The organism is Halorientalis sp., assembly GCF_028275115.1.
Taxonomy (GTDB): domain Archaea; phylum Halobacteriota; class Halobacteria; order Halobacteriales; family Haloarculaceae; genus Halorientalis.
In genome coordinates, this window is the sequence record NZ_JAQCNH010000107.1 from 1 (window position 1) to 55161 (window position 55161).

59 protein-coding genes and 4 pseudogenes (1 of these 63 only partly in view) are annotated in these 55161 nt (G+C 67.3%); 33 read left to right on the forward strand and 30 right to left on the reverse strand.

Annotation, left to right across the window (positions count from 1 at the left end; genetic code table 11):
- The 3 genes from Q0964_RS14190 to Q0964_RS14200 all read left to right on the forward strand — a co-directional run.
- On the forward strand, positions 1-864 hold an 864-nt coding region (locus Q0964_RS14190; RefSeq protein WP_299268809.1), incomplete at its 5' end, for a poly-gamma-glutamate biosynthesis protein PgsC/CapC.
- Positions 865-866: 2 nt separating this feature from the next.
- The gene (locus tag Q0964_RS14195; RefSeq protein WP_299268811.1) at positions 867-2054 is read left to right on the forward strand and encodes a Mur ligase; all 1188 of its coding nucleotides are present in this window, start codon (positions 867-869) and stop codon (positions 2052-2054) included.
- Entirely contained in the window at positions 2051-4165 is a 2115-nt protein-coding gene (locus Q0964_RS14200; RefSeq protein ID WP_299268813.1) for a CapA family protein, read from the forward strand. Before Q0964_RS14195 ends, Q0964_RS14200 begins: the two co-directional genes overlap by 4 nt.
- A gap of 217 nt (positions 4166-4382) precedes the next feature.
- On the opposite strand, the gene Q0964_RS14205 is transcribed toward Q0964_RS14200, so the two are convergent.
- The 3 genes from Q0964_RS14205 to Q0964_RS14215 all read right to left on the reverse strand — a co-directional run bounded on the left by Q0964_RS14205 (position 4383) and on the right by Q0964_RS14215 (position 5699).
- Positions 4383-4532, reverse strand: coding sequence for a hypothetical protein (locus Q0964_RS14205; RefSeq protein ID WP_299268814.1), 150 nt, complete (start codon positions 4530-4532; stop codon positions 4383-4385).
- A gap of 5 nt (positions 4533-4537) precedes the next feature.
- On the reverse strand, positions 4538-4804 hold the full coding sequence (locus Q0964_RS14210) for a PadR family transcriptional regulator (RefSeq protein WP_299268816.1): 267 nt from the start codon (positions 4802-4804) through the stop codon (positions 4538-4540).
- A 100-nt stretch (positions 4805-4904) separates the two neighbouring features.
- Positions 4905-5699: an enoyl-CoA hydratase/isomerase family protein gene (locus Q0964_RS14215; RefSeq protein ID WP_299268817.1), complete on the reverse strand. Its 795-nt coding sequence runs from the start codon at positions 5697-5699 to the stop codon at positions 4905-4907.
- Between the two features lie 88 nt (positions 5700-5787).
- Between Q0964_RS14215 and Q0964_RS14220 the strand changes: the two genes are divergently transcribed.
- Positions 5788-6069 carry a hypothetical protein gene (locus Q0964_RS14220; protein WP_299268819.1) on the forward strand — a complete coding sequence of 94 codons (282 nt, stop codon included), beginning with the start codon at positions 5788-5790 and terminating at the stop codon, positions 6067-6069.
- 39 nt (positions 6070-6108) lie between these two features.
- On the opposite strand, the gene thiE is transcribed toward Q0964_RS14220, so the two are convergent.
- Positions 6109-6741, reverse strand: coding sequence for a thiamine phosphate synthase (gene thiE / locus Q0964_RS14225; protein WP_299268820.1), 633 nt, complete (start codon positions 6739-6741; stop codon positions 6109-6111).
- A gap of 89 nt (positions 6742-6830) precedes the next feature.
- Here thiE and Q0964_RS14230 point away from each other — a divergent pair, with 89 nt between their 5' ends.
- The 4 genes and pseudogenes from Q0964_RS14230 to Q0964_RS14240 all read left to right on the forward strand — a co-directional run bounded on the left by Q0964_RS14230 (position 6831) and on the right by Q0964_RS14240 (position 8271).
- Positions 6831-7037, forward strand: a complete 207-nt coding sequence (locus Q0964_RS14230) for a homing endonuclease associated repeat-containing protein (protein ID WP_299268926.1) — start codon at positions 6831-6833, stop codon at positions 7035-7037.
- Positions 6976-7264, forward strand: a pseudogene (locus tag Q0964_RS18505) (hypothetical protein); the annotation flags it as partial. The gene Q0964_RS14230 and the pseudogene Q0964_RS18505, both read left to right, overlap by 62 nt.
- Positions 7265-7283: 19 nt before the next feature.
- On the forward strand, positions 7284-7643 hold the full coding sequence (locus Q0964_RS18510) for a transposase (protein WP_414652170.1): 360 nt from the start codon (positions 7284-7286) through the stop codon (positions 7641-7643).
- A 373-nt stretch (positions 7644-8016) separates the two neighbouring features.
- Positions 8017-8271, forward strand: coding sequence for a hypothetical protein (locus Q0964_RS14240; protein WP_299268822.1), 255 nt, complete (start codon positions 8017-8019; stop codon positions 8269-8271).
- Between the two features lie 2 nt (positions 8272-8273).
- Here the strand turns inward: Q0964_RS14240 and Q0964_RS14245 are convergent, their stop codons facing one another.
- From Q0964_RS14245 to Q0964_RS14265, 5 genes are all read right to left on the reverse strand, one after another.
- The gene (locus tag Q0964_RS14245) at positions 8274-9074 is read right to left on the reverse strand and encodes a hypothetical protein (protein ID WP_299268824.1); all 801 of its coding nucleotides are present in this window, start codon (positions 9072-9074) and stop codon (positions 8274-8276) included.
- A gap of 111 nt (positions 9075-9185) precedes the next feature.
- Positions 9186-9908 carry a profilin-fold protein gene (locus tag Q0964_RS14250; RefSeq protein ID WP_299268826.1) on the reverse strand — a complete coding sequence of 241 codons (723 nt, stop codon included), beginning with the start codon at positions 9906-9908 and terminating at the stop codon, positions 9186-9188.
- A 60-nt stretch (positions 9909-9968) separates the two neighbouring features.
- Positions 9969-10214, reverse strand: a complete 246-nt coding sequence (locus tag Q0964_RS14255) for a DUF7861 family protein (RefSeq protein ID WP_299268827.1) — start codon at positions 10212-10214, stop codon at positions 9969-9971.
- A 40-nt stretch (positions 10215-10254) separates the two neighbouring features.
- On the reverse strand, positions 10255-11094 hold the full coding sequence (locus tag Q0964_RS14260) for an ABC transporter permease (RefSeq protein ID WP_299268829.1): 840 nt from the start codon (positions 11092-11094) through the stop codon (positions 10255-10257).
- Positions 11091-12101 (reverse strand): ABC transporter ATP-binding protein, encoded by a 1011-nt coding sequence (locus tag Q0964_RS14265; protein ID WP_414652171.1) that lies wholly within the window; start codon positions 12099-12101, stop codon positions 11091-11093. Before Q0964_RS14265 ends, Q0964_RS14260 begins: the two co-directional genes overlap by 4 nt.
- A 163-nt stretch (positions 12102-12264) precedes the next feature.
- Here Q0964_RS14265 and Q0964_RS14270 point away from each other — a divergent pair, with 163 nt between their 5' ends.
- The gene (locus tag Q0964_RS14270; protein WP_299268831.1) at positions 12265-12429 is read left to right on the forward strand and encodes a hypothetical protein; all 165 of its coding nucleotides are present in this window, start codon (positions 12265-12267) and stop codon (positions 12427-12429) included.
- Between the two features lie 19 nt (positions 12430-12448).
- On the opposite strand, the gene Q0964_RS14275 is transcribed toward Q0964_RS14270, so the two are convergent.
- Positions 12449-12835, reverse strand: coding sequence for a hypothetical protein (locus Q0964_RS14275; RefSeq protein ID WP_299268833.1), 387 nt, complete (start codon positions 12833-12835; stop codon positions 12449-12451).
- A complete protein-coding gene (locus Q0964_RS14280) occupies positions 12835-13596 on the reverse strand; it encodes a hypothetical protein (protein WP_299268835.1) in 762 nt (253 codons plus the stop codon). Before Q0964_RS14280 ends, Q0964_RS14275 begins: the two co-directional genes overlap by 1 nt.
- 323 nt (positions 13597-13919) lie before the next feature.
- On the opposite strand from Q0964_RS14280, the gene Q0964_RS14285 reads away from it, so the two are divergent.
- Together Q0964_RS14285 and Q0964_RS14290 are read left to right on the forward strand one after the other, a co-directional pair.
- Positions 13920-14204, forward strand: coding sequence for a hypothetical protein (locus tag Q0964_RS14285; protein WP_299268837.1), 285 nt, complete (start codon positions 13920-13922; stop codon positions 14202-14204).
- 46 nt (positions 14205-14250) lie between these two features.
- Complete coding sequence (locus Q0964_RS14290; protein WP_299268839.1) at positions 14251-15264, forward strand: sensor histidine kinase; 1014 nt, start codon at positions 14251-14253, stop codon at positions 15262-15264.
- A gap of 2 nt (positions 15265-15266) precedes the next feature.
- On the opposite strand, the gene Q0964_RS14295 is transcribed toward Q0964_RS14290, so the two are convergent.
- A complete protein-coding gene (locus tag Q0964_RS14295) occupies positions 15267-18185 on the reverse strand; it encodes a PAS domain-containing protein (protein WP_299268841.1) in 2919 nt (972 codons plus the stop codon).
- A 191-nt stretch (positions 18186-18376) separates the two neighbouring features.
- Between Q0964_RS14295 and Q0964_RS14300 the strand changes: the two genes are divergently transcribed.
- The 4 genes from Q0964_RS14300 to Q0964_RS14315 all read left to right on the forward strand — a co-directional run bounded on the left by Q0964_RS14300 (position 18377) and on the right by Q0964_RS14315 (position 20719).
- The gene (locus Q0964_RS14300; protein WP_299268842.1) at positions 18377-18838 is read left to right on the forward strand and encodes a 6-pyruvoyl trahydropterin synthase family protein; all 462 of its coding nucleotides are present in this window, start codon (positions 18377-18379) and stop codon (positions 18836-18838) included.
- A complete protein-coding gene (locus Q0964_RS14305; RefSeq protein ID WP_299268844.1) occupies positions 18838-19641 on the forward strand; it encodes a 7-carboxy-7-deazaguanine synthase QueE in 804 nt (267 codons plus the stop codon). The genes Q0964_RS14300 and Q0964_RS14305 overlap by 1 nt, the downstream gene beginning before the upstream one ends.
- Before the next feature lie 28 nt (positions 19642-19669).
- Positions 19670-20392 carry a 7-cyano-7-deazaguanine synthase QueC gene (queC, locus tag Q0964_RS14310; RefSeq protein WP_299268846.1) on the forward strand — a complete coding sequence of 241 codons (723 nt, stop codon included), beginning with the start codon at positions 19670-19672 and terminating at the stop codon, positions 20390-20392.
- 132 nt (positions 20393-20524) lie between these two features.
- A complete protein-coding gene (locus Q0964_RS14315; protein ID WP_299268848.1) occupies positions 20525-20719 on the forward strand; it encodes a hypothetical protein in 195 nt (64 codons plus the stop codon).
- Position 20720: 1 nt separating this feature from the next.
- Here the strand turns inward: Q0964_RS14315 and Q0964_RS14320 are convergent, their stop codons facing one another.
- The 3 genes from Q0964_RS14320 to Q0964_RS14330 all read right to left on the reverse strand — a co-directional run bounded on the left by Q0964_RS14320 (position 20721) and on the right by Q0964_RS14330 (position 24012).
- Positions 20721-22328 carry a spermidine synthase gene (locus Q0964_RS14320; protein WP_299268850.1) on the reverse strand — a complete coding sequence of 536 codons (1608 nt, stop codon included), beginning with the start codon at positions 22326-22328 and terminating at the stop codon, positions 20721-20723.
- Between the two features lie 78 nt (positions 22329-22406).
- On the reverse strand, positions 22407-22775 hold the full coding sequence (locus tag Q0964_RS14325; protein ID WP_299268852.1) for a hypothetical protein: 369 nt from the start codon (positions 22773-22775) through the stop codon (positions 22407-22409).
- Between the two features lie 31 nt (positions 22776-22806).
- A complete protein-coding gene (locus Q0964_RS14330; protein ID WP_349254472.1) occupies positions 22807-24012 on the reverse strand; it encodes an MFS transporter in 1206 nt (401 codons plus the stop codon).
- A 351-nt stretch (positions 24013-24363) separates the two neighbouring features.
- Between Q0964_RS14330 and Q0964_RS14335 the strand changes: the two genes are divergently transcribed.
- Positions 24364-24549 (forward strand): hypothetical protein, encoded by a 186-nt coding sequence (locus tag Q0964_RS14335; protein WP_299268856.1) that lies wholly within the window; start codon positions 24364-24366, stop codon positions 24547-24549.
- Between the two features lie 29 nt (positions 24550-24578).
- Positions 24579-25310: an NAD(P)H-binding protein gene (locus Q0964_RS14340; RefSeq protein WP_299268858.1), complete on the forward strand. Its 732-nt coding sequence runs from the start codon at positions 24579-24581 to the stop codon at positions 25308-25310.
- 60 nt (positions 25311-25370) lie between these two features.
- On the opposite strand, the gene Q0964_RS14345 is transcribed toward Q0964_RS14340, so the two are convergent.
- Together Q0964_RS14345 and Q0964_RS14350 are read right to left on the reverse strand one after the other, a co-directional pair.
- Positions 25371-26507 carry an acyl-CoA dehydrogenase family protein gene (locus Q0964_RS14345; protein WP_299268860.1) on the reverse strand — a complete coding sequence of 379 codons (1137 nt, stop codon included), beginning with the start codon at positions 26505-26507 and terminating at the stop codon, positions 25371-25373.
- Positions 26508-26606: 99 nt separating this feature from the next.
- Positions 26607-27212: a class I SAM-dependent methyltransferase gene (locus Q0964_RS14350; RefSeq protein WP_299268862.1), complete on the reverse strand. Its 606-nt coding sequence runs from the start codon at positions 27210-27212 to the stop codon at positions 26607-26609.
- A gap of 104 nt (positions 27213-27316) precedes the next feature.
- On the opposite strand from Q0964_RS14350, the pseudogene Q0964_RS14355 reads away from it, so the two are divergent.
- Positions 27317-27616 (forward strand): annotated as a pseudogene (locus tag Q0964_RS14355) (oxidoreductase); the annotation flags it as partial.
- A gap of 108 nt (positions 27617-27724) precedes the next feature.
- Here the strand turns inward: Q0964_RS14355 and Q0964_RS14360 are convergent.
- On the reverse strand, positions 27725-28336 hold the full coding sequence (locus tag Q0964_RS14360) for a VOC family protein (protein WP_299268864.1): 612 nt from the start codon (positions 28334-28336) through the stop codon (positions 27725-27727).
- Positions 28337-28397: 61 nt separating this feature from the next.
- The gene (locus tag Q0964_RS14365; protein ID WP_299268866.1) at positions 28398-30029 is read right to left on the reverse strand and encodes a methyl-accepting chemotaxis protein; all 1632 of its coding nucleotides are present in this window, start codon (positions 30027-30029) and stop codon (positions 28398-28400) included.
- A 163-nt stretch (positions 30030-30192) separates the two neighbouring features.
- On the opposite strand from Q0964_RS14365, the gene Q0964_RS14370 reads away from it, so the two are divergent.
- Positions 30193-31200, forward strand: a complete 1008-nt coding sequence (locus tag Q0964_RS14370) for an NADP-dependent oxidoreductase (RefSeq protein ID WP_299268868.1) — start codon at positions 30193-30195, stop codon at positions 31198-31200.
- Between the two features lie 7 nt (positions 31201-31207).
- Here Q0964_RS14370 and Q0964_RS14375 read toward each other — a convergent pair whose 3' ends face one another.
- Positions 31208-32008: a hypothetical protein gene (locus Q0964_RS14375; RefSeq protein ID WP_299268870.1), complete on the reverse strand. Its 801-nt coding sequence runs from the start codon at positions 32006-32008 to the stop codon at positions 31208-31210.
- 127 nt (positions 32009-32135) lie between these two features.
- On the opposite strand from Q0964_RS14375, the gene Q0964_RS14380 reads away from it, so the two are divergent.
- Positions 32136-33272 (forward strand): site-2 protease family protein, encoded by a 1137-nt coding sequence (locus Q0964_RS14380; RefSeq protein ID WP_299268872.1) that lies wholly within the window; start codon positions 32136-32138, stop codon positions 33270-33272.
- A gap of 6 nt (positions 33273-33278) precedes the next feature.
- On the opposite strand, the gene Q0964_RS14385 is transcribed toward Q0964_RS14380, so the two are convergent.
- On the reverse strand, positions 33279-33755 hold the full coding sequence (locus Q0964_RS14385; RefSeq protein WP_299268874.1) for a hypothetical protein: 477 nt from the start codon (positions 33753-33755) through the stop codon (positions 33279-33281).
- 83 nt (positions 33756-33838) lie between these two features.
- Between Q0964_RS14385 and Q0964_RS14390 the strand changes: the two genes are divergently transcribed.
- Positions 33839-35215, forward strand: a complete 1377-nt coding sequence (locus tag Q0964_RS14390) for a cryptochrome/photolyase family protein (protein ID WP_349254473.1) — start codon at positions 33839-33841, stop codon at positions 35213-35215.
- 91 nt (positions 35216-35306) lie between these two features.
- Here the strand turns inward: Q0964_RS14390 and Q0964_RS14395 are convergent, their stop codons facing one another.
- Entirely contained in the window at positions 35307-36863 is a 1557-nt protein-coding gene (locus Q0964_RS14395; RefSeq protein WP_299268878.1) for a GMC family oxidoreductase, read from the reverse strand.
- Positions 36864-37016: 153 nt separating this feature from the next.
- Between Q0964_RS14395 and Q0964_RS14400 the strand changes: the two are divergent.
- Positions 37017-37744: pseudogene (locus Q0964_RS14400) on the forward strand (SDR family NAD(P)-dependent oxidoreductase).
- Here Q0964_RS14400 and Q0964_RS14405 read toward each other — a convergent pair.
- On the reverse strand, positions 37741-38175 hold the full coding sequence (locus Q0964_RS14405) for a PaaI family thioesterase (RefSeq protein ID WP_299268882.1): 435 nt from the start codon (positions 38173-38175) through the stop codon (positions 37741-37743). The pseudogene Q0964_RS14400 and the gene Q0964_RS14405 sit on opposite strands and share 4 nt — an antisense overlap.
- A gap of 70 nt (positions 38176-38245) precedes the next feature.
- Positions 38246-39049, reverse strand: a complete 804-nt coding sequence (locus Q0964_RS14410) for an N-acyl homoserine lactonase family protein (RefSeq protein ID WP_299268884.1) — start codon at positions 39047-39049, stop codon at positions 38246-38248.
- Between the two features lie 459 nt (positions 39050-39508).
- Between Q0964_RS14410 and Q0964_RS14415 the strand changes: the two genes are divergently transcribed.
- The 7 genes and pseudogenes from Q0964_RS14415 to Q0964_RS14450 all read left to right on the forward strand — a co-directional run bounded on the left by Q0964_RS14415 (position 39509) and on the right by Q0964_RS14450 (position 48110).
- Positions 39509-40684 (forward strand): CBS domain-containing protein, encoded by a 1176-nt coding sequence (locus tag Q0964_RS14415; protein ID WP_299268886.1) that lies wholly within the window; start codon positions 39509-39511, stop codon positions 40682-40684.
- 90 nt (positions 40685-40774) lie between these two features.
- Positions 40775-43516 (forward strand): leucine--tRNA ligase, encoded by a 2742-nt coding sequence (gene leuS / locus Q0964_RS14420; protein ID WP_299268930.1) that lies wholly within the window; start codon positions 40775-40777, stop codon positions 43514-43516.
- Positions 43517-43605: 89 nt separating this feature from the next.
- A complete protein-coding gene (locus Q0964_RS14425; protein ID WP_299268888.1) occupies positions 43606-43731 on the forward strand; it encodes a hypothetical protein in 126 nt (41 codons plus the stop codon).
- Positions 43732-43749: 18 nt separating this feature from the next.
- Positions 43750-44363: pseudogene (locus Q0964_RS18375) on the forward strand (hypothetical protein).
- A gap of 32 nt (positions 44364-44395) precedes the next feature.
- Positions 44396-46870, forward strand: a complete 2475-nt coding sequence (locus tag Q0964_RS14440; RefSeq protein WP_299268894.1) for a penicillin acylase family protein — start codon at positions 44396-44398, stop codon at positions 46868-46870.
- The gene (locus tag Q0964_RS14445) at positions 46867-47226 is read left to right on the forward strand and encodes a hypothetical protein (RefSeq protein WP_299268896.1); all 360 of its coding nucleotides are present in this window, start codon (positions 46867-46869) and stop codon (positions 47224-47226) included. The genes Q0964_RS14440 and Q0964_RS14445 overlap by 4 nt, the downstream gene beginning before the upstream one ends.
- Before the next feature lie 194 nt (positions 47227-47420).
- On the forward strand, positions 47421-48110 hold the full coding sequence (locus tag Q0964_RS14450; RefSeq protein ID WP_299268898.1) for a GNAT family N-acetyltransferase: 690 nt from the start codon (positions 47421-47423) through the stop codon (positions 48108-48110).
- A 117-nt stretch (positions 48111-48227) separates the two neighbouring features.
- Here the strand turns inward: Q0964_RS14450 and Q0964_RS14455 are convergent, their stop codons facing one another.
- Positions 48228-48977, reverse strand: a complete 750-nt coding sequence (locus Q0964_RS14455) for a ribonuclease H-like domain-containing protein (protein ID WP_299268900.1) — start codon at positions 48975-48977, stop codon at positions 48228-48230.
- Between the two features lie 87 nt (positions 48978-49064).
- Between Q0964_RS14455 and Q0964_RS14460 the strand changes: the two genes are divergently transcribed.
- Genes Q0964_RS14460 through Q0964_RS14470 form a run of 3 tightly spaced genes read left to right on the forward strand, consistent with a single transcriptional unit; the run spans position 49065 to position 51348 of the window.
- The gene (locus Q0964_RS14460) at positions 49065-49445 is read left to right on the forward strand and encodes a universal stress protein (RefSeq protein ID WP_299268902.1); all 381 of its coding nucleotides are present in this window, start codon (positions 49065-49067) and stop codon (positions 49443-49445) included.
- Between the two features lie 46 nt (positions 49446-49491).
- Positions 49492-51060: a glutamate-cysteine ligase family protein gene (locus tag Q0964_RS14465; protein WP_299268905.1), complete on the forward strand. Its 1569-nt coding sequence runs from the start codon at positions 49492-49494 to the stop codon at positions 51058-51060.
- Positions 51061-51111: 51 nt separating this feature from the next.
- Positions 51112-51348: a hypothetical protein gene (locus Q0964_RS14470; protein WP_299268907.1), complete on the forward strand. Its 237-nt coding sequence runs from the start codon at positions 51112-51114 to the stop codon at positions 51346-51348.
- Here Q0964_RS14470 and Q0964_RS14475 read toward each other — a convergent pair.
- Positions 51318-51767, reverse strand: a complete 450-nt coding sequence (locus Q0964_RS14475; protein WP_299268909.1) for an SLOG cluster 4 domain-containing protein — start codon at positions 51765-51767, stop codon at positions 51318-51320. The two genes, Q0964_RS14470 and Q0964_RS14475, sit on opposite strands and share 31 nt — an antisense overlap.
- Before the next feature lie 79 nt (positions 51768-51846).
- On the opposite strand from Q0964_RS14475, the gene Q0964_RS14480 reads away from it, so the two are divergent.
- Complete coding sequence (locus Q0964_RS14480; protein WP_299268910.1) at positions 51847-52050, forward strand: hypothetical protein; 204 nt, start codon at positions 51847-51849, stop codon at positions 52048-52050.
- A gap of 108 nt (positions 52051-52158) precedes the next feature.
- On the opposite strand, the gene Q0964_RS14485 is transcribed toward Q0964_RS14480, so the two are convergent.
- The 4 genes from Q0964_RS14485 to Q0964_RS14500 form a co-directional block, all read right to left on the reverse strand.
- Positions 52159-52899: a beta-ketoacyl-ACP reductase gene (locus tag Q0964_RS14485; protein ID WP_299268912.1), complete on the reverse strand. Its 741-nt coding sequence runs from the start codon at positions 52897-52899 to the stop codon at positions 52159-52161.
- 69 nt (positions 52900-52968) lie between these two features.
- On the reverse strand, positions 52969-54378 hold the full coding sequence (phaC, locus tag Q0964_RS14490) for a class III poly(R)-hydroxyalkanoic acid synthase subunit PhaC (RefSeq protein WP_299268914.1): 1410 nt from the start codon (positions 54376-54378) through the stop codon (positions 52969-52971).
- Positions 54375-54917: a poly(R)-hydroxyalkanoic acid synthase subunit PhaE gene (locus Q0964_RS14495; RefSeq protein WP_299268916.1), complete on the reverse strand. Its 543-nt coding sequence runs from the start codon at positions 54915-54917 to the stop codon at positions 54375-54377. Before Q0964_RS14495 ends, phaC begins: the two co-directional genes overlap by 4 nt.
- A 53-nt stretch (positions 54918-54970) precedes the next feature.
- On the reverse strand, positions 54971-55161 hold the 3' portion of the coding sequence (locus Q0964_RS14500; protein WP_299268918.1) for a hypothetical protein. The gene runs 361 nt beyond the window's last position; the window shows 191 of its 552 coding nt (coding positions 362-552); its start codon lies beyond the right edge, outside the window; the stop codon is at positions 54971-54973.

Genomic DNA, 55161 nt, shown 5'->3' on the forward strand with positions numbered 1-55161 from the left:
TTCATCGGGAGCGTCCTGCCGGGCATCGCGGCGTACAACTACCACCGGATCGACGCGGAGAGGCGAATCCTCGACATGGTCTGGAGCCTCGCTGTCGTCCTCTTTTTGACGGTCGTCGGGATCGGCCTGGTGATCCTCGTCGGGCTCTCGCCGCTGGCCGGGGCGCTCCCGCCCATGTTGCTCGGGCCGAACTCCGACATCGCCATCGCGTTCGGTCTGGCCGTCGACCGCGCGTCGATCCCGATCCTGGTGTCCGACGCGCTCGCCGTCGGCCTGCTCGCGTTCGGACTGCTCCTCTCGGAAGGGCTTCGCTCGCGGTACGGCCTCCGCCTCGGTGGCGTGATCGTCGTCCCGCTGGTCGTCCTCACCGCGTTCCGGAACGGCTGGATGCTGCCCCTCTGGATCGCGACGGCCACCATCGCGTACGTCGCCGTCCGGGCCGTCCACTGGTGGACGCTCCTGTACGGCCGCGTCCTGCTCGCACTGGGCGTCATCGTCGGGTTGCTCGGGAGCATCTCCGCCGTCACGGTCGTCCCGGTCACCCACGGCCTCCTGCCCTTCTTCGTCGGTATCCTGGGCGGCGTCACCGCGTACAATCTCCACGTCGTCCCGCCGGCCGAGCGACGGGCGACCGCCGTCGCGACCGGCGCCGTCCTCGTCGTCGTCGCGGCCGTCGCCCGCCTGTTCGTCGTCCCGCCCGACACCGGATTTCTCCAGTACGTCTCCGGCGTCGACGTCGCCATCGGGGCCCTGTGCTGTCTCCCGGCGATTTACGAGCTGTACCGGCTCGAACGGATCCGGCCGACGGAGGCTCCCCCGGCGGTCCCGTCGGCGGGCGACCCGGAGTCACGAGGGGGTGAGTGACCGTGCGCTGGGTACCCGACGTCGACGTCGAGACCGTCGCCGCCCTCGTCGAGTGGGCGACGACGAGCGTCGCGAACGCGCTCGGCGCCGGTCCGGCCCACCGGCGGCGGTTGGCGTCGATCGACACCCGGATCGCCGTCTCGGGCGTCCGCGGCAAGTCCTCGGCCACCCGGTGGCTCCACGACGTGTTCCACAGACGGGGTGCCGACACGTTCGCGAAGATAACCGGAGACGAGCCGGTAACGCTCCACAACGGCACCGAACGGGCAGTCGAGCGCGACGGGCAGGTCCGCCTCTACGAGAACGAGCGCGAACTCCGGCGTGCCGCCGGCGCCGACGTCGCCATCGTCGAAAATCAGGGCATCCGGCAGTACACGACGCGACTCGTCAACGAGTCGTTCGTGAAACCCGACGTGCTGTTCCTGATCAACGTCCGGGAAGACCACATGGACACGATGGGGCGGGACCGGACGGCCATCGCGCGATCACTGGCCCGGAGCGTTCCTGCCGGGACGACGGTCGTCAACGGTGAACTCGATCCGACGCTCCGCTCGTACCTGACCGCCGAACTCGAGCGCCGGGACGCGACGGTCAGACACGTCGACCCGCCGGCGTGGGCAGCGGCCTTCCCGGGCGCGGAGGTGGTCTACGGCCTGAACGAGGTGCTGGACGCGGTAGGGGAACCGCCACTTCCCCCGGCCGACGTCGACCGGAAACTCGCTGCCATGTTACCCGAGTGGCGGGTCCTGTCCGGCGGTCGCGTCTACGACGCCGCGTCGGCCAACGACGTCCAGAGTACGGAAGTCGTTCGCCAGGCACTGGTCGGCGAGACCGGGACGGTCGTCGAACCGCTGGTCAACCTCCGTGCCGACCGCCGCGGTCGAACGGCCTCCTTCCGGCGGTACCTCGGGACGCTGCTCGACGACGGCCGCGCCGAACGGATCCATGCGGTCGGCGACGGCCGGCAGGTCTTCGCCAACACGGCCGAGTTCCCGGTCGCGACATACGGCCCGGACACCACACCGGCGACGGTCCTCGACGAGACGCTCGCCGCCGGCAATCCGGTCCTGGTCATGGGCAACACCGTCACCGAGTTCATGCGCGACCTGCAGGCCGAAATCGAGACTCGAACGGTCGACCGGGAACCGCCGGCGATCACCCGGCGGGAACAGGTGGTGCACCGGCAGTGACCGACGGGACCCCCTCACGCCGGGCGTTTCTCGGGGCCGTCGGTACCGGCGCTGCCGCCGGCCTCGCTGGGTGTGGCGCCATCGCGGACCTGTTCCCGGCTTCGGACCCGCCCGAGACCGGCCCGCAGTCGGCCGCGACTGCGGTCGAGGGTCACGTCGTCGACACGACGGGGACGCCGGTCGTGGACGCCCGCGTCACGGCCCTCGGGACCGGCGGCACCGACCTCGCCACGGCCCGGACCGACGACACGGGTCGGTTCGAGCTTCCGGTCCGACGCCCCGTCTGGGTGCAGGTCCGCGCCGACGACTACCGCCAGCGAGTCCGGGCCTGTGCGCCGGGGCCCGCCAACCGACTCGTCGTGATCGAGGCCGCCGGGTCGGCGACGATCGCGTTCGGCGGCGACACCATGTTCGCCCGTCGGTTCTACACCGACTCGACGGATCGACTGAACCCGCGACTGGGCATCGACCCGGCCGATCGGCGTGCCGGCCACGACGCCGTCCTCGCCCCGCTCGAACCGGCGCTGGCCGCCCCGGATCTCACCTCGGTGAACCTGGAGACACCACTGACGACTCGGTCCCTCCGACACCCCGAGAAACTGTACGCCTTTGCCTCGCATCCGGTCGCCGCCGAGGCGCTCGCGGCCGCCGGCGTGGACTACACGGCGCTCGGCAACAACCACGCCTTCGACGCGCTCGGGCCGGGCCTCCGGGACACGACTGCGGCGCTCGACGACGCGGGCCTCGGCCACTCCGGTGCCGGCACGTCCGCCGACGCCGCCTGGACACCACACGTCCAGCGAGCCGGTGCCCTCGACGTGGCGCTGCTGTCGTGTACGACGATCACCGGCGACCGGTACGCAATCGATTGGGCCGCGAACGGGCCGACCGACAGACCGGTGACCGCGACCGTCGACGGGCAGTCCCGGACCGTGCCCGCCGGTATCGGTGCGGCCCGCGGCACGCCCGCCCGGCTCCGCCGGGCAGTGCGCCGCGCCCGTGAGAACGCCGACGTCGTCGTCGTCCAGATCCACGGCGGCGAGGCCTATCAGCCGACACCGACCGACGAGGTCCGACGGCTCACCGAGACCGCCGCCCGGAGCGGCGCCGACCTCGTGGTCGACCACCATCCCCACGTCACCGGCGGGATCGATCGGGTCCACGGCGCGGTCGTCGCGTGGTCGCTGGGCAACCTCGTGTTCGACCAGCGGATCTGGCAGACGTTCCCGACGTACCTGCTGACCGTCGCCGTCACGGCAGACGGCGTCGAGCGAGTGACCGCAGAGCCGGTCCTGCTCGACGGATTCGTCCCACACGGTGTCGTCGGCGAGCCCAACCGGACGGTCACCTGGCGCACGCTCGGCGCCTCGACGGACGCGGCGACCGCCACACGCTCCGGCGTCGCGCTCGGCGCGGGGGCCCGACCGACGCGGACCGCAACCGAACGGTTCCGTGAGCAGGGAGCGATCTACGGCCGCGAGACCGGCTGGGTCACCGGCGTCCCGGACGGCCGGGTCACCCTCGGACGCGATCTGCTCCCGACGGGCGAGTTCGAGAGCCACGACGTGGACGAACAGGGCTACGACGGGACGCTGTGGCGGTACGGGCGCTCCTACCCGACGGTAGCCGGCGAGTACGGGATCGACGGGTCCGGCGGCGTTCACCTCCGGCGCGTCGACGGCAACCGAACCCGGGGGGTCCTCTCGAACACGCGGCGGATTCCCGTCGACGGACCGCTGACCCTCACCACGGGGTACCGCACCGGGCGCGCGGGGCTGACGCTCGAACTCACCTGGTTCGGCGACACCAGCGGCTCCGCCATCGGCCGCCGACGCTGGCCGCTCCCGGCGACCGACGGGACCTGGCAGCGACTCGTTCGCGACGCCGTCCCGCCCGACAGCGCGACCCACGCGAACGTGCTGTTCGCCCTCGAATCGCCGACGACGGGGCGACGAACGGCCGAGATCGACGATGTCCGGCTCGTCCAGTGGGCCGACCGGACCGCGACCGCCGGACGCGGGTTCGATCATCTTCGCGTGCGGGACCCGGCCACCGTCGCGTTCGGCGTTCCGGGGTTCGCCGACGGCGTCGGGTGGCCCCGCCTCGACTGACGGTCGTCGTCGAACTCGCCGAGCCCCTGTCCCGACGACTGCGCGCGGGCGACAGTTCCTTTCACCGAACAGTGACACGGCGAGACCGAGGGCACCGAGCAGTCCCGGGTCGCCGGGGACCCCACGGACCGTCGGATGGTGGCCACGCCGCTACCGGTGGTGCTGTGGGCATCGGTCCGACAGCCGTGTGCGACGGGTGACTGCTCCGAAACGCCGACTACGAGAACTCGAAGGAGTCGATGCAGTGCTGACATCGGTCTGCGTCGATGGGGAGCTGTTCGCACTCGTTTTCCCCGTCGCCGCCGTCCGGTGAGTACTGACAGTCGGCTCTGTGCCACTTTCCGCTCGACGACTGGACGTATTCCATGTGAACTACCTGTTGACTCCGATACGTTGACGCTCCCGCTCGTCCCGAGCTTCGAGTTGCCGCTGTCCGCGCCGTGTCAGCATGTGCTCGTCGGCTCGCTCGTCGCGCCGCCCCCTCTCGACTAGCGTGTCGAGATTCGGACAGCGGCGACCGTGGTCGGTCTCCCCCTCCTGGTCGCTGTCGAGTTTGCGTTCGACTTCCACCTCTGTTGAGTCGTCGACACCGGCAACGGCGACGAGACAGTCCCGCTGGAAGCCAGTGAGATTGTGCATGGTTGTATCCTGACACTCGTCGTCATAATTAGATTGGCGGTCGGTTCGGCTCACCGGACTGCGCCGCTTTTTGCCCCCGTCCCCGCTTCAGCGACGCCGATCACGGCTTGTCGGTCCCGTGGACCCAGTCAAGAGCGGCCTGCAGGCCCTCCTCGTCGCGCAACTCGCGAAAGCGGGTCGCCGTCTCGCTCTCCATGGTGAGCGTCCCGAGTGACTCGTCGAGGCGGCCGTACCGCCGATAGCCCTGGGTCTCCTGCACGTCGTTGACCATGTCCTTGACCAGCGCCACCGCGGCGCCGGGCGTCTTGCGGATGTGGTCGACCTCCTCGTCGACGGCCGCACCCAACTCGCCGTCGGGGACGACGCGGTTGACCAGTCCCATCCGGTGGGCCTCGTCTGCGTCGACGGTCTTGCCGGTGTAGAGCAACTCGCGGGCGTGTTTCAGCGAGTCGGTCACGAACGGGAGGACGAACTTCGGCGGCGGTTCGCCGAAGTGCATGTCCGGATAGCCGAACTCGGAGCGTTCGGTCGCGAACGTCAGATCGCAGGCCAGCGCGAGGTTGCACCCGCCGGCCAGCGCGGGGCCGTCGACGGCGGCGACCACGGGCAGTCGCGCGGAGAAGATCGCCTCCAGGTGGGTCCGCTGGTCGCGGATGCGGTCGTCGACCGACCGCTCCGGTTCGTCCGCGCCGATGTCGTAGCCCGCCGAGAAGGCCTCGCCGTAGCCAGCGACGACGACCACCCGTACGTCCTCGTCGGCGGCGGCCCGGTCGAGCGCGTCCTCGAACTCTCCGAGTAGCGTCTCGTTCAGCGCGTTCATCGCGTCGGGCCGATCGAGCCGAACGTGAGCCGCCGCGCCGTCGCGTTCGTACTCGATTGTAGTGTACTCTGTCACGGTGGGGCTCTTGTCCGGCACCGAAATAACTCTACCTGCGACTGCCCCGGACCCACAGGTACAATTGGCCCAAGCCCCTAGCCCTCTCGTGACCGATCCGCAGGCCTACCATTGTGTGAACTGCTTCGACCGCGAGGTGACTCGTCCCTTCAACGTGTCCCACCTCTCGCGGACCTGCGATACCTGTGACGAGTTCGCACGCTTCGTCAACGGGACAGTCCTGGCCCAGTTCGAGCAGTTCGAGGCCGATCCACCGGCGGAACTGGACTGGAACCGACTCGACCGCACGAAGAAACTGTTCGTCGCCGAGCGACTCGTCCGCCACGGCCACACGCTGGACGACTTCGAGATGGAACCCGCCGAGGACTGATCGCGCTCTCTCCGCCGCCCGCGACGGGACCGCGCAGAGTCATTCGGGGTCGCGCTCGACCGCCGCGCCGAGGTCACGGGTCGCCGCCGCGGGGTCGTCGGCGGCCGTGATCGCCGAGATGACCGCCACGCCGTCGGCCCCGGCCTCGATCACCGCCGCCGCGTTGTCGGGTTTCACGCCGCCGATGCCGACGAAGGGAATCTCGACAGCCTCGGCTACCGCCCGAATTCTGTCGAGACCGATCTCGGTCCCCTCGGGGTCGGTGTCCTTCGAGTCCGTCGGGTAGACCGCACCGACCCCGAGATAGTCCGCGCCCGTCCGTTCGGCCTCGCGAGCGGCCGCGGGCGTCGAGACCGACCGGCCGACGACGGCGTCCTCACCCAACTGGTCACGGGCCACCGAGATCGGCAGGTCCGCGTCGCCGAGGTGGACGCCATCGGCGTCGACGGCCGCCGCGAGGTCGATCCGGTCGTTGACGAGCAGCGGCACGCCCGCCTCTCGGGTCAGTTCGCGCAGTTCCTGCCCGAGGCCGTAGCGCTTTCGGGCACTCATTTGCTTCTCGCGCAACTGTACCACGTCGATTCCCCCGTCGATGGCCGCTTCGACGATTTCGACCGTCGAGCGCCCCGCCGAGATCGCCTCGGCTGTGACGAGGTACGTATCGAGGTGCATGACTGTGTCCTCGGTGAGCCGGGGACATGTGGATTGGGTTCGGTGGCGACCACGCGCTGAAATACGAGGCCGGGACCAGCGGCGCACGGATGGGCACCGAAGACGACTGCGTCCACGCACTCAGGGAGGCCGCCCAGTTGCTCGGCGACTCGCCGACGGGAGTCCAGTACGGGAATCTCGGCCTGACGCCGGCGGCGTCGACGGCTCTCCGGCAGTGTGGCGGCTGGAACGACGCCAAACGCCTGGCCGGACTACGAGAAACAGGGCCGGTTGGACCTGTGGTACGACGAGACTGATTGCACCGTCCAAGCTTCGCAACCCGTGAGTATTACTGATGCACGGGAGACTCCACTGGCCTCAGAGACGGCCGTCACCAGAAATCGGGGATTTCTGGTTGCCCATCAGACGTAGTCTGATGACCGCTCTGGACATCGGTGCGAACAATCTCGTCGCCTGTACCACCACGACCGGCGAGCAATACCTGTGCGAGGGGCGCGAGTTGTTCCAACGATTCTCGTCAACGGCACACAGAACAAGCAGTCATGACCTACAAGGCCAAACAACAAGGGATTTCTGTTGAAACTGTCCATCCAGCTTACGCCAGTCAACGGTGTTCCGAAACAGGGTGTGGTTTCACGCACGAAGACAACCGTGACGGCGACGTGTTCGTGTGCCAGAAATGCGGCAAAGAGCTACACAGCGACTACAACGCGGCGCGAAATGTTGCACACAAGTTCATCCAGAACCGGCGCAGGTCTGGTTCCGGAGGGGCAACCTATCACCCATTTCGAGGCGGAGGCCCCGTCCTCAAGGAGCGCCGGGCTTCCGACACCCGGTCGGAAGCACAAGCGAGTAGGGCGGGGAGGAAGCCGACACCCCGCCAACCAAACCACAATTCATAATCCGACCCGACACCCCGACCGCAGCCTTTAGGCCGAGGTAGGTGATTGGCGTGCGACCGGTCGCCCGACTCCGCAACACATATAAATCGTAGCGGCCAACAGTGAGTTACCTAGTGAGAGACCCGGTATGGGTGTCTAACGGGAACGTACCAGTCCCCTGGGGTAGTGGCCAATCCTGAAGCCTTCTGGGGGCTTCGACACAGGTTCGAATCCTGTGGGGACTACTTCTCCGCGACCAAACGCCGAGCAGCGTAGAACGTCCGGTTGTTTTGGAACGACACGGACCCGCTGTGCCGGCGCTGTGCCCCGCCATCCCCTCGCGATGTCGGCGCCAACCGACGAGTTTTGACGCTGGAATCGATACTACAGGGGTATGAAGGCGCTCCTCTGTGTCGTCGCGGCCACCGTCGGTGTCGTCCTGTACTACCTTCACCGAGGGTGGAACCACGGGGACTCGCTGTTCTCGGAAGCCAGTGCCTACGGAACTGCTCGCGCGGAGTCCCGGGAGGGGTCACACCTCGACCGCACGTTCGAGGGGACGGACGGCGCGGTGCGCTGTTCGAGGTGTGGGGCGGCCAACGGCCAGCCGTACGCCTTCTGTCGGCGGTGTGAGACGCCGTTGTGTTGAGATCAGTCGTCCGCTGGTCGTTCCTCGGTGGGTCGCTCTCGCGGCGTCGTCCCGTCGTCGTGGGCCCGTCGCCAGGTCGTCGGGTCGTACAGGCGCTGGATTTCTCCGCCCTGCTGTCGGACGGCGACGGCGGTGGTGAACAGGAAAGCACCGGCCAACGCGGTGCCGACGAGGGCAAAGCCGTCGGCGAGGGATTCGCCGGGGAGCGAGAGCGCGACGATGTGGTCGGCGACGGCGACGGCGGCGAACGCGAGCAACGCCGGCGTGAACTGGCGGGTGAACGCGGCGATGCTCGTCCCTTCCTCTGTGCGGACGGTGCCGACGGCGTGGTAGAGGGTGTATGCGGTGGCGAGCAGGAGGCCGACGACTTCGAGGGCGGCGACGGCGGTGGCGCTGGCGAACAGGTAGACCAGCCACCAGGCGGCGACGAAGCCGGCGACGACCGTGGGGCCGACCCACTGGAGCGTGTCGTCACCGACCAGCGACGGGCCGCCGACAGAGCGGTGGATGGCCCGCACGCCGATGGCGGCAAAGAGGAACACGAACAGGGTCGCCCCGCGGCGGAAGGAACCGGCGGGGGCCACGCCGGCGGTTTCGGCGATGCCCGCGAGGCCGTAGACGACGGCCGCGCCGACACCGACGGCGAGGTAGCGCCACCGCTCGCGGTAGGGGCTGGCCAGAATCCGGCGTGCGTACTGTCTGAGATACCAGAGCAAACAACCGGCGGCGGCCACGACGGTCAGGTAGCCGAGATGGCGTGCGACCGTCAGCGTCGCTGCCGGGTCGGTCTGTGCGGGGAACACGCTTCAGTACACGGGCTGGACGGCAATGAACGGCACGTTCGTTCCCAGTTTCCCGGAACTGGCCCCGAAACGAAGGTTCCAGTGGTAACCGCGAACTACCCGTCGTGACGGTCACAGCGATATCGTCCCGAGGTCGGATTCGAGGTCGTCGACGTGTTCGTTGTATGCGTCGACGAAGCCGGAGAACTGTGGCGCGTACTCTCGGAGGTCGGGGGCGGCTGGCGGGCCGTACTGCGAGAGCAGATAGACACCGCCCTCGCCGCCGACGCGGAGGTACGACGTCCCGTCTTCGTCCCACTTCAGTTCCCAGCGGGTGCCGTCGACGCGGACGCTGAACGTGCCGTAGTCGCCGCCCTCGTACCGCTGCAGGGCGCGAGCGATAGCGTTACACGTGTCACGGATGGTGCCGACGACGCGGTCACGTTCGCCGACGACGCCGTCCACGGGGTCGGGGTCGGGGAACTCGGTGGGTGCGTCGTCGAGGACGCCGGCCAGGCTCGCGACGTAGTCGTCGAACGCGGCGACGAAGGCGTCGTAGTCGGTGAGCGCGGTCGCCAGCGGTCCAGGCTCGGCCGGTTGTTTCGTCGAGACGACGTAAATCTCCGCCCCCGACCTGGGGTCGTACCGGAGATACTCCAGATCGCCGGCCTCGTACTTGACCGTCCACGCGCCGCCGTCGGTGTCGAAGGTCCGCTGGCCGTAGTCGCCACCCTGGATGCGCGCGAGGGCGTAAGCGATGCGTCCGGCGTGGTCGCGGACCGCGGCCAGTACGTCGTCGCGGCGGTCGGCCACTGCCTCGGCGTCCGTTATGTCGATATCGGGCCAGCCAGTCATCGTCTTAGGAACGGGACCGGCGGGCATAACGGCTGTGTTCCGGGCGGTCGCGGACGTGGGTCACAGGTCGCTTTTCTTCCGGTACCAGACCCGTTCGCCGACGGGGGACCCGCCGTCGGACAGGTCGAGACGGGAGACGAACAGGTCCCGGACGGCGAACGTGACGCGCAGGTCGACGGCTGTCCCGTCGTCGTCGACGGTGACCACGCAGTGGCCGTTCCGCTCGTCGAGGGTGGTGACGGTGCCGGTCGCCCACCTGTCGTGGTCGTGGGTGGGCTCACGGGCGTGGATTCGGTCGTGGGTCACACGGTTCATTCGGGCTGCTGGCCCAAAGACCCTCTCAGTCTCAGTAGTCACCCAGGACGCCGAGTCGGCGTGCCCGGCGGGTCGCACGCTGGAAGACGAGATAGCCGAAGCCGAGATAGACGACGGCGGTGCCCACCAGAACGACGAGGTCGAAAAGCGGGAACTGCCAGAGATGCGTCCCCTCTCGCATCGCACGCTGGAGGAGCGCGCTCCCCTGGGCCAGCGGCAGGAAGCGGGTCCAGCCGAGGTCGAAGGCGGGGGCCGAGATCAGGACGATAAAACCGAACTGGAGCAGGTTGAGCCAGTTGCCGATGCGTTTGTACAGAACGGAGATGCCGCCGGCGGCAAAGCCCAGACCCAGCACGGAGGTGATGCTCAGGACGGCGACGACGACGGTCGTCAGCACGTCGATCTGTAGCGTCGTGCCGGTGATGACCAGCATAATCCCGAGGATCACCGTCGAGATCAGGAACGTGCGGACGACCTTGGCGACGCCCTTGAGCAGGGCCACGGGGGCGAACCCGAAGGGTGTCATAATGTGCCGTTCCAGGGTGCCCCACTGGACCTCGCTGCCGATGTCGTTGGAGATTGAGGAGTACGCGCCGACCGAAAGGGTCCACAGGAAATAGCCGACGATGATTCCCTCGATGGAGTCACTGAGTGCCTGCCCGGCGAGCATCCGCCCGCCGTAGAACAGGAGGGCGAAAAAGATAATCGAGAAGACGAGGCCACCGACGGCGTTGGCGGGATAGCGGACGAAGATCAGGTACTCCCGGTAGAGGACCGCTTTCGTGAGGTCGCGATAGCTGGCGGGGCGGCTCTCGGCGGGGGTCGGACCGTCGCCACCCCCCTCACTTCGGGTGGCCGGGCGCTCGCTCATCTCTCGGTGCCCCCGTCGCCGGTCAACTCGACGAACACGTCCTCAAGATCGGGTTCAACCGTCTCGACGCTGGTGAGGGACACGTCGCGGGCTCCGAGGAGGGCGGTCAGTTCGTAGAAGCCGTCGCTGTCGGTCGCGACCTCGACCGTCGTGGTTCCGTCCGGGGTCGTCGCGACGGTCACCTCGAACCGGTCGCGGACGGTCGTGAGCGTCTCGGCGTCGAGGTCGGGACTGGTGAGCCGGAAGGCGCTGGTCTCGAAGCCTCGGCGGAGGTTCGCGACGGTGTCGTCGGCCGCGATGTGGCCCTCGTTCATAATGATCACGCGGTCGCAGACGGCCTCGATTACGTCCATATCGTGGCTGCTGATGACGGCTGTCAGGCCGCGTTCCTCGACGATTCGCCGAAGTTCGCGCCGGAGCGTCAGCGAACTCTCGACGTCGAGGCCCAGCGTGGGTTCGTCGAGAAAGACGACGTCGGCGTCGCTGGCGAGGACGCTAGCCAGCGACACCTTCTGCTTCATTCCTCGCGAGAGGTTTCGGACGGCCTCGTCGGCTTTCTCCGCGAGGCCGAACTGCTCGAGCAGGCGGTCATGGCGGTCGGCCACGGAGTCGGGGGCGACTCCACCGATCGTCGCGAAGTAGCGGAGGTTCTCCCGGACGGTGAGCCGCCAGTAGTCGTTACGCGCGCCCTCGAGCATCGCGTCGACGTGGGCGTAGGCCGCTCTGGGTCGTTCGGCCACGTCGATTCCCTGAACCCGAACGGTTCCCGTGTCGGGCACTACCATCCCCAGAATCGACTTTATCGTCGTCGTCTTCCCGGCTCCGTTGGGTCCGAGCAGGCCGACGACCGAACCCGGCTCGATCCGTAGCGACACGTCGTCGACCGCCGTCACGGCGTCGTCGCCGCTCCCAAACCGTTTCGTGAGTCCTTCGACAGCGATGGCCGCGGGCACCTCGCCGTTCCGGCGCTCGTCTCCGCTGCTGGGCACGTCCGACCGGGACCCCAACTCGGCCGCTCCCTGTGGGCTTGTCACTGTACCCCGGTAAGTGCGGCATCAAGAAAAGGGCCGCGTCGTATGCTAGTGACTCACTATCATAATGAAAGACCATGACGTTTAATACCCTGTGTCTTACAGAGTGATATACGGACGTGAGTCCGTGCGTACCACAATGACAGATCGACAGCGGACAGACGCCGACGGTCGACCAGCCCCGATGGTTCCGGAGACGCCCACACAGCGCGTCCAGCCCGACGGCGGGCGCGAGACGACGATTTCGAGCGGAAAAGTGGTACTCGCGGAACTCGACGCACCGATTGTGCCGGACCTCTCCTGAGGCTTTTCGCGGCGGGTTTTCAGTCTCGACGGCTCAGTCCTGGCAGTGCCGTCAGCGGGTTCCCGGCCCCGAGGACGACACAGACCAGCAGAATGGCGTAGGTCCCCAGTCCCCACGTTAGCGCGCCGAGTACCCACGGCGTGACCGACAGCGCGATCAGACCGAGACCGGCCACCGCACCGGCCCCGGCGAGTGCAACCGCGGGCCGCGCCCAGAGCGCGAGCAGTCGCTCGGGGTAGCGGAGGAAGACCGCCTCGACGGCGAGAGCGCCGCCGACCCCGAGGAGGGCCGCTCGCCAGTCGAGAAACGGGTCGCTATCGGTTAGCGTTCCGACGGCGAGACAGACCGCCAGTGTCCCGGCGGCCAGCAGTCCGTCGCGCCGGAGCGTCGTGGACGTGTCGGTCACTACTTCGACATCGGCGTCGAACACCGCATACAGAGGGTGTGACCGGTAACCCAGTTTACGTCCGTCGCGTCACAGGCCGGACAGCGGTGGTTCGCGTTGTTGTACTCGGTCGTTCCCCGCGGTGCGGCCAGGTGGCCGTCGGCGAGGACCCGGTCGACGAGTTCCGGGAACCGCCGGCGTTTGTACTGGGCCCGGTGAGCGAGGAACGAACCCGGATTCGACGGGTCCGAGCCGTGGAGGTCCTCCCAGGCAATCGCGATTTCCCCGTTGGCCACGCTTCGGGCCGCCTGCTGGAGTGGCCCCGCGGCAGCCTCGAACAGCGGTGTCGTCCCCCACCGCTGTGGGCTCTCGACCGTGTCCGCCGCCGCCTCGTAGGCCTCGGCAGCCTCGCCGTAGGCCGTGGCGGGGTCGTCCAGTCCGCCCGCGACCCGACAGTCCGCGACGAACTCGTCGAGACAGGCCTGCTGAACGGGGTGGTCGAGCGCCCGACCGAGGTCGCGGGTGACCGCGACACCCTCCACGCCGCGGTGGGTAGCACGCGATGGCAGGTCCGCGACGCGGTAGGCGACGGCCGCGATGACGAGCGACGCGATTCCCTTCCCGACCCAGCCGTTCTCGTCGGCTTCGAACGGACTCCGCCCGTCCCGCGGTTCCGAGAGGCGCGCCCACGCGGAGCGTGTGTACGCGTCGCCAGCCAGTTCGTAGTCCCGATTCGCGAGTGCGGCGATAGCCCGTGAGTGATGGTCGTCGGCGGTCGACATACTAGGTTCAGGGGCCGACCGGACACAAACGTTGCGTGCGACGACGGCGGTCCCAGTGTTCAACTCCGGACTCGCCGAAGGCCGGTCATGGCAACTGCGGCACTGACAGAACCGACCGTCCTTGCGGGCGTCAAAGCGCGCCTGTTCTCCGGGGACGGGGCCGACGGCTACGCCGTCGTCGACACACAGTTCGCACAGGACCGCTGGGTCGACGACCGCCCTATCGACCCCGACGTTCAGGACCTGCTCGCCCCGTTCAACCACGTCCAGGTGGGGCCGGGCTATCCGGACCTGGTCGGCGTCCCGGCGAGCCCGACCCGTCGTTGGTCGACCTCGTCGAGTACTGCCACGGGACCCACCCGACGGTCACCGTCGAGCTGTTGCTCCGGGGGACCGACGACGTGCGCCGGCGGCTCCTCTCGACCGACGGTCGCCTGCGGACCGACCCCCTCACTGAGGGTGCGGTGTATCACTCGCCGACGGTGTTCCGATTGAAGACGATACTGTACCACGCCGGAATCGTCACGACGACCGGTGTGGAGCCCTCGAACCTCGACCCCCTGACCGACGAGTGGGCACTCCGGGAGCCACTGGCGCGGTTCCGGTAGCCAGCAGTTCCAACGGGCTAATGTGGCCTCGCACCGACCCGTTGGTATGTGTAGTGCCCACTCGGGTGATCTCGACCCAGCTGTCTTCGAGGAGCTGGTGGCGTCTGTCGGCGTCGGCGTCGCCATCTACGACGCGGAGGGGGCGTTCCGGTACGTCAACGCCGCGTACGCGGATCTCCTTGCGACGAGCCGTGCGGACCTCGTCGGACGGCCCGTCTGGTCGGTCGCGACCGACCTCGAAGCCGATCGGTTTGCGGACTACTGGGACTCGTTCGCCGACGGCGAGACCCGGACCGCCGAGACCGAACACTCGACGGGGGGCCGGACGGTCCCGGTCTCGACGGTGACGACCCGTCGCCGTATCGACGGGACGTCGTACAACTTCGGGACGATCCGCGACCGCTCGGAACTGCGGGCCCGCGAGCGCGAACTCGAAGAACGGAACGAGCGGTTGGACAGGTTCGCCGGCATCGTCGCCCACGACCTTCGCAATCCGTTGAACGTCGCTCACTCGTATCTCGAACTGCTGCGCGCCGAGGGCGACAGCGACGAGCTGGGGATGATCGACAGTGCTCTCTCGCGGATGGAAATGCTCATCGAGGACCTCCTGACGCTGGCACAGGAAGGCGACATGGTCGACGACCCGGAACCGGCCTCACTCGACGCCGTGGCTCGCGACGCCTGGTCGACCGTCGAGACCGACGATGGCGACCTCACCGTCGAGACCGACACCGCAGTGGTCGCCGACCCGAGCCGGCTCCGACAGCTCTTCGAGAATCTCTTTCGCAACAGCGTCGAACACAGCGTGGGCGCGGTTTCGGTCCGTGTGGATACCGCTTCGGACGGGTTCGTCGTCGAGGACGACGGGCCCGGGCTTCCGGCGGGTGACCGCGACCGGCTCTTCGAACCGGGCGAGTCGGGTGAGCCGAACGGCTCCGGCATCGGGCTGGCGATCGTCGACGAGATTGCGCGGGCACACGGCTGGTCGGCCACCGCGACCGACCGCGACGACGGTGACGGCGCGCGGTTCGAGTTCACGGGTGTCGAGACGGCAGAGTGAGGTCACCGCGGCAGCGTGATCGCGACCGTCGTCCCGTCCGGGCCGCTTTCTTCGAGGGTCAGGTCACCGCTGTGTTTGTCGACGACCCAGCGCACGAGCCATAGCCCGAGGCCCTGCGTGTGCTGGAGTTGCGTAATCTCCTGCTCGCCAGCCACCACGTCCCACTCCGACTCGGGGAGCCCGGGGCCGTCGTCGCTGACCCGAATGGTGGTGGTGTCCGGCTCCGGTCCGTCGGTCAACTCGACCGTGACGCTGGTGTCGTCGGTCCCGTGTTCCACCGCGTTCTCCACGAGTTCCTCAAGGCCGACCAGCAGGTGGTGGCTGAACGTCACGGTGCCGTCGGTCCCGATGGACACGTCGGCTCCGGGGTAGTCGTCGAGGACGTCCTCCCGGATATCCCGCCTCACCGCCGAGACGGGGACGGATTCGACTTCCGCGCCGTCCATCCGGAGGACGCGCTGGATCGTACGGGCGGTGTCGGAGGCGTCGACCAGCGACGAACTCGCATCGAAGATCCGCCGAGCGAACTCGTCGATCTGGTCGGGTGTGTCCGTCTGCAGTAGCGTCTCGGCGTACCCCTGGATGACGGTGGTTTCGTTGCGGAGGTTGTGCCGGAGCAGACGGTGGAGGACTTGGAGGTGGGTTTCGCGCCGAGCCAGGTCGGTCACGTCCGTCAGGACGACGAACGCCCGCTGTCCGTCCGAACTCTCGTACGGCACCGTCTTCAGGATGTACTGCTTGCGCTCCGTGCCGGTCTGCGTGGTCACTTCGGTCTCGATGCTCGCTCCCGGTTCCGTGACGGGTTCGATGGCCGCTGCGATGCCGTCGGGCAGGGCCGTCCGTACCTGGGTCAGCGAGCGGTCGGTGAGGTAGCGCTCCGTCTCGTCGCAGAGGGCGGCGAAAGCCGCGTTGGCTCGACTGACGACCGCACCGTCGCTGTACTCCACGTCGGCGACCGGGTCGGACAGCGTCTTGAACAGCTCGGTGAACCGCTGCCGGTTGCGCGAGGCGGCCTGCTGTGCCGACCGTAGCGCGGAGATGTCCTTGACTGTGCCGACGATGCCGTCTCCGTACGGGCTGGAGAAACAGGCCGTCCGAATCCGACTGGGGAGTCGGTCGCCGCTGCGGCTCCGGAGCTCCGTCTCCACGTCCGCCGGTCGAGCCATGCCAGCAACCTCCGCGGCGACCATCTCCGGAACGAACTCCGCGATGTCGTGGCCGGGCAGGGTCTCGCGGTCGTATCCGACCGCGGCCGCGAACTGGTCGGTTGCGAGCGTAATTGTCCCGTCGGAGTCGAGCGTAAACAGTTTGTCCTCGGCGGCCTCGACGGCGGCCTCGTACCGCATGAGCTCCTCCTCACGGGTGACCATCTCGAAGGCCGCGGCGGCGGTCTCGGCCAGCAGTTCCACCAACTGGAGCTCGTCGTCGGTGAACCCCTCGTCGTTGCAGGTACCGAAACTGACCGTGCGCCGGTCGCCGATGGGGCAGTAACCGGCGATATCGACACCGCCGCGGTCCCGGTCGTCGAACGCACGCAGGTCCTCGCGGACGACGAGCCGGTCTTCGGTGTAGGCGGTGCCGAGTGGCCCCTCCTCGGGGTCGTAGGTGGGCCGCTCGCCCATTACGTCAGCCAACCCGTCCGTGGTGGCCACGGGGACCAGCCGGTCGGTTTCGGCGTCGAGTTTCCGGACGGCCGTGAGGTCGAACTCGAAGACGTCCTCGATGGTCTCGACGACCAGCTGTGCCACCTCGTCGGTCGTGGTCGCGGCCATCATGTCCTGCGTGCTTTCGAGGATGCCGCTGAGGATGTTCTGCCGGCGGCGCTGGCGACTGATGTCCCGGAGGGTCCCGACGGTGCCGGTGAGTTCCCCGTCGTCGGAGAGCGGGCGTAGGGTCATCCGGTCGGTCGCCGGGATGCGGCTGCCGTCCGCGGTGACCAACTCCACGTCGAGTTTGGCGATTGGCATCCCGTCATCGTCGGCCTGCTCCCGGAGCAGGGCTCGGAGCGCGTCCTCGGCCTCCGTGACCGTCCCCTCGTCTTTGATGATGTGCACCGACGAGCCGATCAACGCCTCGCGGTCGTAACCCGTCATCTCACAGAGCGCGTCGTTAACGAAGACGAACCGCCCCGCCGGATCGAGGATGTAGACGGCGTCGCCGACGGTCTTGACGAGGTGTTCGTAGCGTGCCTGCTGGGTTTCGCGCTGTTTGCGCTCCGTAATCTCCCGGCCGTACAGCGACAGCCCCTCAGCCGAGGGGTACGCGGTCACCTCGAACCACTGTTCGGACGTCGCAGTCCGGAACTCGGTCGTGACCGTCGCCCCCTCGTCCATCGCCCGTTCGAGCGCCGGCCGCAACTCCTCGGCTACCGCCGGCGAAACGTGGTCCCAGTATCGGTTGCCACGAACGTCGCCGTTCACGTCCTGCAGAACCGACGCCATCGCGTTGTTGAGGTAGGTAATACGGAACTCGTCGTCGAGCGCCAGCACACCGTCGCTGATGCGCTGTAGCGCCTGTTCGGGAACGGCCCGTTCGCCGTCCGTCGTCCCCGCGCGCTCGTCCAGCTGGTGGTGGAGTTTTGCCTCCAGCATCTCCCAGCCGTCCGCAGGCTCCCAGTTGAACACGGCCGTCGCGCCGCGCTCGATTCCGGTCGTCACTACCTCCGTCGCCGTCGTAACCCAGATTGCGGGCTGCTCTGTCAGCCCGCCGCGTTCCGGAACCGTATCGGTGAACACCAGTGTCAACCGCTCGCCGTCCGACTGGGGAGCCCCCCCGTCGAGCGGTCCGACCGTGCCGACCGACAGCGACGACAACGACCGGAGTCCACGCTGTAACTCCTCGGATGCCACTGGGTACCCCTCGTCGTAGTACGCGACAGCTTCCGGGAGTTTCTCGAGTGCAACTGACTCCGGGATTGTCATTATCGAAAAGTAGAGCTCAGTACACATGAGCGTTCTCTAATGTTACCACAATTGATATCGATAGCCGCCGCCGGCACGGACGACGAACGGACCAGTGACCGACGTGGCAGGGGCGGTGTGGCTGGACGCCGCTGCGTGGCCCCGACCGGCTGTGGGGGTAACTTTTTGTATTCCCTGAATAATCTCTGGATATGACTGACAGCGCAATCAGGGAGCAACGTGCCGTCGACGCCCTCGTCGACGCGGGTGAACGGACACTACACGTGGGCCGAGACCGCCCGATACGCATCAGCACGGGCCATCGAATCCGCCACCACGACGGAAGGTGTTCGCGGCCACACGGCCACAACTACGAGATCAACGTCGCCGTCACCGGCGAGTTGACCGAGGAGGGCTGGGTCGTCGACAAGGGCGATATTACCACGATAATCGACGAGTGGGACCATCGCTTCCTCGTCGAGCGGGGCGACCCCCTGGTCGCGGCTTTCGAGGAGAGCGGCGACGGCGACGCACTCGTCGTCCTCGACCACCCGCCGACGGCCGAGGTGATGAGTCTGGTCCTCGAACGGCGACTCGAGTCGCGGCTCCCCGATACGGTCTCGGACGTGGCCGTCGAGGTGGCCGAGACCGCCGAACTCTGTGCCAGTTACTGATGCCGGTCGATGCCGACCCCGACGACCTGGGTGGTGCGGGCGTCGCCGACACCGAGGATGCCCTCCCGATCAACGAACTGTTTCACTCGCTGCAGGGCGAGGGCCGCCTCGCGGGCGTCCCGTCCGTGTTCGTCCGAACCAGCGGCTGCAACCTTCGGTGCTGGTTCTGTGACTCGTACCGTACCTCCTGGGAACCGGCCCACGCCTGGCTCGACCTCACCGAGGTCGTCGCCGAGATCGAGCGTCACGACGCCGACCACGTCGTCCTCACTGGCGGTGAACCGCTCGTGCACGACGAATCGGTGCCGCTGCTCGAACGGCTCGACGCGGCGGGCTATCACACCACCGTCGAGACCAACGGTACAATCCACCGTGACGCCCCAATCGACCTCGCCAGCGTCAGCCCGAAACTGTCGAGCAGTACCCCATCGGCCGACCTGGTCGCAGACGGAACCCCCCGCTCCGACGGCAAATCGGTCGACTCCGCGGCCGCCGAGCGCCACGAGGCCGAGCGGCTCGACCTGAACGCGCTGGCCCGACTGGTCGAGGACTACGACACACAGCTCAAGTTCGTCGTCACCGGCCCCGACGACCTGCCCGAGATCGACCGGCTGGTCGAACGCGTCCGCGACGCCGCGAGCGCCACCGTCGCCGACGCCGACGTCCTGCTGATGCCCGAGGGCACGACTCGAGAAGCACTGGACGCGACCCGCGAGACCGTCGCCGAACTGGCGCTCGACCGAGGCTACCGATACACGCCGCGGCTCCACGTCGACCTGTGGAACGACGCGCCCGGCACCTGACCACGACCCGAGACACGAGTCCCGAGCCATGACCCGACAGACAGACTCCGAGGACGCATCGACCGACCGCCGCGCCGTAATCCTCGTCTCCGGTGGGATGGACAGCGCCACCGCAGTCTACGAGGCCATCGACCGCGGTTACGACCCATACCTGCTGCACACCTCTTATGGCCAGGAGACCGAGGCCAAGGAACGTGCGTGTGCCGAGGCCCTCGCCGAGGAAATCGGGACCCCGAACTTCCTCCACGTCGAGACGGGCCACCTCGCAGCCATCGGCGCCTCCAGCCTCACCGACGACGGAATCGACGTTGAGGACGCCGACCCCGACAGCGACGAAATTCCGGCCTCGTACGTCCCATTCCGTAACTCGAACCTGCTCTCGATGGCCGTCTCCTACGCCGAAGCCAACGACTGTGCGGCCGTGTTCATCGGCGCCCACAGCGAGGATTTCTCCGGCTATCCCGACTGCCGGCCCGCCTTCTTCGATGCCTTTCAATCCGTCATCGACGCCGGCACGAAACCCGGCACCGACATCGAACTCGTCGCGCCGTTCGTCGAGTGGTCGAAAACGGACATCGCCGAGCGCGGCCTCGAACTGGACGTGCCTTACGAGTTGACTTGGAGCTGTTACCGCGACGAAACACCGGCCTGTGGCACCTGCGACGCCTGTGCGTTCCGATTGGAGGCCTTCCAGAACTGCGCGGTCCGCGACCCGATAGACTACGCCGAACGGCCAGCGTACGCCGACTGAGCGGCTGGACAGGCGCGACCGGTCACACACTATCCGCTCGCGACCCGGCCTCGCCGTGTAAGCGAGCGGTAACTACAATCGCTGTTTGTCCCTCGAGGACGTTTATGCGACCGCCGTGTGAGAGTCCACACGATGCCGCCGCCCCTCCATCCCACGTTCCGTGCCCTCCCGCTGTCCGCGCTCGACGTCGCCGTGGCGGCCGCAGTCTACGAGTTCTTCAGCCCCGCGATCGGCCTCTTACTCGGGGTCGTCGGCGCGCTCGTGTTCGGCTGCGTCCTCGTCCGTCTCTACCGTGTCGCCGCCAGGCGCGTCCCACTCCGGCACTGAGTCAGCCCGCACCCGCCGTCGCGTTCCCGCTCGGTCCGGTCTGTGAGACCACGTATCGCCGTCCGGCCATCGGCTCCAGTAGCGCGTCGACCGGCGCTCTGTCGTCGGTGAGAACCGGGACGCCGCCGGTCTCGACGTCGGCCTGATAGTTGGTCAACTCCCTCGAGAGCCCGATTCCGATGTCCCGCCGCTCGTCACGCGCTTCGAGTCGGGTCTGGCTGACCCGCTGGTCGGATTTGGTCGCGACCACTTCGATGTTCTGGACGACCGACCCGCCGCTCGTCGGGAAACTGTACACCTGCGGGTACACCCGGCTCAACGTCTTGTACTCCGCCCGGTAGAACTGCGAGGCCGGCCCCGTCGGCGCGGAGATCAGGTTCGCCAGGAGGATGCCGTCCTCGTCGAGTCGATCCGCGGTCAACTGCATGAACTCTCTGGTCGTCAGCTGAAAGGGCACCTTGTCTTTCTTGTAGGCGTCCAGCACGATCAGGTCGTAAGTCTCGTCGGTGGTCCGGAGGAACTCCCGGCCCTCGGCGTTGTAGACGTTGAGGTTCGGTCCCGCTTCGACGCCGAAATGTCTCTCCGCGACGCGGATCACCTCCGGGTCGATCTCGACCACGTCGACGGTGGCGTTGTAGTCGTTCACGAACCGCTTCGGGCCGGTGAACCCGCCCCCGCCGATGAACAGAACTCGGTCGACGTCGCCCGAGCGGTGCGGTGCGGTCGTACTCTCGTTTGTCCAGTCTGCCAGCAGGAACGGGAGGTGAAAGTAGCGTGTGTACTCGAAGACGTGGCGGTTCCGGTCGTCCAGGTCCATGGCGCTGTGGGGCTGGCCGTCGAGGTAGAGCGTCCGCGTGTCGCCCAGGTCCGCGACGACGAGTTCCTGATACGGCGTCTGGGTCTGGTGGACGACTTCACCGCGAACGGAGTAGCCCGCCGAGGGGACGGCGACCGCGCCGACGAGCAACGCGCCGACGACGACCGTCGCCAGCACCGTCCGCCGCGGGAACGTCGGCGCGAGAATCGCGAGCGACGTGCCCACGAGTAAGAGCCCGAACACCAGCCCGATCAGCGGCACCGACAGCGAGGGGATTAGCAGGAACGTCGCGCCGAAGGCACCGACGATGCTGCCGATGGTTCCGACCGCGTAGACGTAGCCCGAGGCCGCCCCCGTACTCTCCTTTCTCGAGAGTTCCGCGCCGTACGGGCTGATGAAGCCGAGCAGGTAGGTCGGCGGCCCGAACAGGATCGTCACCGCAGGCAGGGATGCAAACCGGGGCGGCAGCGGAAACCCGGAGAGGCCAGCCAGCAACATGTCGCCAGCCAAGATGAGGACGGCGACGAACCCACCCGTCGCGAGCAACACCCGGACCAGCCGTTCCTCGGTAGCTCGCTGACTGGCTCGTTTGCCGCCCTGGTAGTAGCCCAGGCTCAGCGCAGCCAGGAACACCCCGATGATCGACCCCCACGTGTAGATGCTACTCCCGAACTGGGGGGCCACCATCCGGCCCGCCAGAATTTCGAGGCCCATGCTGACGACGCCGGAGACGAACACCGCGAGTTCGGGACTAGATACCTGTTCCGAGAATCGCCGAGACAACGCACTCATTCTCGTTTCCTACGACCGGTAGCGTCTAAAGTTGCGTGGACGGCCCGCTGGTTCGTCGGACGTCCCGCGAGCGGGACCTCACTCCCGCGGCGGACCACCCTCCGTCAGCACCCGCCGGTACACGAGATATCGGTGGGCCCCGTACGCACAGGTGACGAGCCCTATCGCGGCGATCATCTGCGCGTAGTAGCCGCCGCGGAAGGCGAGCAGGTACGCGCCCAGCGCCAGCGCGAACAGGCCGATCCTGAACACCGCCACCAGCCCGAGATAGCCGCTTTCGACGGCGGCGACGACCTCTGCGTCCCGACCGTAGGCGCGCTCGAAACCGGCATCGGTGCGCGCCCGTCGGCCGGTCTCTTCGGGTGCCGGCTCCGTGTACGCGGGGAACGGGTCGACGTACTCCGGGAACGGTGGGTCGGGTTCGTCCGGCCACGATTCACCGAGCATACCACGACTATGCGGGCCGCGGGTATAGATGTCACGCAGGCGGCGTTGTTCGACGTGCCCGGAGCAGGCCGCGGGCCAGCAGGCCCGCACTGGCGAGCAGGCAGACCGCGAGGCCGGCGAAGGCAACGGCGTAGTCGGCTGCGGCTGCGACCGACCCCATATAAACTGGGCCCAGTGCCCCGACGCCGAGAAAGAGCGCTCGGGCGGCCCCGAGGTCGCCGCCGGTGTTGTCGTCGGGCGCGGCGTCGAGCAGGACGGCGTCGGCGACCGGGAACAGCGTCTTATACCCCAGCGCGAACAGGGCGATGGCGCCGACGACGACCCACAGCGTCGACGCGAGGACGACGCCGGAAAGCGCCACGACGGCAAGCGAGAGGCCGGCGACTCCGACCGCCCGTCGGGGCACCCGGTCGGAGACCAGCCCCGCCAGTGGTTTCGCCCACACGCCGACGACGAACACGACCGCGAACAACGCCGCCGCCAGCGACTCGCTCATGCCCTTCCCTTGTGCGAGGTACGTCGGTAGGAAGTTGACCCACGCACCGACCACAAAAAAGAACAGGGCGAACGCGACGAGGGCCTCCCGCTGGGCGCTGGTCGTCGAGAGCCGCCTGACGGTCTCTCCGACTCCGAACTCCACCCGACCCAGCTCGTACCCGTCGCGGTTCCAGCGGACGTAGACCGCGCCGAGCAGAAAGAGGGCTGCAGCCACCGGAAGGAACGGTGCCCGCCAGGAGAGTCCGGGAAGCGTCGGAACGACCCCCCTGGCGGGCCCCAGGTCGGCGGCTGCGGTCCCGGTGACGACCAGCGCCGCCACCGAGGCGAGGACGCCGCCCGCGTCGGTCCCGGCGGCGTACAGCCCGAGCGCCTGCCCGCGGCGCTCGACGAACAGGTCCGACAGTAGCGCTCGTGATGGGACGGCGTACAGGCCCTTTCCGACTCCAAGCAGGAGCGCGCCGCCGACGAACAGCAGGGGCGAGACGGCGCTGGCGAACAACAGGAAGCCGAGCGTCAGCGCGGCCAGACCGGGGACGATCAGCGCGGCCCGCGAGAACCGGTCCGAGAGGCGGCCGCTGGGGTACTGGATAATCGCGTAGACCGCCTGAAACCCCCCGAGGACGAACCCGGCGGTCACCGTCGTAATGCCCAGGTCGCCGATGATGGCGGGCAAAAGCGGCGAGAGCAGGAAGCGGCCGAGCTGGAGGACTGCCCACGCCAGCGCGAGACTGCCGAGCATCCGACCGCCGTAGCCGGTCAAGAGCGACTCGTCCGTCACGTCAATCCGTGCGCCCCGGACCCTTTTGGATGACACGACTCCCGGCCGACCGCGGCCCTACGTTGCGGCCACGTTACCGCCGTGTAACCCGGTGTGTGACCGGTTAGCGTCTACTTTTATGTCTCACGCCCCTTTCTCTATGTACACCATGTCCGAACAGCACTGTCTCGTCTGCCGGACGGATTACCGCGACGCCGACCGCCGCATCGCACGAAAACTCCTCTGTGAACGCGGCTTCCAGAACGCCTGCGAACGTCTGTAACGCGTGCCGCTATCGGTACTTTTCTTGCTCTCGCCACCGTAGCGTAGCGTATGTCATTGAGTCGGACACGACGTCGTGCCTATCTCTACGGTGCCCTCGCTGGGGCGTTCACTGTACTCGCGTTCGAGGCAGGCGGTGACGAGGACCGGGGATTGCCGCTTCTTTTCGCCGCCTTCGCGCTCGGCAGCGGGTCCCTCGCCGTCGCCGCGGAAGAACAGGCACAGACCGCCGAGTGAATCTTGAGGGTTGGGTCCCTACAGTAGTTATGACCAACGGCGCGACCATCCTGGTGGCAGGGGCCAGTGGCGAAACCGGACGCGAAATACTCCGAATTCTCGACGGTCGCGACCCGCAGGTGCGGGCGCTGACACGCGCCGAGTCCAAGGCCGACCGACTCCGGGCGCTTGGAGCCGACGAAGTGGCCGTCGGCGACCTGCTCGCCGAGACCGGACTGGACGCGGCCGTTGAGGGGGTCGACGTCGTTCTTTCGGCGGTCGGGTCGACGGTCACAGACGCGCTGGCGGCCACGGAGTTCGTCGACGGCGCGGGCACGATGGCCCTGCTCGAGGCAGCCGCCGACGCGGGAGCCGAAGCGTTCGTCATGGAGTCGGCGCTAGGAGTCGGTGGCGAGGGTGGGAGCGCCCTCGCGCGGGTGTTCGACGCGTTCATCGGGCCGCTCCAGGACGCGAAGGCCCGCGCCGAGGCTGCGATCCGAGAGGCGGACGTGCGCCACACGATTCTCCGGCCTGGCGTGCTGACGAACGGGCGACGAACCGACGACGTGACCGTCGCACCGGCGGATACGGGCCTGTGGGGGACTGTCTCCCGGGCCGACGTGGCGCGGCTGATGGTCGCGGCACCGTTTACTGGTGCGGCCGCCCACCGAACACTGGAGGTCGTTTCGACGCCCTCACATCGTGAACTGGGTCTGGCGATCGACTGGCAACTCCCACGTGCGCCGTCGGAGACGATTCCCGTCGAGGTCGCCGACGACTGACCCGGTCGACGGTCGCGTAGCTCGCTGGGTCGGTCGAAAAACGGGATAGATGGCGGCGGTTTAGAGCCGGTCGGCGATGATGTTCTTCTGGATCTCGCTGGTACCCTCGTAGATTTTGGTGATTCGGGCGTCGCGGTAGTAGCGCTCGACGGGGTGGTCGGTGACGTAGCCCGCGCCGCCGTGGACCTGAATGGCCTCGTCGGCCACGTCGACGGCGTGTTCGGAGGCAAACAGCTTCGCCATGCTGGCGAACTTCGCGGCGAGTTGCTCGTTGCCCTGCTCGACCGTCGAGGCGGCCCGGTAGGTCAGCGAGCGAGCGGCCTCGATGTTGGTCGCCATCTCGGCGAGCTTGTGCTGGATGGCCTGGAACTCGTTGATCTTCTGGCCGAACTGTTCGCGCTCGTCGGCGTAGTCCAGCGCGGCGTCGAGTGCGCCCTGTGCCGCACCGACGGCCTGGGCGGCGACGCTTGTTCGTCCGGAGGCGAAGAAGTCCATCAGCTGGTAGAAGCCCCCGTCGACCTCGCCGATGACGTTGTCCTCGGACACGCGCACGTCGTCGAGAATGACCTCCGCGAGGTCCGAGGCCCGGATACCGAGCTTGTTGTCGATCTTCTCAGTCTGGACGCCCTTGCTGTCCATCGGGACGAGAAACGCCGTGATACCCTGGTGGCCCTCGCCCGGCGTGGTCTTGGTCATTGCGACGCCCACGTCGGCGACGTTCCCGTTGGTGATCCACATCTTGTTGCCGCTGAGAATCCACTCGTCGCCGTCTTTCTCGGCCTGTGTCTCGATACCCGCCACGTTCGAGCCGTGGGCCGGCTCGGAGATCATGGAACAGGAGGCCGACTCACCGGCCGCGATGGGCGGGAGATACTCCTCTTTCATCCACTCGTCGCCGTATTTGACGATCATGTTCGTCCCGAAGCCGGCCGAGCCGACGGCACTGCCGATTCCGGGGTCGGCCCGCCAGAGCTCTTCGGTGACGATGCTCGACGACAGCGAGTCCATCCCTGCGCCGCCGTACTCCATCGGGATGTTCGACGCGACGAAGTCGGCCTCGGCAGCCTTCCGCCTGATCTCCTCGGGATACTCCTTGTTCTGGTCGTGTTGCTTGGCAACTGGCTTGATTTCCTCCTCGCCGAACTCCCGAACGGCTTTTCTGATCGCCCGGTGTTCGTCGGACAGTTGGAACGACATACGACACTGTAACGACTGAACTGTAAAATATATTCCGGGAACGGATTACGGTGTTAAGAATCCACTCGTCGACAAAGCCGTGTGTAAATAAACCCTCTTTTATGCCGACGGAATTTCCGGGTACGACTGCCGTTGACCGGTCGAGTTGCGAGCGAGAATGCGGACGGTCGCGCCCCGGCGACCGTCGCGGCGCTCGGTCCGCTCGTCGTAGTGGACGACGGTGAGGTCCAGACAGGCTCGCAGGAGTTCGTTGGCGGCGAAGCGGTAGCGGTCGGTGCTGGGGCCGCGGTCCACGTCGTCGGTCGTCCGGAGGTGGTGCTGGACGAACAGGTAGCCCCCGGGTTCCAGCGCGGCCGTGATGTCGCTCAGCCGGTCGAGCGCCCGGTAGAAACTGACCGTGACGACGGCGTAGCGTGAGTCAGGGAACGCGTGACTCGGCACGTCCGTCTGGACGAGTTCGAGACGGTCGGCGACGCCGCGTTGACGAGCGTTCTCGCGGGTGGTCTCCAGTCCCACCCGGGACTGGTCGAGCGCGTCCACTCGATAGCCCTCCGTCGCCAGGAAGACGGCGTTGCGGCCGGTTCCGGTCGCCACGTCGAGCGCACGGCCCGCTGGAACGGTCTCGATAGCGCGTTCGAGCAGTGGGTCGGGGTCGGGGTCCTGCGGGTACTCGCCTGCGCGGAATCGGTCGTCCCAGGTAGACATACTCGAATCGAAGGCCCCCTCGAAAATCAAGGTCGGGGCCTCCGAAACCGGCCGGTCTCGCCGTGAGCCCCGGGGGTTTTACTAAGCGACGCGTCCGATCTGTGCTGACGGACGACCTCTTCACGCCGCTGACTCTCTCGGAAACGACCGGTCCGAATCGCGTGATGGTATCGCCGATGTGTCGGTACTCCCGTGACGACCGTGACGGCCTCGCGACGGACTCGCACTTTCACCATCTCGCTAGCCGTGCGGTCTGTGGTGCGGGCGCGGTGATGGCCGAAGCCACTGCCCTCGAACCGCGGGGTCGAATCTCCCCCGAGGACCTGGGCATCTGGAGCGACGACCACGCCGACGCGCTCGCGGTCATCACCGAGTCCGTCCGCGGGCAGGGCAGCGTCCCGGGCCACCATCGGCCGCGAGCATCCGTGGGACCCGTACTTCACGCTGCACGCCCTGAAACAACTGGGCCAGGCGGACGAGGTCGACGTCCCCCCGCAGTACTACCGGGCGTTTTAGAGCTTCGACCCGCTCGGCGCGTCGGGCAGTTCGACCGTATCGTACGCGATGTCGAGTTCGTTCAGCGCCGCCTCCATATCCGCCTCGCGGGCGAAGTCCGCCCCCGCCTCCTCGCGGATGCGCTGTGCGGTCGCCAGCACCTCGCCTTTGCGCTCGTCGGGGATGGAGAACTTGTCCGTCGAGAGTTCGAGCAGGAAGCCGTTGTGGTCGCGGGTGTACAGCGAGTGGAAGATGCCGCGGTCGAACTCGTTGTACTGGCGGTCGGCGTCGTCGAGGGCCTCACGGATTTCGACGAACCGTTCGGGGTCGATCGAGAGCGAGAGGTGATGGACGCCGCCGACGCCGGCCCGTGGGGGTTGCTGGTTCGAGGGACGGTCGCCGACGAAGAAAGTAATGATGCGGCCGTCGCCGGTGTCGAAAAACAGGTGTGTGGAGGACGGGTCGTCGAGGTTGGGCTGGCGTAACACCAGCGGCATGCCGAGCAGGTCGCGGTAGAACGTGATAGTGTCCTCCTCGTTGCTGCCGATCAGTGTGATGTGATCGGTCCCGGTGGTGTGGATGGGGCTGTCCGGGAGGTCCGCCGTCACGTCGGGGGTATCGTCGGTCATGGCCCACAGTAAGGGCGGGATTCGCTTGGGCCTGTCGGCGACCCGGTTCCTGCCGGTCGGGTCAGTCGGAGAGGACACCCTGGATTCGACCGTCCGGCCGTGTGTCGTCGGTGACGGTGAACGAGTCGAGCAGGTCGCGCAGCTCCTGGGCGCGCTCGGACAGGTCGGTGACGTCGCCGTGAACGCCGCTGACGGCGGTGGTCTGCTCGCGGGTTACGTCGGCGGCCTCGTCGGCCCGTGCTGCCGTTTCCTCGCTCACGTTCCCGACATCGTCGACCATCGCGACGACCTCTTCGGCGGAGGCCGCCTGATCGTCGGTCGTCGCCGCGATAGACTGGACGCCGTCGTTGGTCTCCTCGACGTGGGTGACGATGTCGCCCAGTGTCTCGGCGGTCTCTTCGACGGCTGCGGCGCCCTCGTCGATGCGGTCGTCGGCCCGGCGAATGTCCGTCACCGCCGTCTCCGTCGCGGTCTGGACGTCAGTAATGAGTTCCTCGATTTCCTCCGTCGCCTCGGCTGTCTCCGTCGCCAGTTGTTTGACCTCGTCGGCGACGACGGCGAAGCCCTCGCCCGCTTCACCCGCCCGCGCGGCCTCGATAGAGGCGTTCAGCGCGAGGATGTTCGTCTGTTCGGCGATGTCGTCGATCAGGTCCACGATCGATTCGATCTCGTTCATCTCGCTCTGGAGGCGCTCGATCTCCCCGACGGCCGTCCGGGCTGCCTCCCCGACTGCGGAGATTTTCTCGACGGCCTCGGCCGCACGCTCGCGTCCCTCCTCGCCGAGGGCCGCGGCCGCTTCGGACCGGTCGGCGATCTCGTCGGTCGAAGACGCGACCTCTTCGATGGTCGCCGAGAGGTTCGTCAACTCGCTGGCCGCCTGTCTGACGCTCTCGCGCTGACGTTCGGCGTCCGCCGCGATCTGCTCGACCGTCTTGTTCACCGACTGGCTGGTGTCGGTCACGCGGTCACTCTCCTCGGCGATGGTGCCACTCTCCTCGTCGACGGTGACGGCGAACTCCCGGATCCGGTGAACCGTCACTTCCAGTTCGCCGACCATCTCGTTGAACGCGGTGGCGATTTCGGCCATCGCGTCGTTGTCCTGGTCGGTGTCGAGTCGCCGGGTCAGGTCGCCGTCGGCGGCCGCCGCCATGACCTCGCCGAACTCGCGGGCCCGGGATTCGAGGTCGGCCGCCAGCGCCTCGGCGGCCTCGTGGGCCTGCTCGGCGTCCGACTGTGCTTCCTGCGCTCTCCTGCTGGCATCTTCGGCTTCCTCGCGCGCTCGCTTGGATTCGTCGATGGTCTCGCCCAGCGACTGGGCGGTCCGTTCGACCGTCTCGAACACGCGACCGATCTCGTCGCGTCGGTCCACGTCGAAGGTGAGATCGTAGTTCCCGTCGTCGATCTCTCCGACTTTCCGGTCGAGAACGACCAGCGAGCGGTACATCTCCGCGTAGGCGAGAAAGCCCGTGAGGACTGTCACCGCCGAAACCCCGAGCGCGGCGAGCAACGGGTCCCCGACCGTGAGCCCGAACGCGAACGGACTGATTCCCAGCGCCAGGACCGCCATCCCGAGCAACCGGGCACCGAGGTTGCGCCGGACGACCGACGGAAGGTACATTTCGACCACCATCGCAATCGCTCCGACCCAGGTCATAAGCCGTTCCGAGACGCCCGTCGAACGTGTAGTCGCCATCTCTGAACTCACCTCCACAGTTGTTGGTTCCGCATCGAGCTACACCGTCTAAAACGCTCGCACGCAGCTATCAAACCTGATAGCTCCTCCGGGGTGCTGGACACGCGAACGGACGGTCGCGGTACCCGAACACTCAATTGGGAGACGCTCGTCGCCACGCGTCATGGTTGGCACCAACCGGCAGTGGATTCTGGCGAGTCGCCCGACAGGTGAACCGACGATGGACGACTTCGAACTCCGGGAGTCCGAGATTCCCGCACCGGACCACGGCGAGGTCCTGATCGAGTCCCGGTACCTCTCGGTCGACCCGTACATGCGCGGTCGGATGCGCGATGCCGAGTCCTACGCCGAACCGTGGGCGGTGGGCGACGTGATGCAGGCCGGCGTCGTCGGTGACGTGGTCGAGTCAAACCACCCGGAGTTCGAGGCCGGCGACGTGGCCACCGGGAACCTCCGCTGGGCCGAGTACGCCGTCGCCGACGGCGACGCCCTCCAGCCCGTCGACCCGGACCTCGCTCCCGTCTCGACGTCGCTTGGAGTCCTGGGTATGCCCGGCCGGACCGCGTACTTCGGGACGCTGGAGGTCGCCGAACCCGAACCCGGTGACACCGTACTGGTCTCGGGCGCGGCGGGTGCGGTCGGGTCTGTCGTGGGCCAGATCAGCAGGCTCGCAGGCGCTCGCGTCGTCGGTATTGCCGGTGCGGACGAGAAAACCAACTGGCTCACCGAAGAGTTGGGCTTCGACGCGGCGATCAACTACGAGACGACCGACAATCTCTACGCCGCGGTCGGGGAGGCCTGTCCCGACGGCGTCGACGCTTACTTCGACAACGTCGGCGGGGAGATCACCGACGCCGCGTTCTCTCACCTGAACGTTCGGGGCCGCGTCGCCGTCTGTGGCCAGATTTCGCTGTACAACGCCACCGAGCGGCCGATGGGGCCCCGGAAGCTGGCAGGACTCATCGAGACTCGCGCCCGTGTCGAGGGGCTGCTCGTCCGCGACTGGGCGGGGCGATTCGGCGAGGCAACCGAGCAACTGGCCGAGTGGGTCGGGGCCGGCGACGTGCAGTACCGCGAGACAGTCGAGACGGGCTTCGAGAACATGCCCGAGGCGTTCCTCGGGCTGTTCGACGGCGTCAACATCGGCAAGCAACTCGTGAAAGTCGAGTAACCGGACCTCAGGCGGTGTCGTACCGGACCGATCCGTCGGTGACCGTCGCCACCGTCCAGGCCCGGGCTAGATGCGCGTTCTCACGGACGTGATGCTCCGGGACGAGCGGCAACGGGACCGGCCGATAGCCGCGCGTCTTCATCGCCGCGACTCCGGTGAACGCCCCGAGTTCGCGGTCGCGGCCGTGGACGTGCATTCGCTTGTCATCGCCACGTCTGTACCGGTATGGGAACGCGCCGGGGTCGGGGCCGGGACAGCGGAGCGACTCGACCGAGTCCAGCGCCGCCCGGACCGTGCCGTCGGCCTCGCAGACGAGACGCGTGTCGCCGGCTTCGTCTGCCCCGGGTCCCGAACCGACTGGTTCCTCGCGCCACGTCACGCCGCCGTCGGCCCGGACACAGGCGTAGCTGTCGTCGGTCAGCATGATGCGGTCGGGAATCGAGTGGAACGTCCGGCGACCGTCAGTGCTGGCACGGCAACAGAAGGGCCCGGTCAGGAGGCTACGAACCGTCGCGGCGGTCTCGGGAGCCGCGACGAACAGCGTCGCCTGGCCGTTCTTGGCCGCGGCCGCGAGGCGTGCGACGACCGTCAGCGCGAGCGTGTCGCCGCCGGGCGACGGTCGACCACCGACGCTGTCTCGGCCGGCGAGCGGTTCGACGGCCAGCGGCCGGTCCGTGACCGCGTCTGGGGCCGACCCGTCGACGGCGACTGCAGCGGGACCGTCGCCGGACAGTGGCGTCACTTCGAACCCGCGGTCACGGAGGTCCGCCAGGACCGGTCCGGGGTCGGGTCGCGGTGTGTATACCATCACTTTCACCTAACGGCTGGACCGACATGAACGCACGGGGACGACCGCGGGCAGAGGCCGCGCACGCAATAAAGGCGCCCGCTGGCGGGCGAACAGGTATTTACTGCTCGCGCTCGTAGTGCTGGTAATGTCGACTCCTTCGTCGTCGACGCCTGCGTCCGTGCCATCGGAACTCCCCGATCCGGAGTCGCTGTCCGACGCCTTCCACGTCTACGATGTCGAGACTGTCGACGGGGACGCCCGATACTACGGCGAACCGCTGGACGCACAGGACGCCGTCGTGCGGAAGCTCGCCCCGCTCTTTCGCGAACGGGGCTACCGTGTCCGACTGGCCCGCGAAACCGGTGAACACGTCCTGGTTGCGACCGAACGGTCCACGGAAGTCCAGAGCGTCCCCTGGACCAACGTCATACTGCTGGGCCTCACGGTCGCGACGACCCTGTTCGCCGGCGCGCGGTGGTACGGAATTTCCCTCGAAGGAAGTCCTTTTGCATTGCTCGGCGCCTGGCCGTTCGCCCTGTCGGTACTGTCAGTGCTCGCGGTCCACGAGTTCGGCCACTACGCGCTCTCCCGGTATCACGGTGTCGAGGTCTCACTGCCTTACTTCATCCCGCTCCCGAACGTGCTAGGGACGCTGGGGGCGGTAATCCGGATGCGCGACCACATCCCCAGTCGTCGCGCACTCTTCGACATCGGTGTCGCCGGGCCGCTGGCCGGCCTGGCTGCGACCGTCCTCGTCACCGTTGTCGGTGTCTCCCTGCCGCCCGTCGACGTGGGAGCCGCTGCCGGGACCTCGTTCGCCGAACAGTATCGGCTCGGCTACCCGCCGCTCATCCAGGGTATCGCCCTGCTGCTGGGCGAACAGCTCTACTACAGCGACCCGTCGCTGATCGCCAACCCCGTCGTCATCGGTGGCTGGGTCGGCGCGTTCGTCACGTTCCTGAACCTGCTTCCGGTGGGTCAACTCGACGGCGCGCACGTCCTCCGGGCGCTGGTCGGCGACCGTCTCGACACCGCCCAGTTGCTGGTGCCCGTCGGCCTGCTGGCCCTGGCGGCGTACGTTTACGTCGTCGAGAACGCCTCGCTGGTCGCCGGTCTCTGGGGATTCTGGGCGCTGCTGGCGTTGTTCTTCACCCGGGTCGGTGGGGCCGAACCGCTCGACCCGACGCCGGTCGATTCCCGTCGTCGGGCGGTCGCGGCCGCCACGCTCGTGCTGGCCGCCCTGACGTTCACCCCGATTCCCATCACCGTCACCGGGCTCTGAGACGTTTCACCGAACGAACCCGGACCCGACGGCGACCAGCGGCACCAACACGGCGAGATACGCCCCCGCCGAGAGCGCCCAGTCGAGACGGGTCCGCTCGACACGGTCACGCGTCAGCCCGCGGGTTTGCGGGAGGACGACGACGAGGAAAAAGCCGACCATCGAGAGGTACATGACCGCCGTCGTGAGCAGGTACGTGCTCGCGGAGACGCCAAGCAGTCCCTCCCCGAACAGCAGAAGGATGACGAACAGCGGCCCGCTGGCCCCGCCGGACAGGTAGTGGACGACCGCGGCTAATCTGGGGTGAGCGTTCCCGGGGCGGCGGTCAGTGAGGACGCCCGCAGCGACCAGCGGTGGCGTCATCCCCTCCGGGAGACGCGCCATCACGCCGTCCATCGCGAGCGTGGCGACCGCGCCAGCGACGACGCCGACCACGAGTCGAAGCGGGACCGAGAGCGACGGTGTGGTGACCAGAACGTCCATGCCCGGTCCTCCGACTCGCGGCCACTTCGGCGTTCCCGTTCGCGGGGCGAAGCCCCCAAGCCGTTGCAGCCCCTTGTATGAGTATGCGTTTGTTCTGGCACCGCCGCGACCTGCGCACCCGTGACAACGTCGGCTTGGCTGCCGCCGCCGCGAACGACACTGTCGTGCCCGTCTTCGTCGCCGATGGGGACCTGTTCGACGCCATCGGCAATCGACAGCAGGCCTTCTTTCTGCGTGGCGCACAGCGACTGCGTGAGCGCTACCGCGAACTGGGGAGCGACCTCATCGTCCGGACCGGTGACCCCGAGACGGTCCTCCCCGCACTCGCCGCCGAGTTCGACGCCGACGGCGTGACGTGGAACGAACACTACCGGGCGGCCCGCCGGAACCGGACCCGGCGGGTGCGCGACAGCCTCGACACCGACACCGACGAGTACACGGACCACGTGCTGGTCGACCCCGGTCGCCTGGACCCGTCCTATCCTAACCACAGCCAGTTCCACGACGACTGGCAGGTGGCGCCCAAGCACGGCCCCGCGCCGGAACCCGACCCGGCCGACCTGGCCGACGTGACCGACGACGAGTCGATCCCCACGATACAACCGGACATCGAACTGCCTGCGGCTGGCTACGACGCCGCCAGCGAGCGATTCGACGCCTTCCTCCAGGAAGGCATCTACAGCTACAACGACACACGGGACGACCTCCCTGCGGCCGCCGAACGGCCGACACAGGCCGTCTCGCGAATGTCGCCGTACCTCGCGGCGGGGATGATCGGCATCCGGGAGGTGTGGCGCGACGCCACCGAAATTTACGATGCCGTCACCGGAACCGACCGGCGCAACGTCTCGAAGTACCGCTACGAGCTCTCCTGGCGGGAACAGAACTACCACCTCCTGTACCACAACCCGGATCTGCCCGTCGAGAACTACAAGTCGATGCCAAACGAGATCGCGTGGCGCGACGACCCCGACGACTTCGCGGCCTGGCAGGCCGGTGCGACGGGCTATCCCCTGGTCGACGCCGGTATGCGGCAACTGAACGAGGAGGGGTATCTCCACAACCGCCCCCGGCAGGTCGTCGCCTCGTTCCTGAGCAAGCACCTGTTGCTCGACTGGCGGAAGGGCGCTCGCTACTTCACGAAACAGCTCATCGACCACGACCCGGCCTCGAACCACGGCAACTGGCAGTGGATCGCCTCCACCGGAACCGACTCCGTCGACGTCCGTATCTTCGACCCGGTGAGCCAGATGAGCAAGTACGACGACGGTGCCACCTTCGTGAAGTCCTACGTGCCGGAACTACGCGACGTTCCCGCCGGGAAAATCGTCGACTGGCCGACCCTCTCGTCGAACGAACGCGACGAACTGGCGCCGGAGTACCCCGACCCCATCGTCGGCCGCAACGAGGGGTACGAGCGCGCCCAGCGTGTGTTCGAGCAGGCGCTCGGCAAACGGTAGCTCGAGCGGACCGTCGACGGGTTTTTACCGAAGAACCGGCCCGTAGTAAAAAAGCGGCTCCGAGGTCGTCGGGTTGTGACGAGGCTCCCGCTCAGTCGTCGCCGGCGGGGACGGCCCGGTCGGTCGTCATCATGTCTGCCGCCTTCTCCGCGATGGCGATCGTCGGTGCGTTCGTGTTCCCGCTCGCGATCGTCGGCATCACCGACGCGTCGACGACCCGGAGGCCGTCGACGCCGCGGACGCGTAATCGGTCGTCGACGACGGCCATCTCGTCGTCGCCCATCCTGCAGGTGCCGACGGGGTGGTAGACGGTGTGGGCAGTCTCGCGGATGTGGGCCTCGATCTCGGCGTCAGACTGGACGTCCTCGCCCGGCCAGACTTCCTCGCCGCGGAACTCGTCGAGCGGCTCTGCCTGTGCGATCTCCCGCGAACGTTTGACCCCCTCGACCAACACCTCGAGGTCGCGGTCCTCGCTGAGGTACTGTGGATCGATCGCCGGGTCCTCGAACGGGTCCGCCGAGGAAAGCGTGACCCGCCCACGGCTCTCCGGGCGCACCTGTGTCGCGCCGATGGAAAAGCCCGTCCCCTCGTCGGGGTTGGCGAACCCGTGTTCCATGTAGTAGACCGGCGCGAAGTGGAACTGAAGATTCGGCGCGTCTAGGTCCGGCTCCGTCCGGACGAACCCGCCGCTCTCTGCGATGTTGGTCGTCGCCGCGGGTTCGGGCGGGCCGCTGGTCCGCTCGTAGACGGTGAACGCGAAGAGGTGGTCCTGGAGATTTCGACCCACGCCGGGCAGGTCGACCTGCACGTCGATGCCGTGGTCTGTGAGGTGGTCCGCGGGGCCAATGCCCGAGCACATGAGCAACTGCGGGGAGTTGACCGCACCGCCGCTCACAACCACTTCCGCGTCGGCGGCGACCTCGTGGCGGTCGCCGTCCTGTTCGTAGACGACACCGGTCGCACGCCCGTCCTCGACGGTAACTTCGGTGACCTGTGCGCCCGTCTCGACGCTCAGGTTGTCGCGTTCCATCGCCGGCTTGAGGTAGGCCGCGGCCGCGCTACACCGCGCTCCGCCTTTCTGCGTGACGTGGTAGTAGCCGACACCCTCCTGCTCGGCGCCGTTGAAGTCGTCGTTGCGGGGGATGCCGACGGACTCGGCGGCCTCAATCATCGCTGCCGACGCTGGGTGCGGGTCGAGCGGGCCGGCGACGTTCAGCGGGCCACCCTCGCCGTGGTACTCGTCGGCACCCGGCTCGAACTGTTCCCCGCGCTTGAAGTACGACAGCATGTCTTCGTACCCCCAGCCCTCGTTGCCCTGCTCGGCCCAGGTGTCGTAGTCGAGTTCGTTGCCCCGGATGTAGATCATCGCGTTGATCGAACTCGACCCGCCCAGCACCTTCCCGCGGGGCCAGTACAGCTCCCGGCCGTCCATCCCGGCCTGTGGCTCGGTGTAGTACTCCCAGTCCACGTCGCTTTTGAACAGCTCCCCGAACAGTGCGGGGACGTGGATCTCGTCTTTCTCGTCCGGTGTCCCCGCTTCTAGCAACAGGACGTCGGCGTCGCCGTCCGCCGAGAGGCGGTGTGCCATCGCGCAACCGGCCGAGCCGCCGCCGACCACGACGTAATCGTGAGTGTGGGTGGTTCCCATGACCCCATACATGCGTGATTAACTATTAAAGATGGATGGTAACGATTGCCGATCCGATAGTCGATAGCCGGTGATCGGCCACTACGCCGGCGATGCCGGACGGGTCACGGCTGAGCCCGACGAGTAATGTGGCAACCCGCCGGTAGCTCGGGTATGGCCGAGGCGAGACAGCGAGCGGTCGTGGTTGGTGCTTCCTCGGGCATCGGCGGGACGCTGGCACGCGAACTCGCGGACGCGGGGTACGATGTGGGGCTGACCGCCCGTCGACGGGAACTGCTGGAGGGTTTCGGGCGAGCCCTCCCGACGAAGGCGTACGTGGCGCGCATGGACGTGACCGAGACCGAGGCGGCCCGCGAGAGCCTCCATGAGGTCGCCGACGCGATGGGCGGAGTCGACGTGGTCGTCCTGAACGCCGGCGTCGCGTTCGAGAACCCCGACTTGGAGTGGGGGCCGGACCGGGACACCGTCGACACGAACGTCCGCGGGTTCGCCGCGCTGGCGACCGCCGCGATGGACCGCTTCGAGGCACAGAGCCACGGCCACCTCGTCGGCACCTCTTCGGTCGCGGCCCGGTTCGGCAACGGCGAAGCGCCCGCCTACGATGGCTCGAAGGCTTTCGTCTCGAACTATCTCGAGGGCCGCGCTACCGGGCGGGTCGCCTCGACACCGACGTGAACGTGACGACCGTCGAACCTGGCTAAGTCGACACGGACCTGGCCGGCGGCGACTTCTGGAAGGCCGACCGGGAGACCGCCGCCGCACAGATCTACCGTGCCATCGAGAACCAGCGCCGCCACGCCTCCATCGCACGGCGGTGGGTGCTCGTCGCCAAACTGATCGACTACGTGCCCGACGCTCTGAAACGCCGGTCGTCCCGCTAGTCCAGCGCGTAGCCGATGTCCTCGGTGAGTTCCGCGTCACTCCTGCGGAAGGTACCCGTCCCGCGGGCCAGTTCGTTCCCGGCGTCGTCGGTGGCGACCGCGCCCGCAATCAACTGGCTCCGGTTGTCGTTCACCACTCGTCCGTCGGCGGTGATCGTCCCCTCCGAAACCGGCCGTTCGAGATAGAGGTTGAAGTTCGTCGTCAGCACGAATACGTCTTCGACCAGCGAGTTGGCCGCGAAGAAGGCCGCGTCGTCGAGCGCCTTGAAGTAGAGCGAGCCGTGGACTGCCCCGAGAGCGTGGTAATACTCCTCGTCGACCGGAATTTCGAGGGTCGCCTCGCCTGCCTGGACGGTCAACTCGCCGGGGACGTGGTCGTTGACGTTCGAGCTGTGATACATGGCCTCCAGCTTCCGGTAGTGGTCCGACACGACCCGTCACAGACACGGGCAGAACAAAAACGGTCGGGTGGTGACCGACGGGCGTTCACCCCTCGGCCGGTCAGGGCAACGTCTCGTGCATCCGGGCCACGTCGTCGCTGTCGTGGCCACAGAAGACGTCGGCGTCGGTCCGGCGCCGCAGGTCCTTGAGGAACCGGAGACTGTCGAACCAGTCGCGCTTGCTCCACATGAGCGAACCGCCCATGGGCTGTTCGTCGTGGAAGTTCGCGCGGGTGTAGGCCTCGTCGCCGGTGAATAGGGCCGTCCCGAACCCGTCGAGGTCGAGCTTCGTTCCCAGCAGGCCGGGCGTGTGACCCGGGAGGTGGAGGAGTTCGAGGTCAGTGAACAGTTCCGTGCGGTCGCGGTGGACGACCGACCAGTGCAGGTCGTGGTCGAAGTCACCGCGGACGTAGGCCCCCGAGCCCTCGTCGGTCTCGGTGCTGTAGTAGGCGTACTTCAGTTCTTCTTCGTGGACGTAGATCGGCACGTCGGTGCCGGCGAAGTTGTGGAGGCCGCCGGCGTGGTCGAGGTGGAGGTGCGTCTGGACCACCGCGTCGATGTCGTCGATGGCGTACCCTGCGTCGTCCAGCGCGTCGGGCAGGGCGTGGTCGGCGGCGTCGTAGTGTTCGAAGGCGTCGTACAGCGCCGACGGCCAGTGCCCGTCGCCGGCCTCGGGGTGGGAGCCGGTGTCCCACAGGACCGTGGCCTCGGGGTGGTCGATCACCAGGTTGTACACGGGCCCCTCCCCCAGCACGACATCCGGATTGGGCTCGGTTGCGGTGCCGACCGAGAAGTTCTCGATGATGTGGTTCACGTCCGTCCGGAGGCTCCCCCGGTCGACGACCGTCACGGTCGCGTCTACCATAGCCGTGCATGTGGGACCGGTCGGTAAAATTCCCGGGATGATACCGCGCCGCTCAGCTGTCGAACCGGGTCAACGCGTCGAGTTCCTCCTCGGGCACGTCCGCGAAGGGCTCGCGGGCGACCACTGTGACGAGTGCGAGCGCGAGTACGTCGTCCGGCACCGGGCTTCGGGCCGCACCTGGCGGACGGCCGACGGGTATGAGCGCGCTCGCGAGGTGCTGGGCGACGAGTGGTGAGCGGTGACGACCGGGAACCGATCTCACAGTATCGCTCTGGAGTATATAGAGGTCCGTTTCGCCTGCCGCTGGAGGCGGTCCAGAAGCGGTGCTGTCTGGCGGTTCTCGACCCGAAGCGAGCGGGTTCGGTCGCGCGCCGCCCCGGGTCGGACCCGCCGTGGTTCCGGCGGCTGGCCGCCGATGGAGGGGGACGACTTATGCGGCCGATGGCCCTACCCGTACCCATGGCAAGTGTTCGGATCGGTTCGGCGTTCGGTATCCCGATTCGCCTGGGCGGATCGTTTCTCCTCGTTCTCCCGGTGCTGGTCTTCCTGATCGGATCGCAGGTCGGTACGACCGCGGCGGTGCTGGGTGAGTCGCTCGGGACGACCATCGACGCGGCGGCGCTGACCGGGGGGTCCCTGCCCTGGGTCCTGGGACTGGCGGCTGCGCTCGGGCTGTTCGGCGGCGTGTTGATCCACGAGTTCGGCCACGCACTCGTCGCACAGCGGTTCGGCGTCGACGTCGACTCGATCACCCTCTGGTTTCTCGGTGGGTTGGCACAGCTAGAGGAGTTCCCCGAGGACTGGAAACAGGAGTTCACCATCGCCGTCGCCGGTCCCGTCGTCAGCGTCGGCGTCGGCGTGGCCTGTTTCGGTGCGTTCGTCGCCCTCCCGGTCGCCCAGCCGGCTCCGCGGTTCGTCTTCGGCTATTTGGCCATCCTGAACGTCTTTCTGGCCGGGTTCAATCTGTTGCCCGGTTTTCCCATGGACGGCGGGCGCATCCTCCGGGCGGTGCTGTCGCGTAATCGCTCGCGGCTGGACGCCACGCGTATCGCCGCCAGTGTCGGGAAGGGTTTCGCCGTCCTGCTCGGCCTGGGCGGCATCCTGCTCGGCCAACTGTTCTGGATCGCCATCGCCTTCTTCATCTACATCGGGGCGACCGGCGAAACCCGCCAGCTGATCCTCGAAGCGGCCTTCGAGGGCCTGACAGTCGCCGACGTGATGACGCCCGCAGCGGACCTCTCGACGGTCACGCCGGAGGCAAGCGTCGCCGACCTCGTGGACCGGATGGTCAACGAGCGCCACACCGGCTACCCCGTCCTCACCGAATCCGGTGACCTCCGGGGGGTCGTGACGCTCTCGGACGTCCAGCAGGTCGACCCCGTCGAGCGCGACGCGATGCGCGTCGCGGACGTGATGACCAGCGACCTGCGGACGGTGACGCCCGGAACAGCGGCCGAGAACGCCGTATCGTCCATCGTCGGCAAAGACGTCGGGCGCCTGCTCGTCGTCGACGAGAACGGCGACCTCGCCGGACTGGTCTCCCGGACCGACCTGATGACCGTTTTCGAGATTCTCCAGGAGAGCCGGTCGGCCGCGATGGGCAAGCCGGCCGGGGAGCCGCCCCTCCAGCGGTAAGCAGTTGCCGGCCGCCCCGCCGTCCGCGCAGGCCGCGCAACCGAACAGTCTTGTGGGTCGCGGTTCCAAATGACAGAACGACGAATTTCGATGGCCCGGCGCTACAACCCCTCACAGGTCACGGAGTACTGGCAACACGTCTGGGCGGAGAACGGGGTCTACGACTGTCCCGAGTCCCCGGAAAACCCTACATACGTCCTCGGGATGTTCCCGTACACCTCCGGGGCCCTCCACATGGGTCACGTCCGCAACTACGCGATCACCGACGCTTACGCCCGCTACCGACGGATGTGTGGCGACGACGTGCTCCACCCGATGGGCTGGGACGCGTTCGGTCTCCCCGCCGAGAACGCCGCCTTCGAGCGCGACACCGACCCCGAATCCTGGACCCGCACCTGTATCGAGCGGATGCGCGACGAACTCGAACGGATGGGCTTCGGTTACGACTGGTCGCGGGAGATTACGACCTGTGACCCCGAGTACTACCGCTGGAACCAGTGGCTGTTCACCCAGTTCTACGACGAGGGACTGGTCGACTACCGGGGCGCAGCGGCCAACTGGTGTCCCGACTGCGAGACGGTGCTGGCCGATGCACAGGTGTACGACCACGAGTTCGAGGGCGAGGACGGAACAACCGAGACTGCGGAGGTCTGCTGGCGCTGTGAGACGCCGGTCGGTCGCCGGGAGCTTGACCAGTGGTTCCTCTCCATCACCGACTACGCCGCCGAACTCCATGCCGGCCTCGACGACCTGGAGGGATGGCCAGAGGGCGTCCGGGACATCCAACGCAACTGGATCGGTCGGCAGGAGGGCGCGCGAGTCACCTTCGAGGTTGAGGCCGAGACGGCGGACGCCGCCGCCCCCGATAGCGACCCGGTGGACGTGTTCACGACCCGCCTCGACACGCTCTTCGGCGCGACGTACCTGGCGCTCTCGCCGGGCCACGACCTCGCAGCCGAAATCGCCACGGAGAACCCCGAAGTCGCCGAGTACGTCGACGGGGTCCGGGCGGCCGACCCCGGCGAATCCGGCATGACTGGGGTCGACACCGGGCTGACCGCGACCCATCCGCTGACCGGCGAGACGGTCCCCATCTACGTCGCCGCCTACGTCCTCGACGATGTCGGCACCGGCGCGGTCATGGGCGTTCCCGCCCACAACGAACGCGACCACACCTTCGCCGCCGCACAGGACCTTCCGGTCCGGCAGGTAATCGAGCCCGTCGGGGACGCGACGGCGGACCTGCCCGACGAGCCCCACACCGAAGACGGGATCCTCACCGCGAGCGGCGAGTACGACGGGCTGTCCAGCGCCGCCGCCCGCGAGCAGCTACGGGGCCACGACGCCGTCGAGAGCGACGTGACCTACCGGCTCCGGGACTGGCTCATCTCCCGCCAGCGCTACTGGGGGACACCCATCCCCACCGTCCACTGTGGGGACTGCGGTCCGGTCCCAGTCCCCGAGGACGAGTTGCCCGTGGAACTACCCGAGTACGTCCAGACGACGGGCAACCCCCTCGCCGAGAACGACGAGTTCGTCGAGACGACCTGTCCGGAGTGTGGCGGCCCGGCCGAGCGCGAAACCGACACGATGGACACCTTCGTCGACTCCTCGTGGTACTTCCTGCGCTATCTCTCGCCCGACGTGGAAGGCGCGCCGTTCGACACCGAGGTGGCCGACGAGTGGCTCCCGGTGGACGCGTACGTCGGCGGCGAGGAACACGCCATCCTCCACCTGCTGTACATCCGGTTTTTTACCCGGGCACTGGCCGACCTCGGCCTGCTCGACACCCGTGAGCCCGTCGAGCAACTGGTCAATCAGGGGACCGTCCTAAAAAACGGCAGGAAGATGTCCAAATCGAAGGGCAACGCCATCGCGCCCCACGAGTACGGCGCGGAGACGACCAGGCTATTCGTCCTGTCTGCGGCCCACCCCCGGCAGGACTTCGAGTGGACAGTCAAGAACGTCAAGACCGCCTACGAGTTCCAGCAGGAGCTGTACGGGATGGTCGCCGAGTTCACTGAGAGCGTGGCGCGAAGCGCCACGGAACGGTCGAGCGGTGAGGGAACCGAACCGCGAGACGGAGAGATCGACACCCGAACCGAGAGCCAGCCACACGACGCCTACCTCGAACGCGAGATCGACCGGACGATCGCGGCGGTGACGACCGAGTACGACCGCTTCCGGTTCCACCAGGTGGTCGGCGAACTCCGGCGGTTCGCCAGCCTGCTCCGGCGGTACCGTGACTACGAGTCACCGTACAAGTACGCCTACAGCCGCGCGCTCCGGACGCTCACGGCCCTGGTCGCACCTATCGCGCCGTACCTGGGCGAGGAACTGTGGCACCTGCTCGGCGAGGCGGGGCTGGTCGCCACCGCCGACTGGCCGACCGCGCTCCACGACGTGGACGCGTTCCGCATCGAGCGGGAACTCGTCCGGACCACGCTCGACGACGTGCGTGACATCACGGAGGTGGTCGACATCGACGACCCCGAGAAGATCGAGATCGTCGTCGCCCAGGACTGGAAGTATCGGGCGTACGACATCGCTCGGACCGCCGCCGACGACACGGCCGTCGTCGGGCAGGTCATGGACGACGAACGGGTTCGTAACCACGGTGAGGCCGCCGTCGACTTCGCCGCGTCGCTGGGCGACCGGCGCGCGGAGCTCGAACCGACGATGGCTCCGGACCGCGAGCGCGAAGTTCTGACGCAGGCGGCCTGGCTCTTCGAAGACGAGTTCGGGGCTGTGGCCACGGTCCGTCAGGCCGAAGACGAGGACGACCTCGCGGCCAAGGCCGAACCCAACCGGCCGGCGATCCACATTCACTGAGCCGACCCACCGGCTCCGCCGTGGGTCGCGACCAGCAGTCGGCCACCACCGATACGTATTCGCCAGCACTTTTCGATCGACCGGGTCGGGTGGCAGTCTCGGTTCCCGGAACGGTCCGAGGCACGGGGACGCGGGCGAATCCGGTCTTCGCGGCCGGTGCGGTTCTCGTCCCGGTCGCGCTTCTGGTGTACGCGGTGACACTCGGGACGATCTAGCAACACACCGACGTCCACGTGATGACGGTGGTACTGTGGACGGGCATCGACCCGTTCATGACCGCCGTACTGGGCCCGGTGTCCGGCGGGCTGTCGGTCGAGGAACGGGCGAACGTCTTCCAGCGGTTCACGCCGAAGATGACGTTCCTGATGCCGTTGCTGGCCCTGGTGACCATCGCCGGCGACATCACGCTGGCGCTCCGCGTCGGCTGGGCGTTCCCGCACGCACACGCCCAGTTGGCGCTGTTGACGGCCGTGACCCTGCTGCCCGCGCTCGCGCTTGTCGGCTGGCCGTTCGACGCTCTCACCGACCGGCGGTGACTAACCACCTTCGCAGTCGCGCTCGTTGGCAGTAGCGTGTCTCTCACCGTAACCCTGCCGGAGTTCGGGACGACGAGTCCGGTCTGGTCTTCGCCGCCACGCTGGGAATCGTCGCCGTCCTCAGCGTGCTCGGCTTCGGCGTGTTGCTGCCCGGCGAGGTCACGATGTCGCTCGAAATGCGCCCGCCCGCCCCGCACACGGAACTCATCAGTGAGACCGGGACGGGCAACGGCGAATTGAGCGCGACTCAGGGCGGCTTCCAGCTCGTCATCGTCGCCGTGATGGTCTGGCTGCGCTGGGGCGGATTCTAAGGTTTTAGTACTCTCGCGCTCTGTGACGGGTCATGAATCGCGAACGAACCCGTCGCGCCGTGCTGGGAACGCTACTCGCTGGCGGCGTCGCCGGGGCCGTCGGGACGCCGGTCCGAGAGTTCCTCGACCGGTTCGCGCCGTTCAGTGGCGACCTCTGGGACACCGCGGCCGACGACCTCCCGGAGACGGTCGCGAGTCCCTACGGCGCGGCGACCCTGCGCTACGACGACCGGGGTGTGCCCCACGTGTCGGCCGACGACGAGCGGGCGCTTTACTTCGCGGTCGGCTACGTACAGGGGGCCGACCGTCTCTTTCAGATGGACCTCCAGCGCCGGCAGATGCGCGGCGAACTCTCGGCGGCCGTCGGTACAGCCACCCTCGATTCCGACCGGTTCCACGTCGCCATGGACTTCGCCGGTGCCGCCGAGGCGACGTGGGCGCGACTCGACGGCAGCGAGACCGGCGACCTCGTCGAGGCCTACACCGCCGGCGTCAACCGCCACGTCGAGAGCGACCGCCCGCTCCCAGCGGAGTACGACCTGCTCGGCCTCGAACCCGAACCCTGGCGACCGGCCGACGCCATGCTCGCCGAGAAACAGATCGGCTGGACGCTCACTGGCCGCTTTCGGACCCTGCGCCGGAACACGGTCCGGGCCGCCCTCGGTGACGACGTGGCGGCCACGCTCTACCCAGAGCGACTCGACCACGACGCCGGTGTTTTGGGCCACGACCGGGTCGGTGACGGGGCGTCCGGCCCCGCCGACGGCCCCGGTGTGTCGGCCGGCGACGATGCCAGCACCGCCGGACATCCTTCGGGAGCCGCCACACAGTCGAAACCGACCCACCCGGCGCTCACGAACTGGCTTGCCACTTTCGAGTCGCCACGCGGGATTGGGTCGAACTCGTGGGTGGTGTCCGGCGACCACACTGCCTCGGGGTCGCCCGTCGTCGCCAACGACCCGCACCTGTCGCTGATGGCTCCGCCGACGTGGTACGAGATGGCGCTCTCCGGGCCGGAGACGACTGCCCGGGGCGTCACGTTCCCGGGCGTGCCGTTCGTCGTCATCGGTGAGAACGACGCGGGTGCCTGGGGCTTCACCAACACCGGCACCGACGTGATCGACTTCTACGAGTACGAGACCAGGGACGGCGAGTACCGTTACGACGGGGCCTGGCGTGCGTTCGACACCGAACACCGGACCGTCGCTGTCGCCGACGGCGACGACGAGACGGTGACGGTTCGGAAGACGGTCCACGGCCCGATGCTCGGCGTCGAGAGCGACGGCGACGCGTTTCGGTCCGAAGTCGCCGTTGCGTGGACCGGCTTCGGTAGTACCCGAACCACGGAGGGTATCGCCGAACTCAACCGAAGCGGCGGGCTGGACGAGGCGCTGGCCGCGGTCCGGAAGTTCGACCTGCCGACACAGAACTTCGTTTACGCCGACCGCGAGGGCAACACACACTACCGCGTCGTCGGGAAGATTCCAATCCGACGCACTGACGGCCAGCCCGTCAGCGGTGACCGCGTGTTCGACGGCTCCGCCGGCGAGGGCGAGTGGGCCGGCTACACGCCTTACGACGACACCGACTGGGAGGGCGAGGGGTTCATTCCCTTCGAGGAGATGCCCCACGCCGACCAACCGGGCTACCTCGGTACTGCCAACCAGCGCGTTCTCGACCGCTCGGAGCCGTACCCGTACTACTTCGAGCGTCCATACGCTGCGCCGTTCCGGGGACTACGCCTGTGGGACCGCCTCGACAGCCGCGTGGCCGGCGACGACCCGGTCGACCCGGCGTTCCTGCGCGACGTGCAACTCGACGCACACGACGGACGGGCCGCACAGTTCGTCCCGGCGATGCTCGACGCCCGCAGTGCGGTTACGGACGGCGATACCCGGTCGCTCCTCGACGACCTGTCTGGCTGGGACTACCGGATGGTTCGCGATTCGCGTGCGGCGCTCGTCTTCGAGCGATTTCTGGACCACTACGCCGACGTGGTGTTCGAGCCGCGGCTGCAGACGGGCCTCGGCGACCGACGGGACGTTTCGGAGTACTACGGCGACGACTGGACGCTCGTCCGACTCGACCCAGACTCCGACTGGTTCCCGGACGGTCGGGACGCGGCCATCGCCGAGGCGCTCTCCCGAACGGCCACGGAACTCGACGAGGAGGGCTGGGAGACCTACGGCGACTACAACGTCACCGCCATCGACCACCCGTTCGACCGGCCGTGGCTGAACTATCCACGGTACGCCACCGACGGCTCCGGGGCGACGCTGAACAACTTCCGGCGACAGTCCGGGGCGGGCAGCAGTTGGCGGATGGTCTGCCCGATGGACAAGTCGGCCCACACCTCTCGCGGGGCCTTTCCCGGCGGCAACGACGGGTCGGTGTTTTCCGACCACTACGCCGACCAGCTACGAACCTGGGCCGACGGGGAGTACAAGCCCATCCCGCTGTCGCCAGCCGGCGACGTCGCCGTACGGTTCGAGGCGGATGACGGATGACCGGTGCGTCGTCACCGGCCGCCGTCGGCGCGTACCTCGACGCGCTCCGGACTGCCCCACGCCGCCGCCGACTCGCGACCGCCGGGGCCATCGTGGCCGGCCTGACGGTCGTCCTGTTTCACTGGCTCGGGTTCGTCCTCGGCGGGGCACTGGTCGCGCTCGCTCAGCCGTCCCTGCGTCGCGGGCTGGCCGCCGGCCTCGCCTTCGGCGTCCTCGCCTGGCTGGCCTTTACCCTCTGGCTCGCGCTGATGGGCGACCTCGCGCTCTACGTCGGGATGGGCCAGGTTCTGGCGGTTAGCACCGTACTCCCACTCGCCGGGAGCCTCCTCGGCGCGCTGGCCCGGGGCGTCCGCTAGCTGTTACGGACGACGCACAGACACCGGGGCCCGGCGACGCGGCGGTCGCGATGGTGTCGACCCGTCGCCCACACCGGACCAGAATCTCAGCCGACAGAGCGGGAAGGCGGGAGCGCGCCGCCCGGTTCGTCTCACGGACCGCTACGATGCGACTATTTTTATTCGCGGCTCCGCTACCCCGGACAGGTTGTGCGATGTCGGACGTCCGCTTCCGTCGGGCCGGGCCGGAGGACGCAGCGGAGATTCTCTCGATCAAGCGGGCCGCGATCGAGGATCTCGAACACTGGCAGTACAGTCCAGAACAGGTCGACGCCTGGAAACCGGAGGACAGCTATCTCGACACGTTCGAGGAGGCCATCGACGACGACCGGTTCGTCGTCCACGTGGGGGTACGCGATGGCCGGATCGTCGGGTACGGTGCGCTGAACGTCCCCGACGAGCGTATCGACGCCGTCTACGTTCACCCTGCCCACCACGGACACGGGGTCGCGACCGCGATAGTCAGTCAACTCGAACTCTCCGCACAGTTCCAGGACATCGAGCAACTCGACGTCGTCGCGGCCCGCAACGCCGTCCCGTTCTACGAGTCGGTCGGCTACTGGCAACTCGACGACGAGGTAACCACTATCGAAGACGTCGACGTGGTGTTCGTCCGGATGCGGAAGCGCCTCGCCGACGACGCGGAGTCGTTCGACGCCGACGAGGCGCCCGACCACACCGAGACTGAGGAGGGTACGAGCGATACCCCCGCCGAGGGTCCGTCCGTCCCCGAGTTTCCTGACCGGGAGGCACCCGACTGGTTCCGGCTAGAGGAGTGGCTCGACGCCGGCGACGCCGACGACGTGGACGAACTGTTCGACTCTCCCGAGGATTCGGACGGCTGACCCGTTGCTTCAACTGGAACCGATATCGACCCGATACCACTCGCGGTAACTGTTCGTGCAGTCGAAACGAGGGGGTGCTGTCCGGCCGAGAATGGGTCCGACAGTGGACAGGTGCCGTCACCGCTCGGCGGCCGGTGCGAACACGTCGTCGTGGAGGCGGTCGGCGACCGTGTCGGTGAGCGTCTGGAGGTTGATGGCGTCCTCCCGGTTGTACGAGATCAGTGTCTCGAGTGCTCCGTCGCGGCCCCGCTGGTGTTCTCGCCAGAGGCGTACGGCGTCCTCGCCGGAGATGTCCGGGCGGTCGCGTTCCACCCCGATTTCCCGCTCGATTCGCTTGAGTCCGCCCGTGAGCCCGAGCTGTCTGCACGGGTACATCAGGTCGAGATGGGGCTGGTCGAGCGAGAGGTCGAAGGAGGTTTCCAGGAAGGGAACGTCGAAGCGTTTCCCGTTGAACGTCACGAGCATGGCGGCGTCGGCAAACTGGGCTCGCAGTGTATCGACGGTGAGGTCGTCACCCTGGACCAGCGTGGTCGTCTCGCCCCCCTGATGGAAACTCACGGTCGTCACCTCGTCGCGGTGCTGTGAGAGGCCAGTCGTCTCGATATCGAAAAAACACGCCTCGGACCGGAAGTTCCCGTAGAGACGCCACTGCTCCCCGCTGGGGAACTGCTCGCCGAAGTAGCGGGCGTCACCGTCGGCTAGCCGGTCGCGCGCGGTGTCGATGAACGACTGGATGCGGTCGGCAGTCGTCGAGCCGACCACCGAACCGCCGAACTCGTCCCAGTGGGTGACGCCGGCTTCCCAGAGCTTGCGTTCGGTCTTCTCGCCCACGCCCCGGACCGGGATGAAACTGTTCTCGATTCGCACACCGACAGGCCGGTGCCGGGCAGACAAAACCCTGTCGCCTGCCGAGTCCCGGGACGATTTATACCGCTCCCGAACGAACACGAACACATGACGACGTTCCTCGTCGCCACCGCGTCGGTCCACACGACCGCGGCTGCCTGTGACTACCTCGTCGACCGCGCCACCGCCGACGACACCGTCATCGCCGTGAGCGTCACCGAACCCGACGGCGACCCCCGCGATGCGGGGGATGCGACCAACGTCGCCCGCACGCGACTCGTCGACCCGACGGTGGAGACGGTCACCGAGAACGGCCGGCCGAGCGACGTGATTCAGTCCCTGGCCGACGAGCACGGCGCAGACGAGGTTCTAATCGGCTCCCGGCGGGGCAACCCCGGCGCCACGCCCGGACTGGGCGGGACCGCCGCCGACCTCCTGGTGAGCCTCGACGTACCCGTCGTCGTCGTGCCGCTGCCGGAGCTAAACTGATGCCGAGACCCTCGTTCTTTTCACCGAGGACGGCACAGGAAGCCCTATGTCCGGCTCCGAGCTGGCTGCACGGGTCAGGGAGGCACTTGCTGTCGACGCCGAGGCGTTCCAGACCCGCGCCGAGGCTGAGGCCGAGGAACTGATCGACGAGGTGTACGACGGTACGTTCGACAACTCTCAGGCCATCGTCGGGCTAGAACAGGAGCTGTACGCGGTCGACGACCGGACCGACGCCCTGATGCGGGTTCCCCGGCAGTTGCTCGACCGCATCGGGTTCGAGAAGGAACTCGGCCTCCACAATGCCGAAATCCAGACGTCGCCCGTCCCGCTCTCCCGGTACGGGCTGGAAGAACAGGAAGCAGAACTCCAGGCCCACGTCGACGCCGCCCAGAAAGCGGTCGGCCGCGAGAACATCCAGCTCGTCTCCGACGGTATGTGGACCGTCCCGCCCAACGGCGAGACGGCCACGAGTTACCTCTGTGACAGCATCGAGGCCGACGGCACCCCCGCGGGCGGTGACTCGGCGGACGACCAGCGGGAGCCGTTCGGTGCGCGAATCGCGACCAACATGTCCGACGCAGTGCGGTATCACACGATGGCCAACACCGACTACCCATCCGGTCTGCAGGTCGACGCCCCCCACGTCCATCTTGAGGCCGACACGGTGATGCCAGAGAGCCTCATCACCTCGATTCAGCCCCACTACCAGGTCCCCCACGCCATCGACCTGCCCGAACATTTCACCTACGCCCTGCGGGTGGCCGGCCCGCTCGCCGCCCTCGGTGCCAACTCACCCTTCTTCCCACCAGGGATGTACGACGACGTGTCCGCCAGCCGAATTCTGGCCGACGCCTGGATGGAACACCGCATCACCGTCTTCGAGGACGTGCTGAACCCACCCACCGGCGAGGGCGACCCCAAAGTCTGTTTCCCACCGGACTTCGACACCGTCGAGGACGCTATCCGCGACATCGCCGAAGACCGCACCATCGTCCCGATGAATATTCCCGAAGGACAGCGCTTCGACGACCGCTTTCGTCACCTGCGACACAAACACGGCTCCTACTGGCGGTGGGTCCGTCCGGTGTTCGACGGTGGGTCCCGCACCGCCGCCAACGCCCGCATCGAGTTCCGCCCGCTCTCTGGCCAGCCCACCATTCGGGACGCCGTCGGCTTTCAGGCGCTGTTCGCCGGCCTCATGGAGAGCCTGCCGCGACGGGAACACCCCGTTCGGAACCTCGACTGGCAGACGGCGAAGGCCAACTTCTACGCCGCAGTCTGTGACGGCCTCCAGGCGGAGTTCACCTGGCTCACCGCCGACGCCACCGAGACGAGCACCGTCGACGATATTTACAGCGAGGTCTTCGAGTACGCCCGTGACGGCCTCGAACTGCGAGGGCTCTCGACCGAGGCGGCTCGCCGGTACATCCGCCCGCTCCGCGAACGCGTCGACCGCCGCACGACCCCCGCGCGCTGGAAACACGGCCTCGTCGAACGCCAGGTCGAACGGGGTGTCCCGCTCACGGAGGCCATCTGGGGGATGCAGGCCCGCTACGTCGAGAACCAGACCGAGACGCTGGTCGAGGGTACCTTCGCCGACTGGCTGAACAGCTAACTGCCGCCCGAGAAGCAAACACACATGCGGCGGCCTGCCGTACAGCCGACGATGCCGGATACTAGCCGACTGCTCAGAGCCGCAGCCGCGCTCCACCTGCTCTCGGGTGTCGCACACCTCGTCGCACCGGACACACTCACCAGTACCGTCCAAGTCGCCTACGACAGGGTTCTCGCCGTCGACTTCCAGCCCAGCGACCGAACGACCGACCGCGTTCGATTGCTCGGCGTCGTCTCCGTCGCCTTCGCGGCCATCTGTTACTGGCTCTCGACCGCCGACTCGACGTAGTCGACCGCCGCCGTCGCCGAGTCGACCGCCTCGACGCCCTCGATGTCGTGGGTGTCGATGCCAGCGACGGACCGGCCGAAATCCAGTGCGTGACCGATCTCCGAGAGCGTCCCCGTCGAGCCGTCGATGGCGATCGTGGCGTCACCGTTCAGGACGACGAGGACGTTCCGGGCGTTGCCCATGTCCGTCGCGATGGCGGTGTCGACGAACTCGTTGGCAGCCTCGTAATCCGGAGTCGAGACGACGCCGATGGTGTGGCCGCCCACCGCCCGCGCCCCCTCACAGACGGCTTCCATCACGCCCCCGTGACCACCACAGACGACCGTGTGGCCCCGATTGCCAAGTTCACGACCGACCGCTCTGGCTGTCTCGGCCGTCTCGTGGTCGATCACGCCACCGCCGATCACACTAACTCGCACGTGAACTCGTCCGTGTTCCGACCAGTAAACAGCAACGGCTACAGACGATCTTTCGACATTTCCGACCGAGTGACGATACGTGGCTCCCTCAATCAGTACCGCCCTGAAGCCGGCGTTCTACGGAACCGACGTTCCGACCTTCGTCCCGGCCCGCGGCCGCCGAACCCTGACCCTCCTGTGTGGCATCGTACTCGGTGCGCCCGTCACGCTCTCGCTCGTCCTCCGGTTTGATTTCGGTGATATCGGCCCCCTCGATTGGGCTCCGCCGTCACGTTCGGTCTGATACACGTTCTCGAACTCCTCGCGCATCTGCTCGGCTTGGTGGGCGAGTCCGGCCACGACGAGAACTGACCGGCCACCGGACGACGCGTTGACGGTGCCTCCGACTGTGTCACCACTCCATACCGCCGTTGACCGCCATCACCTGGCCAGTCATATAACTCGACTCGGCACTCGAGAGAAAACGGACGATGCCGGCGATATCCTCGACCTCGGCGAACCGGTTCAGCGGGATTCGGTCGATGATCTTCTGCTGGACACGCTCGGGCACGTCGTCGAGCATGTCCGTCTCGACGAACCCGGGGGCGACGCAGTTCGCGGTCGACCCTGTCGAAGCCAGTTCGAGTGCGAGCGTCCGGGTGAAGCCGAACAGGCCGGACTTCGTGGTCGCGTAGTTGGCCTGTCCGTAGTTGCCCTGCTGGCCGACGACGGAGGAGATGTTGATGAGTCGACCCTGATCGGACGCCTTGATGTCCTCGAACAGGCAGTGCGTACAGTTGAACACGCCGCCGAGGTTCACGTCGACGACCGTCTCCCAGTCTTCTTTCGACATGTTCTCGAACTTCTTGTCGATAGTGATTCCCGCGTTGTTCACTAGGACGTCAACCCGTCCGAGGGTGTCGTGGATTCGGTTACACATCGATTCCACGTCGTCGTACTCCGACACGTCGCCCTGTATGGCGATGGCCGTGCCGCCGTCGTTCTCGATGGCATCGACTGCCTCGTGAGCCGCCGCCTCCGAGGAGCGGTAGTTGACGACGACGTCTGCGCCGTGGCGACCCAGTTCCTCAGCGATACCGCGACCGATGCCACGTGAACTCCCAGTGACCAGGCAGGTCTGTCCGTCGAGCATACGCCACGTTCGGGCCCCGGGGACAAAAAGGATGTTCGCGCGTCGTCACGCAGATTGCCGTCGTGGGAATCAGGCCACCTGGTCGATCCAGTCCTGTGCGCGGGACGCCGAGACCTCGGCGGCCTCGGCGATCCTATCGGTATCGGCCGCGGCCAGGTCGGCGGTCGTCTCGATGCCGGCGTCCTGAAGCCGTTCGGCGTAGGTCGGGCCGATACCGTCGACCGTGTCCACACCGTCGGCGTCCTCGTCGTCCGGCGTCTCGACCTCGATCTCGTCGTCCTCGGCCGACGGTTCCTCTGTGTCGGGTTCTGCCCCGGCTCCATCGGTCTCGTCGCCGATTTCGATTTCGGTGGCCTCCGCCTCCAGTTCCACGTCCTCGCTTTGCTCGTGGAACCACTCGGCTGCGCGGGGCCAGACGTCCTCGTGGGAGGACCCGGACACCGACAGGCCGATGTGGCCGGTCGGGTACTCGATGGTCTCGATGTCCTCGGCGCCGACCACGTCGTTGAACGGCTTGCTCGCCGCCGCCGGAATGAGGTGGTCGTACTCGCCCATGAGCTGGAGCAGCGGCATGTCGATGTTCTCCACGTCGACGTGTTTCCCATCCAGATACAGTTCGTTCTCGTAGAGCTTGTTGTCCTGGTAGATGTCGCCCAGGAACTGCTCGTAGGCCGCGCCCGCGAGGTCGATTCCCTCGCCCAGCCACCGCTCCATCCGGGCGAAGTTCTCGACGAAACCCTCGTCTTCGAGGTTGTCGTAGAGCCGGACGTACTTCGAGACGTAGTTGTCGACGGGGTCCATCAGGGCGAAGCCCACGTCGAGCATCCCCGCGGGCACGTTGCCGAACACGTCGGTCACGTTCTCGGGGTCGTAGTACTCGTCGCTGCCCCACTCTTCGAGGACCCCGCCGGTCTCGTCGAAGTAGAGGCCGGCTGCCATCAGGGCCATCGCGTTGACCTTCTCGGGGTGGAGCGAGGCGTACATCGCCGTCATGGTCCCGCCCATGCAGTAGCCCAGAATGTTGATCTGCTCGTTGTCCGTTCGCTCTGCGACCTCCTCGACGCAGTTGTGGATGTACCGGTTGACGTAGTCGTCGAGCGTGAGATACTGGTCCATCCGGGACGGCTCGTTCCAGTCGATGAGGTACACGTCGTGGCCCGCCTCCAGGAGGCGGCGCACGACCGACCGCTCGGCCTGGAGGTCGAGGATGTACGGCTTGTTGATCAGCGCGTACACGACGAGAATCGGCATGTCACACTGCTCGTCCTCGGGCACCTCGATGCCGGCGTCCTCGGGTTTGTAGTGGATCAGCTCCATCTTGTTCTCGGTGTAGACGACCTCGCTGGGCGTCTCACCGACCTCGATACTCGCCAGCGGACCGGCGCGTTCGGGCGCGACGCCTGCCTTCTCGACGGCCTCGGACACTGCCTCGAACCCTTTGCGCTGGGCGTCCAGTGCGTTCGCGAATGGGTTGATCATAGTTCCTCGAGAATCTCGTCGAGCTTCTGCTCGACCGCGTGCTGGCGGCGTTCCAGTTCGACGAGTCGCTCGCCGACCTCCATCACGTCGTCGCGAGTCGGGAGGCCGAGCTGCTGGATGGTGTCCTGTGTGACTTCGTCGGCCTCCTCCTGCATGTCCATCATCGCCTCGACGAGCTGGCCGTTGGCCGCGGCGAAAGCCGACGTGCCCATGACCTCCTTGAAGGCCTCGTTGGCCGACTGGAGCCAGATGTCACGAACCTCGGTGGGCTCGACATCCTCGCCCTGTGCCGCATCGGTCGTGCGCTCGAACATCTTCTCGGAGGCGTCCATCCAGACCTCGTAGGCCCGGTTGTACCCCTCGAAGCCCTCGGTGAGTTCGTCGTCCTCGGGCATCGATCCATCGACGGCCTCGGCCCAGGACTCCATGAAGGCCGCCTGCGCCTTCATATTCTGCTCGACTGAGTCGGCGACCGCGTCGTTCATCTCCTCTACCATCTCGCTCCAGCCTTCCATCGGGTCGTTGGTTGTATCGCTCATGATGTGTAATTCGTAGTCGGCGATAAAAATCGGGTTGTTTGTTCGCGACCGGATCAGGCCTCGATGGACTCCTGAGCCTGCTCCTGCACTTCTTGGACTTGGTCCTGAACCTGCTCGACCTGGTCCTGCATCTGTTCGATCTGGTCCCCGACCTGCTCGGCGGCCTCGATGGACTGGCCCTCGAGGTCCTCGTGAGCATCGAGTACCATCTCGATCTGCTCGCCCATCGCGTCGAGGTAGTCCG

Excerpts from the sequence above, each read along its gene's own strand:
- Q0964_RS14320 (WP_299268850.1), bottom strand. The coding sequence starts at position 22,328 with ATGAGTGCGTTGTCTCGGCGATTCTCGGAACAGGTATCTAGTCCCGAA.
- Q0964_RS14450 (WP_299268898.1), top strand. The coding sequence starts at position 47,421 with ATGTCGGACGTCCGCTTCCGTCGGGCCGGGCCGGAGGACGCAGCGGAG.
- Q0964_RS14305 (WP_299268844.1), top strand. The coding sequence starts at position 18,838 with ATGCCGGTCGATGCCGACCCCGACGACCTGGGTGGTGCGGGCGTCGCC.
- Q0964_RS18510 (WP_414652170.1), top strand. The coding sequence starts at position 7,284 with ATGACCTACAAGGCCAAACAACAAGGGATTTCTGTTGAAACTGTCCAT.
- Q0964_RS14440 (WP_299268894.1), top strand. The coding sequence starts at position 44,396 with ATGAATCGCGAACGAACCCGTCGCGCCGTGCTGGGAACGCTACTCGCT.
- Q0964_RS14345 (WP_299268860.1), bottom strand. The coding sequence starts at position 26,507 with ATGTCGTTCCAACTGTCCGACGAACACCGGGCGATCAGAAAAGCCGTT.
- Q0964_RS14210 (WP_299268816.1), bottom strand. The coding sequence starts at position 4,804 with ATGCACAATCTCACTGGCTTCCAGCGGGACTGTCTCGTCGCCGTTGCC.
- Q0964_RS14300 (WP_299268842.1), top strand. The coding sequence starts at position 18,377 with ATGACTGACAGCGCAATCAGGGAGCAACGTGCCGTCGACGCCCTCGTC.
- Q0964_RS14495 (WP_299268916.1), bottom strand. The coding sequence starts at position 54,917 with ATGAGCGATACAACCAACGACCCGATGGAAGGCTGGAGCGAGATGGTA.
- Q0964_RS14240 (WP_299268822.1), top strand. The coding sequence starts at position 8,017 with ATGAAGGCGCTCCTCTGTGTCGTCGCGGCCACCGTCGGTGTCGTCCTG.
- Q0964_RS14465 (WP_299268905.1), top strand. The coding sequence starts at position 49,492 with ATGTCCGGCTCCGAGCTGGCTGCACGGGTCAGGGAGGCACTTGCTGTC.
- Q0964_RS14230 (WP_299268926.1), top strand. The coding sequence starts at position 6,831 with ATGGGCACCGAAGACGACTGCGTCCACGCACTCAGGGAGGCCGCCCAG.
- Q0964_RS14280 (WP_299268835.1), bottom strand. The coding sequence starts at position 13,596 with ATGTCGACCGCCGACGACCATCACTCACGGGCTATCGCCGCACTCGCG.
- Q0964_RS14410 (WP_299268884.1), bottom strand. The coding sequence starts at position 39,049 with ATGGTAGACGCGACCGTGACGGTCGTCGACCGGGGGAGCCTCCGGACG.
- Q0964_RS14350 (WP_299268862.1), bottom strand. The coding sequence starts at position 27,212 with ATGTCTACCTGGGACGACCGATTCCGCGCAGGCGAGTACCCGCAGGAC.
- Q0964_RS14270 (WP_299268831.1), top strand. The coding sequence starts at position 12,265 with ATGACAGATCGACAGCGGACAGACGCCGACGGTCGACCAGCCCCGATG.
- Q0964_RS14335 (WP_299268856.1), top strand. The coding sequence starts at position 24,364 with ATGTCATTGAGTCGGACACGACGTCGTGCCTATCTCTACGGTGCCCTC.
- Q0964_RS14290 (WP_299268839.1), top strand. The coding sequence starts at position 14,251 with ATGTGTAGTGCCCACTCGGGTGATCTCGACCCAGCTGTCTTCGAGGAG.
- Q0964_RS14485 (WP_299268912.1), bottom strand. The coding sequence starts at position 52,899 with ATGCTCGACGGACAGACCTGCCTGGTCACTGGGAGTTCACGTGGCATC.
- leuS (WP_299268930.1), top strand. The coding sequence starts at position 40,775 with ATGGCCCGGCGCTACAACCCCTCACAGGTCACGGAGTACTGGCAACAC.
- Q0964_RS14260 (WP_299268829.1), bottom strand. The coding sequence starts at position 11,094 with ATGAGCGAGCGCCCGGCCACCCGAAGTGAGGGGGGTGGCGACGGTCCG.
- Q0964_RS14205 (WP_299268814.1), bottom strand. The coding sequence starts at position 4,532 with ATGGAATACGTCCAGTCGTCGAGCGGAAAGTGGCACAGAGCCGACTGT.
- Q0964_RS14375 (WP_299268870.1), bottom strand. The coding sequence starts at position 32,008 with ATGGTATACACACCGCGACCCGACCCCGGACCGGTCCTGGCGGACCTC.
- Q0964_RS14250 (WP_299268826.1), bottom strand. The coding sequence starts at position 9,908 with ATGACTGGCTGGCCCGATATCGACATAACGGACGCCGAGGCAGTGGCC.
- Q0964_RS14330 (WP_349254472.1), bottom strand. The coding sequence starts at position 24,012 with ATGCTCGGCAGTCTCGCGCTGGCGTGGGCAGTCCTCCAGCTCGGCCGC.
- Q0964_RS14315 (WP_299268848.1), top strand. The coding sequence starts at position 20,525 with ATGCCGCCGCCCCTCCATCCCACGTTCCGTGCCCTCCCGCTGTCCGCG.
- queC (WP_299268846.1), top strand. The coding sequence starts at position 19,670 with ATGACCCGACAGACAGACTCCGAGGACGCATCGACCGACCGCCGCGCC.
- Q0964_RS14390 (WP_349254473.1), top strand. The coding sequence starts at position 33,839 with ATGCGTTTGTTCTGGCACCGCCGCGACCTGCGCACCCGTGACAACGTC.
- Q0964_RS14380 (WP_299268872.1), top strand. The coding sequence starts at position 32,136 with ATGTCGACTCCTTCGTCGTCGACGCCTGCGTCCGTGCCATCGGAACTC.
- Q0964_RS14385 (WP_299268874.1), bottom strand. The coding sequence starts at position 33,755 with ATGGACGTTCTGGTCACCACACCGTCGCTCTCGGTCCCGCTTCGACTC.
- phaC (WP_299268914.1), bottom strand. The coding sequence starts at position 54,378 with ATGATCAACCCATTCGCGAACGCACTGGACGCCCAGCGCAAAGGGTTC.
- thiE (WP_299268820.1), bottom strand. The coding sequence starts at position 6,741 with ATGCACCTCGATACGTACCTCGTCACAGCCGAGGCGATCTCGGCGGGG.
- Q0964_RS14360 (WP_299268864.1), bottom strand. The coding sequence starts at position 28,336 with ATGACCGACGATACCCCCGACGTGACGGCGGACCTCCCGGACAGCCCC.
- Q0964_RS14340 (WP_299268858.1), top strand. The coding sequence starts at position 24,579 with ATGACCAACGGCGCGACCATCCTGGTGGCAGGGGCCAGTGGCGAAACC.
- Q0964_RS14365 (WP_299268866.1), bottom strand. The coding sequence starts at position 30,029 with ATGGCGACTACACGTTCGACGGGCGTCTCGGAACGGCTTATGACCTGG.
- Q0964_RS14445 (WP_299268896.1), top strand. The coding sequence starts at position 46,867 with ATGACCGGTGCGTCGTCACCGGCCGCCGTCGGCGCGTACCTCGACGCG.
- Q0964_RS14415 (WP_299268886.1), top strand. The coding sequence starts at position 39,509 with ATGGCAAGTGTTCGGATCGGTTCGGCGTTCGGTATCCCGATTCGCCTG.
- Q0964_RS14295 (WP_299268841.1), bottom strand. The coding sequence starts at position 18,185 with ATGACAATCCCGGAGTCAGTTGCACTCGAGAAACTCCCGGAAGCTGTC.
- Q0964_RS14370 (WP_299268868.1), top strand. The coding sequence starts at position 30,193 with ATGGTTGGCACCAACCGGCAGTGGATTCTGGCGAGTCGCCCGACAGGT.
- Q0964_RS14325 (WP_299268852.1), bottom strand. The coding sequence starts at position 22,775 with ATGCTCGGTGAATCGTGGCCGGACGAACCCGACCCACCGTTCCCGGAG.
- Q0964_RS14395 (WP_299268878.1), bottom strand. The coding sequence starts at position 36,863 with ATGGGAACCACCCACACTCACGATTACGTCGTGGTCGGCGGCGGCTCG.
- Q0964_RS14460 (WP_299268902.1), top strand. The coding sequence starts at position 49,065 with ATGACGACGTTCCTCGTCGCCACCGCGTCGGTCCACACGACCGCGGCT.
- Q0964_RS14470 (WP_299268907.1), top strand. The coding sequence starts at position 51,112 with ATGCCGGATACTAGCCGACTGCTCAGAGCCGCAGCCGCGCTCCACCTG.